The sequence below is a fragment of the Paracoccus jeotgali genome, from assembly GCF_002865605.1.
Lineage (GTDB): Bacteria > Pseudomonadota > Alphaproteobacteria > Rhodobacterales > Rhodobacteraceae > Paracoccus > Paracoccus jeotgali.
In genome coordinates, this window is the sequence record NZ_CP025583.1 from 2,287,677 (window position 1) to 2,343,850 (window position 56,174).

General features: G+C 68.1%; 54 protein-coding genes and 1 pseudogene (2 of these 55 cut by a window edge). 34 read left to right on the plus strand and 21 right to left on the minus strand.

Features of this window, described 5'->3' with window-relative positions; all coding sequences use genetic code 11:
• From CYR75_RS11155 to CYR75_RS11165, 3 genes are all read left to right on the plus strand, one after another.
• Positions 1-169, plus strand: partial view of a GcrA family cell cycle regulator gene (locus CYR75_RS11155; RefSeq protein WP_101501009.1) — the final stretch only. It extends 509 nt beyond the left edge of the window; only the last 169 of its 678 coding nucleotides appear in the window; its start codon lies beyond the left edge, outside the window; the stop codon is at positions 167-169.
• The gene (locus CYR75_RS11160; protein WP_101500107.1) at positions 169-714 is read left to right on the plus strand and encodes a DUF2478 domain-containing protein; all 546 of its coding nucleotides are present in this window, start codon (positions 169-171) and stop codon (positions 712-714) included. The genes CYR75_RS11155 and CYR75_RS11160 overlap by 1 nt, the downstream gene beginning before the upstream one ends.
• A 135-nt stretch (positions 715-849) precedes the next feature.
• On the plus strand, positions 850-1,128 hold the full coding sequence (locus tag CYR75_RS11165) for a sulfurtransferase TusA family protein (protein ID WP_101500108.1): 279 nt from the start codon (positions 850-852) through the stop codon (positions 1,126-1,128).
• Between the two features lie 64 nt (positions 1,129-1,192).
• On the opposite strand, the gene CYR75_RS11170 is transcribed toward CYR75_RS11165, so the two are convergent.
• From CYR75_RS11170 to CYR75_RS11180, 3 genes are read right to left on the minus strand one after another with little or no spacing between them, the layout of a single operon-like run.
• A complete protein-coding gene (locus CYR75_RS11170) occupies positions 1,193-4,306 on the minus strand; it encodes an efflux RND transporter permease subunit (protein WP_101500109.1) in 3,114 nt (1,037 codons plus the stop codon).
• On the minus strand, positions 4,306-5,427 hold the full coding sequence (locus CYR75_RS11175) for an efflux RND transporter periplasmic adaptor subunit (protein WP_101500110.1): 1,122 nt from the start codon (positions 5,425-5,427) through the stop codon (positions 4,306-4,308). Before CYR75_RS11175 ends, CYR75_RS11170 begins: the two co-directional genes overlap by 1 nt.
• The gene (locus CYR75_RS11180) at positions 5,428-6,495 is read right to left on the minus strand and encodes an efflux RND transporter periplasmic adaptor subunit (protein ID WP_225972699.1); all 1,068 of its coding nucleotides are present in this window, start codon (positions 6,493-6,495) and stop codon (positions 5,428-5,430) included. It abuts the gene before it with no gap.
• A gap of 145 nt (positions 6,496-6,640) precedes the next feature.
• Here CYR75_RS11180 and arfB point away from each other — a divergent pair, with 145 nt between their 5' ends.
• The 5 genes from arfB to CYR75_RS11205 all read left to right on the plus strand — a co-directional run bounded on the left by arfB (position 6,641) and on the right by CYR75_RS11205 (position 11,039).
• A complete protein-coding gene (gene arfB, locus CYR75_RS11185; RefSeq protein WP_101500111.1) occupies positions 6,641-7,066 on the plus strand; it encodes an alternative ribosome rescue aminoacyl-tRNA hydrolase ArfB in 426 nt (141 codons plus the stop codon).
• The gene (locus CYR75_RS11190; RefSeq protein WP_101500112.1) at positions 7,059-7,556 is read left to right on the plus strand and encodes an NUDIX hydrolase; all 498 of its coding nucleotides are present in this window, start codon (positions 7,059-7,061) and stop codon (positions 7,554-7,556) included. Before arfB ends, CYR75_RS11190 begins: the two co-directional genes overlap by 8 nt.
• A 121-nt stretch (positions 7,557-7,677) precedes the next feature.
• Positions 7,678-9,084: an inorganic phosphate transporter gene (locus CYR75_RS11195; protein WP_101500113.1), complete on the plus strand. Its 1,407-nt coding sequence runs from the start codon at positions 7,678-7,680 to the stop codon at positions 9,082-9,084.
• A 118-nt stretch (positions 9,085-9,202) separates the two neighbouring features.
• Positions 9,203-9,745 (plus strand): L,D-transpeptidase family protein, encoded by a 543-nt coding sequence (locus tag CYR75_RS11200; RefSeq protein ID WP_101500114.1) that lies wholly within the window; start codon positions 9,203-9,205, stop codon positions 9,743-9,745.
• A 115-nt stretch (positions 9,746-9,860) separates the two neighbouring features.
• Positions 9,861-11,039: an acetate/propionate family kinase gene (locus tag CYR75_RS11205; RefSeq protein ID WP_101500115.1), complete on the plus strand. Its 1,179-nt coding sequence runs from the start codon at positions 9,861-9,863 to the stop codon at positions 11,037-11,039.
• 63 nt (positions 11,040-11,102) lie between these two features.
• On the opposite strand, the gene dnaJ is transcribed toward CYR75_RS11205, so the two are convergent.
• The 3 genes from dnaJ to CYR75_RS11220 all read right to left on the minus strand — a co-directional run bounded on the left by dnaJ (position 11,103) and on the right by CYR75_RS11220 (position 15,345).
• Positions 11,103-12,269: a molecular chaperone DnaJ gene (gene dnaJ / locus CYR75_RS11210; RefSeq protein WP_101500116.1), complete on the minus strand. Its 1,167-nt coding sequence runs from the start codon at positions 12,267-12,269 to the stop codon at positions 11,103-11,105.
• A gap of 68 nt (positions 12,270-12,337) precedes the next feature.
• On the minus strand, positions 12,338-14,254 hold the full coding sequence (gene dnaK / locus CYR75_RS11215) for a molecular chaperone DnaK (RefSeq protein ID WP_101500117.1): 1,917 nt from the start codon (positions 14,252-14,254) through the stop codon (positions 12,338-12,340).
• Positions 14,255-14,451: 197 nt separating this feature from the next.
• Positions 14,452-15,345: an ABC transporter permease gene (locus tag CYR75_RS11220; protein ID WP_225972700.1), complete on the minus strand. Its 894-nt coding sequence runs from the start codon at positions 15,343-15,345 to the stop codon at positions 14,452-14,454.
• Between the two features lie 73 nt (positions 15,346-15,418).
• On the opposite strand from CYR75_RS11220, the gene cysQ reads away from it, so the two are divergent.
• The 10 genes from cysQ to CYR75_RS11270 all read left to right on the plus strand — a co-directional run bounded on the left by cysQ (position 15,419) and on the right by CYR75_RS11270 (position 25,682).
• Entirely contained in the window at positions 15,419-16,222 is an 804-nt protein-coding gene (cysQ, locus tag CYR75_RS11225; RefSeq protein WP_101500118.1) for a 3'(2'),5'-bisphosphate nucleotidase CysQ, read from the plus strand.
• Complete coding sequence (locus tag CYR75_RS11230; RefSeq protein WP_101500119.1) at positions 16,222-17,022, plus strand: 3-deoxy-manno-octulosonate cytidylyltransferase; 801 nt, start codon at positions 16,222-16,224, stop codon at positions 17,020-17,022. Before cysQ ends, CYR75_RS11230 begins: the two co-directional genes overlap by 1 nt.
• Before the next feature lie 19 nt (positions 17,023-17,041).
• On the plus strand, positions 17,042-18,121 hold the full coding sequence (locus tag CYR75_RS11235; protein ID WP_101500120.1) for a glycosyltransferase family 2 protein: 1,080 nt from the start codon (positions 17,042-17,044) through the stop codon (positions 18,119-18,121).
• Entirely contained in the window at positions 18,022-18,312 is a 291-nt protein-coding gene (locus CYR75_RS11240) for a hypothetical protein (RefSeq protein ID WP_101500121.1), read from the plus strand. The genes CYR75_RS11235 and CYR75_RS11240 overlap by 100 nt, the downstream gene beginning before the upstream one ends.
• A 90-nt stretch (positions 18,313-18,402) precedes the next feature.
• Entirely contained in the window at positions 18,403-19,296 is an 894-nt protein-coding gene (locus tag CYR75_RS11245; protein ID WP_101500122.1) for a UTP--glucose-1-phosphate uridylyltransferase, read from the plus strand.
• A complete protein-coding gene (galE, locus tag CYR75_RS11250) occupies positions 19,296-20,300 on the plus strand; it encodes a UDP-glucose 4-epimerase GalE (RefSeq protein ID WP_101500123.1) in 1,005 nt (334 codons plus the stop codon). Before CYR75_RS11245 ends, galE begins: the two co-directional genes overlap by 1 nt.
• On the plus strand, positions 20,290-21,606 hold the full coding sequence (locus CYR75_RS11255; protein ID WP_101500124.1) for a glycosyltransferase family 4 protein: 1,317 nt from the start codon (positions 20,290-20,292) through the stop codon (positions 21,604-21,606). The genes galE and CYR75_RS11255 overlap by 11 nt, the downstream gene beginning before the upstream one ends.
• Positions 21,597-22,622, plus strand: coding sequence for a glycosyltransferase family 2 protein (locus tag CYR75_RS11260; protein WP_225972701.1), 1,026 nt, complete (start codon positions 21,597-21,599; stop codon positions 22,620-22,622). Before CYR75_RS11255 ends, CYR75_RS11260 begins: the two co-directional genes overlap by 10 nt.
• The gene (locus tag CYR75_RS11265) at positions 22,619-24,298 is read left to right on the plus strand and encodes a DUF5927 domain-containing protein (protein ID WP_101500125.1); all 1,680 of its coding nucleotides are present in this window, start codon (positions 22,619-22,621) and stop codon (positions 24,296-24,298) included. Before CYR75_RS11260 ends, CYR75_RS11265 begins: the two co-directional genes overlap by 4 nt.
• On the plus strand, positions 24,291-25,682 hold the full coding sequence (locus CYR75_RS11270; protein ID WP_101500126.1) for a hypothetical protein: 1,392 nt from the start codon (positions 24,291-24,293) through the stop codon (positions 25,680-25,682). The genes CYR75_RS11265 and CYR75_RS11270 overlap by 8 nt, the downstream gene beginning before the upstream one ends.
• Positions 25,683-25,878: 196 nt before the next feature.
• On the opposite strand, the gene CYR75_RS11275 is transcribed toward CYR75_RS11270, so the two are convergent.
• From CYR75_RS11275 to CYR75_RS11315, 9 genes are read right to left on the minus strand one after another with little or no spacing between them, the layout of a single operon-like run.
• Positions 25,879-26,229: a hypothetical protein gene (locus CYR75_RS11275; protein ID WP_101500127.1), complete on the minus strand. Its 351-nt coding sequence runs from the start codon at positions 26,227-26,229 to the stop codon at positions 25,879-25,881.
• A gap of 28 nt (positions 26,230-26,257) precedes the next feature.
• Entirely contained in the window at positions 26,258-27,334 is a 1,077-nt protein-coding gene (gene flhB / locus CYR75_RS11280) for a flagellar type III secretion system protein FlhB (protein WP_101500128.1), read from the minus strand.
• Positions 27,335-27,352: 18 nt separating this feature from the next.
• Positions 27,353-28,102 (minus strand): flagellar biosynthetic protein FliR, encoded by a 750-nt coding sequence (locus tag CYR75_RS11285; protein WP_101500129.1) that lies wholly within the window; start codon positions 28,100-28,102, stop codon positions 27,353-27,355.
• Positions 28,102-30,189, minus strand: a complete 2,088-nt coding sequence (locus tag CYR75_RS11290; RefSeq protein ID WP_225972702.1) for a flagellar biosynthesis protein FlhA — start codon at positions 30,187-30,189, stop codon at positions 28,102-28,104. Before CYR75_RS11290 ends, CYR75_RS11285 begins: the two co-directional genes overlap by 1 nt.
• Complete coding sequence (locus CYR75_RS11295; RefSeq protein WP_101500131.1) at positions 30,179-30,481, minus strand: hypothetical protein; 303 nt, start codon at positions 30,479-30,481, stop codon at positions 30,179-30,181. Before CYR75_RS11295 ends, CYR75_RS11290 begins: the two co-directional genes overlap by 11 nt.
• On the minus strand, positions 30,478-31,344 hold the full coding sequence (motA, locus tag CYR75_RS11300) for a flagellar motor stator protein MotA (RefSeq protein ID WP_101500132.1): 867 nt from the start codon (positions 31,342-31,344) through the stop codon (positions 30,478-30,480). Before motA ends, CYR75_RS11295 begins: the two co-directional genes overlap by 4 nt.
• A 10-nt stretch (positions 31,345-31,354) precedes the next feature.
• Positions 31,355-31,885: a MotE family protein gene (locus CYR75_RS11305; RefSeq protein WP_101500133.1), complete on the minus strand. Its 531-nt coding sequence runs from the start codon at positions 31,883-31,885 to the stop codon at positions 31,355-31,357.
• Positions 31,878-32,222, minus strand: coding sequence for a hypothetical protein (locus CYR75_RS11310; protein WP_101500134.1), 345 nt, complete (start codon positions 32,220-32,222; stop codon positions 31,878-31,880). Before CYR75_RS11310 ends, CYR75_RS11305 begins: the two co-directional genes overlap by 8 nt.
• Positions 32,219-32,683, minus strand: a complete 465-nt coding sequence (locus CYR75_RS11315) for a flagellar basal body-associated FliL family protein (protein WP_101500135.1) — start codon at positions 32,681-32,683, stop codon at positions 32,219-32,221. The genes CYR75_RS11310 and CYR75_RS11315 overlap by 4 nt, the downstream gene beginning before the upstream one ends.
• 111 nt (positions 32,684-32,794) lie before the next feature.
• Here CYR75_RS11315 and fliF point away from each other — a divergent pair, with 111 nt between their 5' ends.
• The 9 genes from fliF to CYR75_RS11360 all read left to right on the plus strand — a co-directional run bounded on the left by fliF (position 32,795) and on the right by CYR75_RS11360 (position 42,088).
• The gene (gene fliF / locus CYR75_RS11320) at positions 32,795-34,360 is read left to right on the plus strand and encodes a flagellar basal-body MS-ring/collar protein FliF (RefSeq protein ID WP_101500136.1); all 1,566 of its coding nucleotides are present in this window, start codon (positions 32,795-32,797) and stop codon (positions 34,358-34,360) included.
• Positions 34,357-34,902: a hypothetical protein gene (locus CYR75_RS11325; protein ID WP_101500137.1), complete on the plus strand. Its 546-nt coding sequence runs from the start codon at positions 34,357-34,359 to the stop codon at positions 34,900-34,902. Before fliF ends, CYR75_RS11325 begins: the two co-directional genes overlap by 4 nt.
• Positions 34,903-35,160 carry a FliM/FliN family flagellar motor switch protein gene (locus CYR75_RS11330; RefSeq protein WP_101500138.1) on the plus strand — a complete coding sequence of 86 codons (258 nt, stop codon included), beginning with the start codon at positions 34,903-34,905 and terminating at the stop codon, positions 35,158-35,160.
• A gap of 71 nt (positions 35,161-35,231) precedes the next feature.
• The gene (locus CYR75_RS11335) at positions 35,232-35,945 is read left to right on the plus strand and encodes a flagellar type III secretion system pore protein FliP (RefSeq protein ID WP_404825372.1); all 714 of its coding nucleotides are present in this window, start codon (positions 35,232-35,234) and stop codon (positions 35,943-35,945) included.
• Between the two features lie 114 nt (positions 35,946-36,059).
• On the plus strand, positions 36,060-37,112 hold the full coding sequence (hslO, locus tag CYR75_RS11340) for an Hsp33 family molecular chaperone HslO (RefSeq protein ID WP_101500139.1): 1,053 nt from the start codon (positions 36,060-36,062) through the stop codon (positions 37,110-37,112).
• Positions 37,113-37,207: 95 nt separating this feature from the next.
• On the plus strand, positions 37,208-37,828 hold the full coding sequence (locus tag CYR75_RS11345; RefSeq protein WP_101501014.1) for an NUDIX hydrolase: 621 nt from the start codon (positions 37,208-37,210) through the stop codon (positions 37,826-37,828).
• A 62-nt stretch (positions 37,829-37,890) separates the two neighbouring features.
• On the plus strand, positions 37,891-38,994 hold the full coding sequence (locus CYR75_RS11350; protein ID WP_101501015.1) for a CCA tRNA nucleotidyltransferase: 1,104 nt from the start codon (positions 37,891-37,893) through the stop codon (positions 38,992-38,994).
• Positions 38,991-40,850 carry an ABC transporter ATP-binding protein gene (locus tag CYR75_RS11355; protein WP_101500140.1) on the plus strand — a complete coding sequence of 620 codons (1,860 nt, stop codon included), beginning with the start codon at positions 38,991-38,993 and terminating at the stop codon, positions 40,848-40,850. The genes CYR75_RS11350 and CYR75_RS11355 overlap by 4 nt, the downstream gene beginning before the upstream one ends.
• The gene (locus tag CYR75_RS11360) at positions 40,847-42,088 is read left to right on the plus strand and encodes a class I SAM-dependent RNA methyltransferase (protein WP_101500141.1); all 1,242 of its coding nucleotides are present in this window, start codon (positions 40,847-40,849) and stop codon (positions 42,086-42,088) included. Before CYR75_RS11355 ends, CYR75_RS11360 begins: the two co-directional genes overlap by 4 nt.
• A gap of 3 nt (positions 42,089-42,091) precedes the next feature.
• Here CYR75_RS11360 and pncB read toward each other — a convergent pair whose 3' ends face one another.
• Together pncB and pncA are read right to left on the minus strand one after the other, a co-directional pair.
• Entirely contained in the window at positions 42,092-43,408 is a 1,317-nt protein-coding gene (gene pncB, locus CYR75_RS11365) for a nicotinate phosphoribosyltransferase (protein ID WP_101500142.1), read from the minus strand.
• Positions 43,405-44,000, minus strand: a pseudogene (gene pncA / locus CYR75_RS11370) (bifunctional nicotinamidase/pyrazinamidase). The gene pncB and the pseudogene pncA overlap by 4 nt, the downstream one beginning before the upstream one ends.
• A 117-nt stretch (positions 44,001-44,117) precedes the next feature.
• Here pncA and trhO point away from each other — a divergent pair.
• The 5 genes from trhO to ilvA all read left to right on the plus strand — a co-directional run bounded on the left by trhO (position 44,118) and on the right by ilvA (position 49,439).
• A complete protein-coding gene (gene trhO / locus CYR75_RS11375; protein ID WP_101500143.1) occupies positions 44,118-45,035 on the plus strand; it encodes an oxygen-dependent tRNA uridine(34) hydroxylase TrhO in 918 nt (305 codons plus the stop codon).
• Positions 45,036-45,078: 43 nt separating this feature from the next.
• Positions 45,079-46,005, plus strand: a complete 927-nt coding sequence (locus tag CYR75_RS11380) for an AEC family transporter (RefSeq protein WP_101500144.1) — start codon at positions 45,079-45,081, stop codon at positions 46,003-46,005.
• A 5-nt stretch (positions 46,006-46,010) separates the two neighbouring features.
• Positions 46,011-46,814 carry a crotonase/enoyl-CoA hydratase family protein gene (locus CYR75_RS11385; protein ID WP_101500145.1) on the plus strand — a complete coding sequence of 268 codons (804 nt, stop codon included), beginning with the start codon at positions 46,011-46,013 and terminating at the stop codon, positions 46,812-46,814.
• 66 nt (positions 46,815-46,880) lie between these two features.
• Positions 46,881-48,062: an acetyl-CoA C-acyltransferase family protein gene (locus tag CYR75_RS11390; protein ID WP_101500146.1), complete on the plus strand. Its 1,182-nt coding sequence runs from the start codon at positions 46,881-46,883 to the stop codon at positions 48,060-48,062.
• 126 nt (positions 48,063-48,188) lie between these two features.
• On the plus strand, positions 48,189-49,439 hold the full coding sequence (gene ilvA, locus CYR75_RS11395) for a threonine ammonia-lyase IlvA (RefSeq protein ID WP_101501016.1): 1,251 nt from the start codon (positions 48,189-48,191) through the stop codon (positions 49,437-49,439).
• Here the strand turns inward: ilvA and CYR75_RS11400 are convergent.
• Entirely contained in the window at positions 49,432-49,782 is a 351-nt protein-coding gene (locus tag CYR75_RS11400) for an Hpt domain-containing protein (RefSeq protein ID WP_101500147.1), read from the minus strand. The genes ilvA and CYR75_RS11400 overlap by 8 nt on opposite strands.
• A 132-nt stretch (positions 49,783-49,914) precedes the next feature.
• Between CYR75_RS11400 and CYR75_RS11405 the strand changes: the two genes are divergently transcribed.
• Both CYR75_RS11405 and mog read left to right on the plus strand, forming a co-directional pair.
• Complete coding sequence (locus CYR75_RS11405; RefSeq protein ID WP_101500148.1) at positions 49,915-51,150, plus strand: argininosuccinate synthase; 1,236 nt, start codon at positions 49,915-49,917, stop codon at positions 51,148-51,150.
• A 69-nt stretch (positions 51,151-51,219) separates the two neighbouring features.
• Complete coding sequence (gene mog, locus CYR75_RS11410; RefSeq protein WP_101500149.1) at positions 51,220-51,753, plus strand: molybdopterin adenylyltransferase; 534 nt, start codon at positions 51,220-51,222, stop codon at positions 51,751-51,753.
• A gap of 241 nt (positions 51,754-51,994) precedes the next feature.
• Here mog and gcvP read toward each other — a convergent pair whose 3' ends face one another.
• The 3 genes from gcvP to gcvT form a co-directional block, all read right to left on the minus strand.
• Entirely contained in the window at positions 51,995-54,832 is a 2,838-nt protein-coding gene (gene gcvP / locus CYR75_RS11415) for an aminomethyl-transferring glycine dehydrogenase (RefSeq protein WP_101500150.1), read from the minus strand.
• A gap of 108 nt (positions 54,833-54,940) precedes the next feature.
• Positions 54,941-55,300, minus strand: coding sequence for a glycine cleavage system protein GcvH (gene gcvH / locus CYR75_RS11420; protein ID WP_101500151.1), 360 nt, complete (start codon positions 55,298-55,300; stop codon positions 54,941-54,943).
• A gap of 10 nt (positions 55,301-55,310) precedes the next feature.
• A protein-coding gene (gene gcvT / locus CYR75_RS11425; RefSeq protein WP_225972703.1) for a glycine cleavage system aminomethyltransferase GcvT crosses the window boundary here: on the minus strand, positions 55,311-56,174 show its 3' portion. 267 nt of this gene lie beyond the right edge of the window; 864 of the gene's 1,131 nt are visible here — the last part of the coding sequence; its start codon lies beyond the right edge, outside the window; it ends in the stop codon at positions 55,311-55,313.

Genomic DNA, 56,174 nt, shown 5'->3' on the forward strand with positions numbered 1-56,174 from the left:
GACCCTGATGGAGCTGACCGAACGGACCTGCAAATGGCCCATCGGCGACCCCGCGACGGAAAAGTTCTGGTTCTGCGGCCTGCCCTCGCAGCCCGGCAAACCCTATTGCGAGGCGCATGTCGGCGTCGCCTTCCAGCCGATGAGCTCGCGCCGGGATCGGCGCCGCTGATGCTGGGCTGGCTGGATCACGCCGACACCGGCGGCGGCGACGGCGCTCATGCGCGGCTGAGCGAGATCGCCGCCACCCTGGCGGCCGAAGGGCTGGCGGTGCGCGGCACCGTCCAGACCAATCTGCGCCGGGGCGGCGACGACTGCCATTGCGACATGGTGCTGCGCGTGCTGGCCGATGACGGGCCGCAGGTGGTGATCTCGCAGGATCTGGGCGCGGGCTCGCAAGGCTGCCGGCTGGACGCCGACGCGCTGGAAGGCGCGGCGCAGCGGGTGCTGGCAACCCTGCCCGAGGGGGTTGCCGAGGGCGGCGCCATCGTGGTGCTGAACAAGTTCGGCAAGCAAGAGATGATCGGCCGTGGCATGGTCGCGGTCATCACAGCCGCGCTCGACCGGGGATTCCCGGTGCTGATCTCGGTCGCGCCCGCGCACCGGCCCGCCTTCGCCGAGTTCGCCGGCGAACTGGCGGTGCATCTGTCGCCCGAGGCGGCGCTTGAGTGGTGCCGCGACGCCCTCGCCGCCGCCCGCCTGACCCCCGCCGCATGAGGCGCAGGGCATGAGGGTCCGCCGGAGGGCCGCGCTGCGCGTGATCCAGCCGCATGGGGCGCGGCGGATGGGCGGCCGCCTCACCGCGCTCCGCATGTGCCAGCCGCATCAGCAACGCGGCACGAGCGACCCGACATGACCGAACCCTCCTCGCCTGGTGACGCGGCCGCAGAGGCGCTGCAGGTCGATGCGCGGGGCCTGCTATGCCCCCTGCCCGTCCTGCGCCTGCGCAAGCGTCTGCAGACGCTGCCTTCGGGTGCCCGCGTGGCGCTGATCGCGACGGACGAGATGGCGGCCATCGACGTCCCGCATTTCTGCGCCCAGTCAGGGCATAAACTGATCGAGACCCGCGCGATGGAGGACGGCGCGACGCTGTATCTGGTGCAGCGCGGTCCCGAACCGCCGATAGGCTAGCGCAGGGCCTCGCCAGCGGTGCCGTCTGCCGATCTCATTCAAGGCGCGGCCCGCCGTTACCCGACTACGCGCCCTCGCCCGCCCTATCCGCCGCTGCCGGGCCTGCCATCCTGCCCGGCAGCGCATCCGTCCCAACCTCGGGCGGCTTCACGCCGAACACCGCGCAATACAGCGCCGGGACGAACAGCAGCGTAATCAGCGTGCCGGCGATGATCCCGCCCATCATCGCATAGGCCATCGGCCCCCAGAACACCTGCCGCGAGATCGGGATCAGCGCCAGCGAGGCCGCCGCCGCCGTCAGCAGGATCGGGCGGGCGCGGCTGTCCGAGGCCTCGTAGACCGCCGTCCAGCGGTCGCGGCCCTTGTCGATCAGCACCTGGATCTCGTGCACCAGGATGATCGAGTTGCGGATCAGGATGCCGACCAGCGCCAGAATCCCCAGAATCGCCACGAAGCCCATCGGCACGCCGAACCCGGCCAGCACGATGACCACCCCGATCAGCCCCAGCGGCGCGGCGGCAAAGACGATGGCCGACAGCCGAAAGCTCTGCATCTGGGCCATGATCAGGAAGGCCATGATCAGCAGCATCATCGGCACGACTTCGGCGATCGGCTCCTGGCTCTCGCCCGAGGTCTCGACCGTGCCGCCGACCTCGACCGAGACCGAGGCTGGCAGACCATCCGCGAACGCCGCGACCCGGTCGGCCAGCGCCGCGACCAGCGTCGCGGGCTGGTCGGCGGTGGCGATGGCGGCCTTGACCGTCACGGTAGGCAACCCGTTGCGCTGCATGATCAGCGGCTGCTCGGTCCCGTATTCGGCGGTCGCGATGCTGGCCAGCGGGATCGCCTGCCCCGAAGGCGTGGCGATCTGCAGGTTGCGCAGCGTATCCAGCGAACTGCGCTCGGCCGCATTGCCGCGGCTGACGATGTTGATGAGAAACTCGTCGTCGCGCAGCTGCGTCACGAAGCGGCCCGAGAACATTGCCGCCAGCGTGCCGGCGACGTCGGCGGAACTCAGCCCGACGCGGCGGGCCTGATCCTGGCTGACCTGCAGCCGGACCACGCGGGCCGGTTCGTTCCAGTCCAGCGCGATGTCGGTCAGGCGCGGCTCGGTCGCCAGCACCGCCGCCAGATCGCGCGCCGCATCCCGCGTCGCCTCCAGATCCGGGCCAGAGACACGATACTGCACCGGCTTTCCGACCGGCGGCCCGATCTCGAGGTTCTTGATGAACAGATCGACGCCGGGAAATTGGGTATCGGCCATCTCGTTCAGCCGCGCCTTGACGCGGTCGCGGGACGCCAGATCGGAGGTCTGGATAACGATCTGCCCCATATGCGGCCCCGGCGTCGGCACATCCATCGCCAGCACGAAGCGCGGCGCCCCGCGCCCGATATAGCTGGTCCAGAACGACACGTCGGGGTCTTGCGCCAGCGCCGCCTCGATCCGGTCCACGACATCGCTGGTGGCGTGGATCGAGGCATTGTGCCGCAGTTCCACATCGACCAGCACTTCGGTCCGGTCGGAGGTGGGGAAGAACTGCTGCTCGACAAAGCGCATCCCCCAGACCGAGACGCCGAAGGCCAGGAAGGTGACCGCGATGGTCACCCATTTGAACCGCATCGCCATCCGCAGCGCGGCGTGGAACCAGCGCCGCAGCCGCCCCGGCCCCTGATCGTGATGCTTCATCTGCTTGGGCAGGAACGTCACGCCCAGAAGCGGTGCGAACAGCACCGCCACCACCCAGCTGACCACCAGCGACACCGCGATGACCACGAACAGCGAAAACGTGAACTCGCCCGCTGCCGAGTTGTTCAGCCCGATGGGGATGAACCCCGCCACCGTGACCAGCGTCCCGGTCAGCATCGGAAAGGCGATCGAGGTCCAGGCATAAGAGGCCGCATCGGTCAGCGTCTCGCCGATTTCCAGCCGCGAGATCATCGTCTCGATGGCGATCATCGCGTCATCGACCAGCAGCCCCAGCGCGATGATCAGCGCCCCCAGCGAGATCCGTTGCAGGGTGATGCCCCAATATTCCAGAAAGACGAAGGTGATCGCCAGCACCAGCGGAATGGTCATCGTCACCACCAGCCCGGCCCGCAGACCAAGGCTGATGAAGCTGACGACCAGCACGATGGCCACCGCCTCGACCAGCGCCTGCACGAAATGACCGACCGCGTCGCGCACGACATGGGGCTGGTCGGCGATCTTGCTCATCTCGATCCCGATGGGCAGTTGGGCCGCCACCTGCGCCATCAGCGCGTCCACCTGCTCGCCGAATTCCAGGATATTGCCGCCGGATTTCATCCCGATCTGCAACCCGAGCGCAGGCTTGCCATTGGCGCGGAAGACGGTTGCAGGCGGATCGACATAGCCGCGCCGCACCGTCGCCACATCGCCCACATTGAAGAAGCGGTCGCCGACGCGCAGGTTCACGGCGGCAATCGCCTCGGCGCTGTCGAACTGGCCATCGACCCGCATCAGCACCCGTTCCGGCCCCGAGGTGATGACCCCCGAGGGCGCAATCGCGTTCTGCTGCGCCAGCGTCGCCAGCACCTGTTCGTGGTTGAGGCTCAGCGAGGCGAGGCGCGAGGCTGAGAACTCCAGATAGATTTCCTCGTCCTGCGCGCCCAGCAATTCGACCTTGCCCGACAGCGGCAGGGCGCGCACCAGATCGCCGATGTCATCGACGCGGTCGCGCAATTCGCGCGGGGTGAAGCCGTCGGCGGTGAAGGCGAAGATGTTGCCATACACGTCGCCGAAATTGTCGTTGAACTGAAAGCCCGCGAATTCCTGCGGAAACTCGGGGCGGATGTCCGACATCATGTCGCGGATGCGCTTCCACACCTCGGGGACGCGGCTGCCGCGCACGGTGGGATCAAGCTCGACATAGACCACCGTCTGCCCCGGCATAGTGACCGAGCGGGTGAAATCCAGCTCGTCCAGCTCTTCGAGCTTCTTCTCGATCCGCCGCGTCACCTGAGAGATGGTCTCGTCGATCGAGGCGCCGGGCAGCGCTGCGCCGATGACCATGACCTTGACGGTAAAGTTGGGGTCTTCCTCGCGCCCGAGGTTCAGATAGGACAGCGTTCCCGCCAGCATCGACACGATCAGCAGGAACCAGACAAAGCTGCGGTGCCGCAGCGCCCATTCGGACAGGTTGAAACCGCGTCGCTGCATCAGGGCGCCACCCTTTCCCCGACCTGCTGGCCGTCATTCAATGAGTTCACGCCCCGGATCACGACCTCTTCGCCGGGATCGAGCCCCTCCGCGATCACGACGCTGCTGTCGTCGGTCGCCTCTCGCAGCGTCACGTCGCGGGCATGGACGGTCGCGGTGCCGTCGGCGTCGCGGGTGACGACCCAGACCATCGGCGCCTCGGCCGGGCCGGTGATGGCATCGCGGGGCAGGGTCAGCACGGTGTTGGGCAGATCGCCCCGCTGCGCCCGGATCAGCGCGCCCAGCCGGAAATTCTGCGGCGAATCCATGGCGATATGGACCCGCCTTGTGCGGGTGGCGGTATCGGCCAGGGCCTCGATCCGCGTCACCCGGCCGCTGCTCCGGATGGACGGATCGGATTCCAGCCACATCTCGGCCGGGGTGCCAACGGGGGTCGAGGACAGCACCGCCTCGGGCAGGTCGATGACCGCCTCTCGCGTTTCGACATCGGACAGGGTGACGATGGGGGTGCCGGCGTTGACCACGGCGCCGGGCGATTCGAAGACGGCCGAGACCACCCCGTCAAAGGGCGCGAGCAGCCGGGCGAAGCCCTCGGCATCCTCGGCGCGGGCCTTTTCGGACAGCGCCTGCTGCAGGCCTGCCTCGGCCGATTTCAGCCCGCGTTCCGCCTGTTCCAGTTGCGCCTTGGTGGCCACGTTGCGCCGCGCCAGATCGCGGGTGCGCTCGGCCGTGGCCTCTGCCGTTTCCAGCGTCACCCGGGCCGAGGCCACGGCCGAACGCGCGGCCCGGACATTGTCCTGCAGATCGTCCGGGGCCAGTTCGGCCAGCAGATCGCCGGTCTCGACATGATCGCCGATATCGACGGGACGCGAGGACAGCCGCCCCAGCGTCTGAAAGCCGATCTGCACCTCGGTCCCGGCCACGACGACCCCGGCAAAGCTGCGCCGGGCCGAGGGCAGATCCTCGACCAGCATCGACACCACCGGACGCGGCGCGGCCGGCGGCGGCGGCTCCGCTGTCCGCTGCCCCAGCCAGCCCATCGCGGCCAGCGGCGCGGCGGTCAGCGTCAGCAGCAGCGCGACAAGCGGCAGGGCGCGGAAAAAATCAGCTGCGGCCCGCATCTATTCGCCCCCCACGGGGATCACGTCGCGGCCCTCGAACAGTTTTTGCGACCCCAGACCGACGACGATCTCACCCGCCGAGACGCCTTCGGAGAGCAGCAGGTTTTCGTCGTCGAACCGCTCGATCCGCACCGGGCGCAGATGCACCCGCCCGTCCTCGACCACCCAGACGGCGGGCGAGCCGCCGCCCGAGCTTAGCGCCGTCCACGGGATCTCGACCGCCTCGCCGGTGCTCAGGGTCACGCGGCCGCGCACCGCCGCGCCCAGCAGGCTGGTATCGCGCGGCGCGTCATTGACCAGCGCCCGCAACCGCACCGAGCCGGTGACCGGGTCGATCATGGGCGAGATTTCGGTGACATGGCCGCGCATTGGTGGGGCGTCGACCTCGATGGTGGACAGGGCGACCTCTTTGCCCATCGCTCCATGCAGCGCCTGCATGTCGGCGGCCATGAACACCGCCTCGATCCCCGAGGCAGAGGCCAGCGACAGCACCGTCTGCGCCGGGCCCACGACCTGCCCCGGCTCGCCCCGCCGATCCGTCACGACGCCGGTGAAGGGCGCCCGCAATTCGGTATCCGAGACCGAACGGCGGGCCTGATCGAGCACGCTTTCCGCTTGTTCCCGCTGGGTTTCGGCGGCGCTGAGCTGCTGGCGCGCCTCGTCGCGGGCGGCGCGGGTGCCGACGCCGCGTTCCAGCAGCGCCTCGGCCCGTTCGGCGGCCTGCCGGGCCTGATCTTCGGCCGCGCGCGCCGCCGACAGCGCCGCCGTGGCCGCATTCAGCGCTTGTTCAAGCTGCAACGGGTCGATCCGCGCCAGCACATCGCCCTCGGCAAAGCGGTCGCCCTCGTTCACGTTAACCTCGATGATCCGCCCGCCTTGGCGAAAGCCCAGCTCGACGCTGTCCAGCGCCTCGAGCGTGCCGGTCAGTTCGATGTCGATCTCGGTCGCGCGCGGGGCCACGGTGATGAACTCGACCCGCAGGGGCTCATCCGCAAGCGCGGGCAGCACGCCCGCAAGCCCAAGGCCAACAGCGACGGCCGCGATCGCGCCGCGTTTCAGAACTGCCACTGACACATCAGCCTCCGTTGCTGGGGGCGAGATTTGCCCGAAAACGCGGCGGTTGAAAAGGCCCGGGCGGCGGTGACCCGGCGCAAGCCTTCCGCTCGCAGGGATTTGTCCCTAGATTCGGTGGAAGCCTGCACGGGACCGTCACATGTTGCGCATCAACGACCAGATCAGCATTGAGGAATGGGAGCTGGTGGAAAGCTTCACCCGCTCGCAAGGGCCGGGCGGGCAGAATGTGAACACGGTCGAAACCGCCGTCGAGCTGCGCTTCGAGGCCGAGCGTTCGCCCAACCTGCCAGAGCCGGTCAAGCGCCGGCTGCGGCGGCTGGCCGGGCGGCGCTGGACGCAGGACGGGGCGGTGGTGATCCTTGCGCAGGAAACCCGCAGCCAGGCCCGCAACCGCGAACTGGCCCGGCAGCGGCTGGCCGAGCTGATCCACAACGCCACGCTGACGCCGAAACGCCGGGTGCCGACGCGCCCGACGCTGGGCAGCCAGCGGCGGCGGCTGAAGGCCAAGGCGGTGCGGGGCGAGGTCAAGGCGCTGCGCGGCAAGGTCGAAGGCGCGGATGACTGACCCGTTGACCGACCGCCTGCGCGGGTGGCTCGGGACGCTTCTGGGCCGCCGCCCGTCGGGGCTGCAGGTGGGTGCGCTGTGCGTCGATGCGCTGACCGGCCATGTGCTGCTGGTGACGACGCGGCGGACCGGCAGCTGGACCATCCCGCGCGGCTGGCCGATGTCGGGCCGCAGCATGGCCGGCGCCGCCCAACAAGAGGCGCTCGAGGAAGCCGGCGCGCGGGGCGAGATCGCCGAGGCCGCGATGGGGCGTTATCGCTACAAAAAGAAGCTGGGCGCCGGACTGACGCAGCCGGTGATCGTGCAGGTGCATCTGATGCAGGTGACGACGCTCGAACGCAAATACCGCGAGCGCGGCCAGCGCCAGCGCGCCTGGCTCACGCCCGAAGAGGCCGCAGACCGCGTAGCCCCACCGGGCCTGAAGGCGCTGATCTGCGGCCTGGCACCTGCGCAAGAGGGCACGCCCCTGCCCTGTGCCCGCAAGCGCTGACGCGGCGCCCTGAAAGGCTGCGTCTGCCGCTTCGCCACGCCAGCTTGCGCGTGCCTCACCCCTGTCCCGCCGTCTGCGCCCGCTGCTTGCCACGGCGCATCATTGGCGTATCGTCGCGCCAATGCCAGACCGCCGCGACTTCCGTATCCTCGAGACCGACCTCGACCGCATCGGCCAGACCGAGAGCGCAGGCCGCCGCGCCACGCGTCCAATCCGGCGGCTGATCTTGCCGCTGATGCTGGCGCTGCTCGCGGTCATGCTCTCACCCCTGGCCGGGATCGCGACCGCGCCGCAGGTGGCGCTGATCGTGGGGCTGGCGGCGACGGTCTATCTGGGCGTGGCTTTGGGGGCGAGCGAGGTGGCGAACAGCCTTGGGCCGCCGGTCGCCGCCAATGCGCTGACGATGACGTTGGGGCTGGCGCTGGTCGCGGTGGCCCAGCTTGCCGGGGCGGTGCTGGCGGGCGGGCAGGTGACGCAGACCGTCTCCTCCGGGCTTGTCGAGTTCGCCCCGGACGGCGCAACCGTCCGGATCATGGCCGCCGCGCTGATCGGTGCCGCGCTGTGGGTGACGCTGGTTCACTGGGCGCGGGCGCCGGTGTCGACCTTGCAAAGCATCGTTGGCGCCGTCCTCGGCGCGGGGCTGGTGGGGCTGGGTCCGGCGGCGATCCACTGGCCGATGCTGCTTCGGATCGTTGCGGCCTGGCTTGCCGCCCCCCTTCTGACGGCTTTGCTGGCGACGCTGCTGCTGGCGCTGCTGCGCGGGCGGGTGCACTTCGCGGCAGATCGCAGTAGCGCAGCGCGGGTCTGGCTGCCGCTGGTGGTGGGCGTGACGCTGGCGGCGCTGGTAGCGTATCTGTCGATGCTGCACGCGATGCCGCGAGATCTCTGGCTCCGGCTGGCGATGACTGCCGCCGCTGGCCTCGCAGGCTTTGTGATCACGGCCCGCCAGCTTGACCGCCAAATCGCGGCCAAGGGTGGCTCGGTCGGGCTGAAAAAGCTGCTGGGGGGTCCGCTGGCGGGGGTTGCGCTGCTGTCGGGTTTTGCGCAGGGCGCGACCGAGGTGGCGGTTATCGCGGGGCCGCTGACAGGCTTAATGACCTCGGTTGAACCGCTGACATGGCCGCTCTGGGCCTTGCTTCTCGCGGCGCTGGCCGTGGCGGTGGGGGTGCTGCTGCCGGGGCGGCGGATGGTCCGCATGGTCGGGCGCAGCGCGCGGCGGCTCAACCCGCTGCGGGCGTTTTGCGCCTTGCTGGCGGCCTCTGTGACGGCGCTCGGCTTCGCCGCGCTCGGCCTGCCGGTTTCGCTTTCAGGTTGTGTCGTCGGCGGCCTCTTCGGCATCGGCATCTACCGCGCTCAAGAGGACCGCCGCCGCAAACACCGCGAGCCCCTGCCGCCCGAGGAACAGGCCCGACGCCGCGCCCTCCGCCGCAGCCATCTGTTTACGCTGCTGGGCGCATGGGCGGTGACGCTGCTCGGTGCCGGGCTGTTCGCGGCGCTCGCTTGGCTCGCCCTGCGGCTGGTCGGCTGACCTGTTTACCACTGCTTTACCAAGAGCTTGAATCGCGCGCTTTGAGTCTGGCCCGGTTCTGCAACCCATGGTAGCTTCAATTCAAATCCAGCGCGGAAAACAGCGTGATGAGGCAGTGATGATTCGAACAGTACGGGCATTGCTTGCCCTTGGACTATTGCTATTCGTGACGGCCTGCGGCGGCGGCGACAGCTTGCCCGGCGGCCCTACCCCGCCCCGCTTCCTGTCCTATGACGGCCCGCCGGTGACGCAGATCGTGGTCAACAAATCCGACCGCAAGATGTTCCTGCTGTCCGGCACCACCATCCTCAAGACCTACAAGGTCGGCCTCGGCAACCAGCCGCTCGGGCCCAAGCAGTTTGAAGGCGATGGCAAGACGCCCGAGGGCATCTATTTCATCGACCGCTTCAACCCGCGCAGCGCCTATCACCTGTCGGTCGGGGTGAACTATCCCAGCGTGCAGGACACGGCGCGGGCGCTGTCGGTCGGGCTGCGGCCGGGCGGCGACATCTTCATCCACGGGCGCGGCCGCGACGGCGCGCTGGCGCGGGCGAACAAGGTCGATGACTGGACCGCCGGCTGCATCGCGGTCGAGGATCACGAGGTCGAAGAGATCTTTGCCATGGTCAAGACCGGCGTGCCGATCGTCATCAACCCCTGATCACGGCGGCACCCCGGCCGCTGATGACCTGAGCACCTGCACAAGGGCCGGCCCTCGCGGCTGGCTCTTGCACGCGGGCGGCGATCCGTCATGGTGCCCAAAAAGGAGCCGCCAGATGAGCGATGAGATTCTTGTCATCAATGCCGGGTCGTCCTCGCTGAAGTTCTCGATCTTTGTCGACGCCGATGACACGCCCGAGGTCAGCGGAAATATCGACGGCATCGGTCAGCACCAGCCGGCGCGGATCGTGCTGAAGGACGCCGCAGGCGCGCGGCTGCCGACCCATGGCAAGGGCGAGGTCGCCGATCACGGGCAGGCGCTGCTGGTCGCCATCGACGCCATGGCCGCGCATTATCCCGACCACAGCGTCAAGGCGGTGGGGCATCGGATCGTCCATGGCGGCGCCGATCTGGCCGAGCCGACGGTGATCGACGCGCCCGTGCTGGCGGTGCTCGAGTCGCTGGTGCCGCTGGTGCCGCTGCATCAGCCGCATTGCCTGAACGGGGTCCGCGCGGCGCAGGCGGCGTTTCCGGATGCGATGCAGGTGGCTTGTTTCGACACCGCCTTTCACCGCACCATGCCCGAGATCAACCAGCTCTGCCCGATCCCGCGGCGCTTCTTTGACGAGGGTGTGCGGCGGTACGGGTTCCACGGCCTCAGCTATGACTACATCGCCTCGGCCCTGCGGCGGGATCATCCGGCGCTGGCGGCGGGCCGGGTGGTGGTGGCGCATCTGGGCAATGGCGCGTCGCTGTGCGGGATGCGGAATGGCCGTTCGGTGGCGACGACGATGGGGTTTTCGGCGCTGGACGGGCTGATCATGGGCACGCGCAGCGGGCATCTGGACCCCGGCGTGCTGCTGCATCTGCTGGATCGCGGCATGGATGCGGCCGAGCTGTCGCAGATGTTGTACCACCGCTCGGGCCTGCTGGGGATTTCCGAGATTTCCAATGACATGCGCGTGTTGCTGGAGAGTGACGATCCCCGCGCGGCTCAGGCGGTCGAGGTCTTTGCCGCCAGCCTGACCGCGCATATCGCGGCCATGGCGGCGCGGTTGGGCGGGATCGACGCGCTGATCTTTACCGCCGGCATCGGCGAGAACGCGGCGCCCATCCGCGCGCGCGTCTGCGAGGGGCTGGCCTGGCTGGGGCTGGACCTTGACGCCGCCGCGAATGACAGCGGGCAGGAACGCATTTCGACGGCGGACTCGCCTCTCGCCGCGCTGGTCATTCCGACCCGAGAGGATCTGCCGATCCTGCACGCGGTACGCGCGCAGCTTGCCGCCCGCGGCTAGGGCAGATGCGACAGCGCCCGCCCCTTTCGGGTGCGGGCGTCGGGGTCGTCGCAAAGGCGCCGGTCAGGTGCCGGTCATGTCGTCCCAGAAGTTGCGAACCTTGTCAAAGAAGCCGGTCGATTGCGGCGAGTTGTCGGCCTGGATCTCGTCGAACTCGCGCAGCAATTCGCGCTGTCTTGCGGTCAGGTTGACCGGCGTTTCCACGACCAGCTCGATCATCATGTCGCCCGGCTCGTCATTGGCGCGCGGCCCGTGGCGCAGGGGGGGCATGCCCTTGCCGCGCAGCCGCATCTGGCGGCCGGTCTGGCTGCCCGCCGGCACCCGCACGCGCGAGCGCCCGCCGTCGATGGTCGGCACCTCGACCTCGCCGCCAAGCGCGGCGGTGGTCATGCCGACCGGCACCTGACAGGCCAGCGTGCGGCCGTCGCGCAGGAAGATCTCGTGCTCTTTGACCGAGACGAAGATATACAGATCGCCCGACGGGCCGCCGCGCAGCCCGGCCTCGCCCTCGCCGGCAAGGCGGATGCGGGTGCCGGTCTCGACGCCGGCGGGGATGCTGACCTGCAAGGCGCGCTTCTGCTCGACCCGGCCCTGACCGTGACAGGCCTGGCAGGGGTTCTTGATCATCTGGCCCTGACCGTTGCAGGTCGGGCAGGTCCGTTCGACGGTGAAGAAGCCTTGGGTCGCGCGGACCTTGCCCATGCCGGAACAGGTCGGGCAGGTGACAGGCTCGACCGCGCCCTCGGCGCCGGTGCCGTTGCATTCGGCGCAGGCGACCGAGCCGGGGATGTTGATGGTCTTCTGCGCGCCCTCGAACGCCTCTTCCAGCGTGACCGAGAGGTTATAGCGCAGGTCTTGCCCCCGGCTGGGCCGGTTGCGGCCGCCGCCAGAGGCGCGTCCGCCGAACTCGCCGAACAGATCCTCGAAAATGTCGGCGAAGGCCGAGCCGAAATCGCCCTGCCCGCCGCCGCCGCGGCCAAAGCCGCCGAAACCGCCGCCGCCACCTTCGAAGGCGGCATGGCCAAAGCGGTCATAGGCCGCCTTTTTCTGCGAATCCTTCAGGCAGTCATAGGCCTCGTTCACTTCCTTGAAGCGTGCCTCGGACTCCGGGTCCGACCCGTTGCGGTCGGGATGCAGCTCTTTCGCCTTGCGGCGATAGGCCTTCTTGATTTCGTCGCCATCCGCGCCCCTGCTGACGCCAAGCGTTTCGTAATAGCAGCGTTTTGCCATTCCGTGCCCCTTGCACAAAGGCCGGCCCGGTTATCTGTGTCCGGGCCGGCCTTGCTGTTTACCTGCGCTTACTTGCGCTTGTCTTGGTCGAGATCCTCGAAATCGGCGTCGACGATGTCGTCATCGGCCGCACGCGGACCGTCCTGAGCCTCGGCCGCGCCATCGCCCTCTTCGGACTGCTGCGCCTTGTAGATGGCCTCGCCCAGCTTCATCGACGCATCCATGACGTTCTGGATGCCGCCCTTGATCTTGCCGACATCTTCCGACTTCAGCGCCTCTTCCAGCGCGCCGATGGCCAGTTCGATCGCCTCGACGGTCGAGCCGTCGACCTTGTCGCCATGCTCTTCCAGCGATTTGCGGGTCGAGTGGATCAGGCTTTCGGCCTGGTTGCGCACCTCGACCAGCTCGCGGCGGGTCTTGTCGGCCTCGGCGTTGGTTTCGGCGTCCTTCACCATCTGCTGGATTTCCTCGTCGGTCAGACCGCCCGACGCCTGGATGGTGATGTTCTGTTCCTTGCCGGTGCCCTTGTCCTTGGCGTTGACCGAGACGATGCCGTTGGCGTCGATGTCAAAGGTGACCTCGATCTGCGGCAGGCCGCGGGGCGCGGGGGGAATATCCTCGAGGTTGAACTGACCGAGCAGCTTGTTGTCGGTCGCCATCTCGCGCTCGCCCTGGAAGACCCGGATCGTCACCGCGTTCTGGTTGTCCTCGGCGGTCGAGAAGATCTGCGACTTCTTGGTCGGGATCGTCGTGTTGCGGTCGATCAGACGGGTGAACACGCCGCCCAGCGTCTCGATCCCCAGCGACAGCGGCGTCACGTCCAGCAGCACCACGTCCTTGACGTCGCCCTGCAGCACGCCGGCCTGAATCGCCGCGCCAAGCGCCACGACCTCGTCCGGGTTCACGCCCTTGTGGGGTTCCTTGCCGAAGAAGCCCGAGACCTCTTCGATGACCTTGGGCATGCGGGTCATGCCGCCGACCAGCACCACCTCGTCGATGTCGCTCTTGGACAGGCCCGCATCCTTCAGCGCCGCCTTGACCGGGTCCATGGTCTTCTTGATCAGGTCACCGACCAGGCTTTCCAACTTGGCGCGGGTCAGCTTGACGACCATGTGCAGCGGGGTGCCGCTGTTCTTGTCCATCGAGATGAACGGCTGGTTGATCTCGGTCTGGGTGCTCGAGGACAGTTCGATCTTGGCCTTTTCAGCAGCTTCCTTGAGGCGCTGAAGGGCCATCTTGTCCTTGGTCAGATCGACGCCGTGTTCCTTTTTGAACTCGTCGGCGAGGTAGTTGACGATCCGCATGTCGAAATCCTCACCCCCGAGGAAGGTATCCCCGTTGGTCGATTTCACCTCGAACAGGCCGTCGTCGATTTCCAGAATGGTGATGTCGAAGGTCCCGCCGCCAAGGTCATAGACGGCAATCGTCTTCGATTCCTTCTTGTCCAGACCATAGGCGAGCGCCGCCGCGGTCGGTTCGTTGATGATCCGCAGCACCTCGAGGCCGGCGATCTTGCCCGCATCCTTGGTCGCCTGACGCTGTGCGTCGTTGAAGTAGGCCGGAACCGTGATCACCGCCTGGGTGACGGTTTCGCCCAGATAGGACTCGGCGGTTTCCTTCATCTTGCCAAGGATCATCGCGCTGATCTGCGCGGGCGAGAATTTCTCATCCCGAACCTTGACCCAGGCATCGCCATTGCCGCCATCGACAATGTCATAGGGAACCAGCTTGCGGTCCTTTTCGACCGCCGGATCGTCGACACGGCGCCCGACCAGGCGCTTGACGGCAAAGACGGTGTTGCTGGGGTTGGTGACCGCCTGACGCTTGGCCGACTGGCCGACCAGACGCTCGCTTTCCGTGAAGCCCACGATCGAGGGCGTGGTGCGCGTGCCCTCGCTGTTTTCGATGACCTTGGGCTGGCTGCCGTCCATGATGGCGACAACGCTGTTGGTGGTTCCCAGGTCGATCCCGATGACTTTTGACATGTTTAACCTCTCTTGCGGCGATTTCAGCGGCCCGCGGGTCCGGCGCGCGGCCCCCGAAGACCTTATCCCTATTGTCTGACATGCCGGCCCCACGACCGGCTTCGTTGGGCTATATAGGAAGGGGCTTTTGACCCTGCAAGAAGCGCCGTGACCCAGGGCGCGGGCAAATTCGCCCGCAAAATGCCGCAGCCCCCAGCCTAACGGCCCGCCGACCAGCTGAGCGAGACCTTGTTGCGGGTGACGAAATCGCCCATCAGCCCGATCATCGCCAGCGCCAGCGAGACATAGATAGGATACATCAGGTTCGAATTGTGCGGCGAGTAATTCAGAAAGGCATAGCCGCGGGTCTGGTCGATGATGTGGAACAGCGGGTTCCAGTCGAACATCTGCAGCATGAAGCCGGGCAGCGTATTGGCCACGAACATCTTGCCCGAGGTGAACATGTTCATGCGCCGGTAAAGCTGGCTGATGATCCCGATGGCGCGGGGCGACCAGGGCCTTAACGCGCGAAACACTATGCCCACGCAACAGCCGCTGAACCAGGCGAGGATCAGCATCCCCAGACAGGCATAGGGCCGGTCGATGACGACAGGCTCGATGAAGGTGTGGACCAGCAAGAGCAGCACGATCGACGCGATGACCTGCTGATACAGTGCCGCCAGCGCCGAGGCGGCAATCGCAATCGCCGGGTTCATCGGTGTGTGCTTCATCAGGGCCGATGTCGGACCCTCGGCCCCCATCACCGCCCCCACCGCCTGCAGATGGGTCATGAACATGAAGATGCCGGTCATGATATAGACGATGAAATTGCCGCCCAGCGGCGATCGTCTCACCCCCAGCACCAGATAGAGCACCATGAAGACGCCGACCATGACGATCGACCGCATCATCGTCATCAGCAGGCTGGCGATGGGGCTGCGTTCGCCCTTGCGCAGCTTGTAGACGGTCATGTGATAGATCAGCGCGACCGTCGTGGCGGCGGCCTGAAACAGATTGTCCGTTCTGCGCTGCTGGAACACCTCGACCCCCGGTCTGCCGCGAAAGGTGGCGGCCAAGCCCGCGCGCTTGCCCTGAACCCACCGCCGGATCATAAGGGGCGAAACGGGCTCGCACAATCGCAGTCGGTGCTCGTGGTGAAGGATGCGTAAACAGGCGGAGGCCAGCATGGATTTCGACAGGCTTACCCGGGTGATGCGGCAACTGGCGCTGCAGGCGGGCGACAGGATCATGGAGGTCTATGCCGCCGAGGATTTCGAGGTCCGCGCCAAATCCGACGCCTCGCCCGTGACCGAGGCCGACGAGGCCGCCGACGCGCTGATCGCGGCCGGGCTGCGGGCCGCGTTCCCCGACATCCCGCTGGTGACCGAGGAACAGGCCGACAGCCACGGCCAGAAGGTCAGCACCTTCCTGATCGTCGATCCGCTGGACGGCACCAAGGAATTCGTGCAGCGGCGCGGCGATTTCACCGTCAACATCGCCTATGTCCGCGATGGCGTGCCGCTGCGGGGCGTGGTCTTTGCCCCGGCGCGCAAGCGGCTGTTCTATACCCTGCCCGATGGTCGTTCGGTCGAGGAAACCGGGCCGTTCGGCGACACCCCCGGCCCGACCCAGCCCATCGGCGTCAACCCGGTGCCGGACAATCGCGGACTGATGATCGTCGCGTCGAAATCGCACCGGGACGCTGCGACCGACGCCTATATCTCGCGCTACAAGGCGCGCGACATGACCTCGGCCGGGTCGTCGCTGAAGTTCTGCCTGGTCGCGACGGGCGAGGCGGATCTCTATCCGCGCCTCGGCCGGACGATGGAATGGGACACGGCGGCGGGCGATGCGGTGCTGCGCGGCGCAGGCGGCGAGATGGTGCGTTTCGACGACCACCGCCCGCTGGAATACGGCAAGCCGGGCTTTGAAAACCCGTTCTTCATCGCCTATGCGCCCGGCGTGTTGCTGATCCGGGGCGACGAATAATGTCCGTCGTCATCGTCATTCCGGCGCGTTTCGCCTCGACCCGCTATCCGGGCAAGCCTCTGGCCATGCTGCGCGGCGCGGGCGGCGAAAGCCTCTCGCTGATCGAGCGCAGTTGGCGCGCGGCCAAGTCAGTTGGTGGCATCGACCGGGTGATCGTCGCCACCGATGACGACCGCATCCGCGACGCCGCGACCGGCTTCGGGGCCGAGGTCGCGATGACCTCGACCAGCTGCCGCAACGGCACCGAGCGCTGCGCCGAGGCCGTCGCCAATCTGGGCCTCTCGCCCGAGATCGTGGTCAACCTGCAGGGCGACGCCCCCCTGACCCCGTCCTGGTTCATCGAGGAACTGGTCGCCGGTCTGCGCGCCGATCCGCAGGCGGGGCTGGCGACGCCGGTGCTGCAATGCTCGGGCCGGATGCGCGCCGATCTGCTGGCGGACCGCGCCGCCGGGCGCGTGGGCGGGACGACCGTGGTCTTTGGGGCGCAGATGCAGGGGCTCTATTTCACCAAAGAGGTCATCCCCTTTACCGGCCGCGACTATCCCGCCGATGCGCCGACCCCGGTCTTTCACCATGTCGGCGTCTATGCCTATCGGCCGCAGGCGCTGGCCGCCTATCCACACTGGCCCGAGGGCAGGTTGGAAACCCTCGAGGGGCTGGAACAGCTGCGCTTCCTTGAGAACGGCCACCGCATCCTCTGCGTCGAGGTCGAGGCCCGCGGCCGCCAGTTCTGGGAGCTGAACAACCCCGAGGACATCCCCCGTATCGAGGCCATGCTGGCCGAGATGGGCGAGGCGTGAGGGCGCAGGTTCTGCCCCCATGACCCGCCCTGCCGATGCCGCGCGCCCCTTCATCACCGCCGCGCCGCCGCTGGATGCCGCAGCCGATCTGCCGGTCAGTGTCATCGTCGCCTCTCGCGGGCGGCCGGTGCATCTGCGCCGCTGCCTGACCAGCCTGACATGGCAGGACCACCCGGCGTTCGAGGTGATCCTTGTCTCCGACACCGAGGGGCTGGCCCAATGCCCCGACCTGCCGCTGAAGCGGATCGCCTGCGACACGCCCAATATCGGGCAGGCCCGCAATCTGGGGCTGGCGACGGCGGCGGGGCGGATCGTGGCCTTCATCGACGATGATGCGCTGGCCGAGCCGGGCTGGCTGTCGGCGCTGTGCAGCGGCTTCGCCGACCCGCGTTGCCTGTCGGCGGCGGGCTGGACGCGCGACCGGGACGGGTTTCGCTGGCAGGCGCGCTGCCAGATCATCGACGCGCGCGGCCTGCCCCGCGATCTGCCCGACCCGCCGGACGCGCCCCGCCTGATGCGGGCGCAGCCGGGCGAGGCGATCAGCACGCTGGGCACCAACTGCGCCTTTCGCGCCGAAGCGCTGCGCCAGATCGGCGGCTTCGATCCGGTCTTCAGCTATCATCTGGACGAATCGGACGTGAACCTGCGGCTGGCTGTGGCCTTTCCCGACGCGCTGACGGCGGTGGTGCCGCAGGCGCAGGTCATCCATGCCCGCGCCGGCAGCGCGCTGCGCAATGCGGCGGCGGTGCCGGTCGATCTGGGCGTGCAGGGCCGCTCGTCCGCCATCTTCGCGCGGCGGCAGGCTGGCGAAGTGCCGGCAGAGGCGATCCTGTCCCGCCACCGCCGCCAGCTTTTGCGGCACATGGCCGAGGGTCGGCTCGACCCGTTCCACCTGCCCCGCATCCTGAAAACCTTGCGCGCGGGTCTCGACAGCGGCAGCGCGGACCCGCTGCCCCCGCCCCCTCGCCGCGCAGGGATCACCCGCCGCCCTTCCAGCCGATGCCGCGTCTGGCCCGGCCGGGGCCGGTTCTGGGCGGCTGGCACTGGCAGCGCCGCGCGCTGCGCCAGCAGGCGGCGCGGCTGGCTGCGGACGGGCTGATCGCCACCCTGATCCTGCTGACGCCCAGCTTTCTGCCGCACAGACTGCGGCTGACCGAGGGCGGCTGGTTCGAACAGACCGGCGGCCTCTGGGGCCCCTCGTGCCCCGGCGACTCCTTGCCCGCCCGCTGGCGGCTGGCCGATCGGCTGCGGCGCGAGGCGCAGATGGCACAGTTGCGGCGCGGCGGCTGACACGCAGTTTCAAATGCTTGTGAATGGCCGCCGATACCGGATAAGAAGAAATCGGTGCGGGGGTGCTATACCTAGAAGGAAAATACCTGAATGAGCCAGAAAGTTACGAAAGCCATCTTTCCGGTCGCCGGCCTTGGAACGCGTTTCCTTCCCGCCACCAAGTCGATCCCGAAAGAGATCATGACCCTGGTCGACCGCCCGCTGATCCAATATGCCATCGACGAGGCGCGCTCGGCCGGGATCGAGGAATTCATCTTCGTGACCTCTCGCGGCAAGGGCGCGCTGGAAGACTATTTCGACCACGCGCATGAGCTGGAATCGAACCTCAAGCGCAATGGCAAGACCGAGCTGCTGGACCTGCTGCGCTCGACCAACATGGATTCGGGCGCCATCGCCTATGTCCGCCAGCACAAGGCGATGGGTCTGGGCCACGCGGTCTGGTGTGCGCGGCGACTGGTTTCCGATGCCGAGGCCGTGGCCGTGATCCTGACCGACGACGTCATCATGGGCGAACCGCCCTGCCTGCAGCAGATGATCGAGGCCCATGCCGAGATCGGCGGCACCATGGTCGCCACGATGGAAGTGCCGCTGGAAAAGACCGCCGCCTACGGCGTGCTCGACGTGGCCGAGGATATGGGCGCCATCGTCCGCGCCCGTGGCCTGGTGGAAAAGCCCAAGGAGAACCCGCCCTCGAACCTGGCCGTGATCGGGCGCTATATCCTGGCGCCGACAGTGCTGAGCAACCTCAACAAGCTGCGGCAGGGTGCGGGGGGCGAGATCCAGCTGACCGACGCCATCGCCGACGAGATCACCGAAGGGCGCGAGGTCTACGGCCTGCGCTTTCGCGGGCGACGCTATGATTGCGGCTCGAAGGCGGGCTTCCTGCAGGCGACGGTGGCCTTCGGGCTGCAGCGCGACGAGTTGCGCGACGAGTTCCTCGATTACCTGAATGACGTCGTCGCGACGCAGGCACCGGCGCGCTGATGTCGGGCGAAGCGGTCCTCGTCACCGGCGGCGCCGGCTATATCGGCTCTCACGCCTGCAAGGTGCTGGCGCAGGCGGGCTATGTGCCGGTCACCTATGACAGCCTGATCACCGGCTGGCGCGAGGCGGTCCGCTTCGGCCCGTTCGAGGAAGGCTGCCTGTCGGACCGGGCGCGGCTGGACGAGGTCTTTGCCAGCCACAAGCCCATCGCGGTGATGCATTTCGCGGCGCTGAGCCAGGTCGGCGAGGCGATGGCCGAGCCGGGCAAATACTGGCGCGGCAATGTGTGCGCCTCGCTGACCCTGATCGAGGCGACCATCGCCGCCGGGGTCCGCGATTTCGTCTTTTCCTCGACCTGCGCCACCTATGGCGATCAGGACGGCGTGCTGCTGGACGAGGATTGCGCGCAGAACCCGCTGAACGCCTATGGCGCCAGCAAGCGCGCGATCGAGGATATGCTGGCCGATTTTGCCGCCTCGGACGGGCTGAACAGCGTGATCTTTCGCTATTTCAACGTCGCCGGCGCCGACCCGGACGCGGAAGTGGGCGAGTTCCACCGCCCCGAGACGCATCTGATCCCGCTGATCCTCGACGCCATCGACGGCAAGCGCGACGCGCTGACCATCCATGGCAGCGACTACCCGACGCCGGACGGCACCTGCGTCCGCGACTATGTCCATGTCATGGACCTGGTCGAGGCGCATCTGCAGGGGCTGAACTGGCTGCGCGCCGGTCACGGCCCGCGCGACGGCGGGTCCGAGCGCTTTTGTCTGGGCACCGGCAAGGGGTTTTCGGTGCGCGAGGTGGTCGCGGCGGCGGGTTCCGTCACCAACCGGCCCGTGCCGATGCAAGAGGGGCCGCGCCGCGGCGGCGATGCCGTGCGGCTAGTCTCGGGCAGCGAAAAGGCCGGGCGCGTGCTGGGCTGGACGCCGGCGCGCTCGACCATGCCGCAGATGATCCAGGATGCGTGGCGCTGGCACCAGACCGGCGGGTATGACGCCTGATCCCAAGGCTTTTCCGTCCGGGATCGTACTGGACGTCTCGCGCCTCGTCTCGCGCATCGGCGGCGGCGCCCTGACCGGCATCGACCGGGTCGAGGCGGAATGGCTGGCCCATCTGACCGGTCCCGATGCCCCCTGTCCCGCGCTGCTGTTGTGCCGGATCACCGGCGCGCAGGCGCTGCTGCCCGCGACGACGGGTGCTGCGATCCTGCGATGGGCGGCGGGCGACCTGTCCGATCTGCCCCGGCATCCCGGCTGGCGCGACCGGCTGGCGCGACGCGACGCGCCCCGCCACCGGTCGATGGCGGCGCTGCGCCGAACCGCGCTGAGCCTGCTGCCCCGGTCGGGCAAAGGCATCGCCCGCGCCATCGAGCGGCATTTGGGCTGCGACCGCAGCCGCGTCGCCTACCTAAACCTCGGGCACAGCAACCTGTCTGCGAGGTTGCTCGATCACCTCTCGGGCAGCCGCCGGATGGTGATGATCCACGACACCATCCCGCTCGATCACCCGGAGTTCACCCGCGCCGGCCAGTCCGACCGCTTTGCGGGTCGGCTGCGGGCGGCGCTGGGCGGGGCCGATCTGATCCTCGCCATCTCGGACGCCACCGCGCAGCGAATCCTGCATTGGCAGGCGCAGTTCAGAATCACGCACCGGCCCGAACTGCTCCGCATCCCCATCGGCACAAGGCTCGCCACGCCCGATCCCGCCGCGATTCCCGCCGATCTGCACCTGCCGCGCCCGTTCTTCATCGCGCTCGGCACCATCGAGCCGCGCAAGAATCACGCGCTGCTGCTCGATGTCTGGGACCGGCTGGCCGCCTGCCTGCCCGCCGACCGCTTGCCGCATCTGCTGATCATCGGCCGCCGCGGGTGGGAGAATCGTGCCGCCTTCGCCCGCCTCGATGCCCTCGGCCCGCAGGAGGCGGTGCTGGAACGCGCCGATCTGTCGGATGGCGCGGTGGCGGCGCTGCTCGACCGCTGCCACGGGCTGCTGATGCCTTCGCTGGCCGAAGGCTTCGGCCTGCCGCTGACCGAGGCCGCCGGGCGCGGGGTGCCGGTCATGGCGACGCCGCTGCCCTCGACCATCGAGATGCTGGGCGATTATGCGCAGTATCTTCCGCCCGACGACGCCGACGCCTGGGCCACGCAGATCATCGCAAGCGCCGGCCAGACAGCGCAGAGATTTCCGCCGCTTGCGATCTGGTCGTGGGCTAGACATTTCGCTAGGGTCGCCGAGGCGCTTGGGGCGCATGACAGGGCGGCGGCCGATCCGGGCGGCCCAGCAGGCGGTGTCGATCAGTGGCGATAAGGATCAGGTCAAACTGGAACGCGCTGCGGCTGCGGGCGATACGGCAGTGGTATCTGGGCCGCGCCCTGCGCCGCCGCAACCAAGTCCGGCCGGTCAAGCTGCGTATCAAGAAGATCCGTCCCGGCGACATCCTGTGCTTTGTCACGCAGCGCAACGAATACGCCCGCCTGCCCTATTTCCTTCAGCATTACCGCAAGCTGGGGATCAATCATTTCCTGTTTGTGGACAACGCCTCGGACGATGAAAGCGCGGCGTTTCTGAAGGCGCAGCCCGACGTGTCGCTGTGGCGGGCGACAGCCAGCTACAAGGCCGCGCGCTTCGGGATGGACTGGCTGAACTGGCTGCTGTTCCGCCACGGCAGCGGGCATTGGTGCCTGACCGTCGATCCCGACGAGTTGCTGGTCTATCCTCATTGGGAGACCCGGCCCCTGCAGGCCCTGACCGACTGGCTGGACGCGGGCGGCCAGAAATCCTTTCCGGCGATGCTGCTCGACATGTATCCGCGCGGCCGCATCGGTGACGAGCCCTATCGCGCCGGGCAGAACCCGCTGGACATCGCGCATTATTTCGACCCCGCGAACTACATGATCCACAAGAACGGCCAATACGGCAATTTGTGGATTCAGGGCGGTCCGCGCGCGCGCAGCTTCTTCGGGCGGACGCCCGAGCTGGCGCCGGCGCTCAACAAGGTGCCGCTGATCCGCTGGCAGCGGCGCTATGCCTATATTTCCTCCACCCACATGGCGCTGCCGCGCGGGCTGAACCTCGTCTATGACGAAAACGGCGGCGAGCGGATCTCGGGCGCGCTGCTGCACACCAAGTTCCTGTCCACCTTCATCGAGAAATCCAGCGAAGAGATGGAGCGCGGCGAGCATTACGCCAACAGCCAGGAATACCGCGCCTATAGTGCCGGGCTGCAGGACAACATGACGCTCTTCAACGCCGAGTCCCGCAGCTATGAGGACTGGCAGCAATTGCAGGATCTGGGGCTGATCTCGCAAGGGAACTGGGCATGACCGCCCCGGTCCGGCTGGGCATCGCGTTCCTGTGTCACGACCACCTCGACGTGGCGGCGCAGATGGTGCGGCTGTGGCGGGACGGCGGCGCGGCGGTGGCGATCCATGTCGACCGGCGCACGCCCCCCGATCAGGTGGCGGCGATGCAGGAGCGGCTGAGCGATCTGGACGACATCGTCTGGGCCAAGCGGCATCAATGCGACTGGGGCATGTTCTCGATGGTCCGCGCCACGCAGGAAACCGCGCGCACGCTGCTGGACCAGTTCGACGACGTGACCCATGTTCTGGTCGCCTCGGGCGCCTGCCTGCCGCTGCGCCCGGTGGCCGAGCTGTGCGACTATCTGCGCCGCCACCCGCGCGTCGATTTCATCGAAAGCGTCAGCGCCCAGGAGGTCGGCTGGACGGTCGGCGGGCTCAATCTCGAGCGGTTCCAGCAGTTCTTCCCGGTCTCGTGGCGCAAGAACCGGCGCATCTTCGACATGCTGGTCGATCTGCAGCGCCGCCTGCGGATCAAGCGCCGGATGCCCGAGGGCCTGGTGCCGCATCTCGGCTCGCAATGGTGGTGCCTGACCCGCGAGACGCTGACCGCGATCCTGACCGATCCGCGCCGCGCCGCCTTCGAGCGTTTTTTCCGGTGGAGCTGGATTCCCGACGAAAGCTATTTCCAGACCCTCGTCCGGCGCCATTCGACGCGGATCGAAAGCCGCTCGCTGACGCTGTCCAAGTTCGACCACACCGGGCGGCCCTATAATTTCTACTGCGATCACGCCGAGTTGCTGGCCCTGTCGCGCTGCTTTGTGGCCCGCAAGATCTGGCCGGGCGCGCATGATCTGCATCAGGCATTTCCCCGCGATCTCGGCCCCGACCATGTCCGCGACGAACCCGACCCCAGCCGGGTCGAGCGGATGATCTCGCTGGCCGCCAACCGCCGCACCCTTGGTCGGCCGGGGCTGTACATGCAAAGCCGCTTTCCCGCCAAGGACCGCGAGAACGGCAAGACCGCCGCCCCCTATGCCGTGCTTCAGGGCTTTACCGACCTGTTCCCACGCTTCGAGGAATGGCTGCAAAGCCGCGTCGATGCCGAGGTGCACGGCCATCTTTTCTCGCCCGACGGTGTCGAGTTCGCCGGGGGCCGCCAGATCGGGCCGGGCGCCATCCCAGCCTATCCGGAGACGCGCGATTATGATCCGGCCGGCTTTCTGACCAGCCTGATCCGCATCTCGGACCGCAAGCAGCTGTTCCAGTTCAGCCCGCGCGATCAGCAGGCGCTGAACTGGTTCATGGTCACCGACCCCAACGCCACGCTGCGGATCATCACCGGGGCATGGGTGGTGCCGCTGATGCATTCGGGGATGCCCTTTGACGACATCCGCCACATCGCCGCCCGCCTGCAACAGACCGAGCTGGCGCAGCTCGACATCCTGCGCTCGGTCTGGGTCAAGGCCGATGTCCAGATCTGGGAGCTGGCCGATTTCGCCGCCCGCCCCGCCGCGCTGCTGCAGCGCGTGGTCCGCGACGTGACGCCGGGGGTCTGGCCGCTGTTCGATCAGCCCCCGGCGCTGCGGCCTCTGGACGGGCTGGGGCGGTTTCTGCAACAGCTTCGCAACGCCGGGCTGCAACCGCGGCTGATGGGCGATTTCCCGGCCACCCGATCCGAAAAGGAATGGCATGTCTGAGTTCAACAGCTTCGTCATCTTCGCCGGCATGCGCACCGGCTCGAACCTGCTCGAGGCGACGCTGAACGCCGTCAAGCGCGTCACTTGCTTTGGCGAGGCCTTCAACCCCTATATGCTGGGCTGGCCCGATACCGACCAGATCCGCGGCCTTAGTCGGGCCGAACGCGACGCCGACCCGCTGCGCCTGCTGGGCGCGATCTGCGAGCGCGAGGGCCATCTGTCGGGCTTTCGCTATTTCCACGACCACGACCCGCGCGTCTTTCCGGCGATCATGCAGAACCGCCGCTGCGCCAAGATCGTGCTGACCCGCAACCCGGTCGACAGCTTCGTTTCGACCGAACTGGCGCGGCAGACCAATCAGTGGAAGCTGAACCAGACCGAAACCCCGATCCCGGCCAGCATCCGCTTTGACCCCGACGCCTTTCGCCAGACATTGGGCGAGAACGAGGCGTTTCTGGCCCGCATCGTGCACGATCTGCAGACCAGCGGGCAGACGGCGTTCTGGCTGAACTATGGCGATCTGCGCGACTCGGGCGTGATGACCGGGCTGCTGCACTGGCTGGGCCGGACCGATCTCGACCACGTCGCCCCGGCCTCGGATCAGGTGCCGCAGAACCCGCGCGAGATGTCGGAGAAGGTCGAGAATTTCGACGAGATGCAGCGCGAACTGGCGCTGCTGGACCCGTTCCGCCTGTCGCGCATCCCGACATTCGAACCCAGGCGCGGCCCCGCCGTGCCCGGCTTCGTGACCAGCGAGGCGGGCGGCGGTCTGCTGTTCATGCCGGTGCGCGGCGGGCCGACCCAAACCGTGACCGACTGGCTCGCGGCGGCCGGTGGCGAGATGGCGCGGGATCACACCCAGAACAGCCTGCGCGGCTGGCTGCGCAGCCATCCCCGCCGGCGCAGCTTCACCGTCCTGCGCCACCCGCTGCGCCGGGCCTGGGCCGCGTTCCAGCACCTGCTGACCCGCGCCACGGCGGAAATGCGCCAGCAGCTTCGCGACATTCACCGCGTCCCGCTGCCCCCCGATGCCGAACTCGCCTCCCTGACCCCCGACGCGCAACAGACGCTGTTCGCGGATTTCCTTGGCTTCCTGAAGCGCAATCTGAGCGGGCAGACCAGCCTGCCGGTCCTGCCCCTCTGGGCCAGCCAGACCGAGATCGTCGCCGGGTTTTCGCGCTTTCTGCCCCCCGACATGATCCTGCGCGAGGAAAGCCTGGAAGCTGATCTACCCTGGCTTGCAAACGCCGCAAAACTCTCCGCGCCCGGGCCGGTCCGGTCCGAGCCCCTGCCCGAGTTCCTCGCCGAGAAGCAGCTTCAGCAAGCCGCCCGCGCCGCGTATCAAAGGGACTATGTCCAGTTCGGATTCTCGAACCAGCCGTGAGGGGGTGGGCTAACTCCCTGTCCTTTGAGACTCGACCCGCGCCGACTGAGTATCATCGCCGACCCTTGACCGGACCCAAACGGTCAGGCGCTCGAGACGCACCTGCGGAATGAACGCTCGCCACACCTCGCTCCCCGACCCCCGGCCGAGGTTTCCCGACACCTCTTCAGTTCCAACCTTCGCCACCTGACAACGCTCAGCCCTTCCCCGTCCTCCCCTCCGCCAACTGCTTGAGAACCTGCACCCGCCCGAACTCACGGACAGCGCGTTGCCGGGCGGCGTCGTATCCGGGTTTCAGGCGCGCGATCTCGGCGTCCGCCTGCAGAATGGCGCGTCCGAGGCGTCCGCTCTCGGAATTGGCCAGCCGCGCCTCGGCCACCGAAAACGGCGCATCGGCGCGATAGATCGCGTCGATCCGGCCCTGACAGTCCGCCCGCTGCGCGGCCATTCGTTCGACATGCGCGCGAAAGGCCGAAAACCGCTTCATCTCGGCGTCCGAGCGCATCTGCGCCAACTCCACCAGCTGCCTGACCCGCTTCAGGTCCATGCCGCCCTCGCCATCCCTTGCCGCATCGCTACCACCCCCGCTTCACCTTCGCCCGCATCGCCTCGGCAAAGCGGATCGCGGCGGCGACCGGGGCGAAGTGCTCGGTCGCGATTTCGTCTCCGACGCGGATGGTCGCGTGGATGGCGCGGGCGCAAGGGGGGTCGGGCCAGATCGGGACGTTGTGGGCGCTGGCCCGTTCGCGGATCCGCAGCGCGACCTCGTCCACGCCCTTGGCCACGCAGACCGGCGCCCGCCCACTGCCCCGCTTCCACGCCAGCGCCACCGCGTAATGCGTCGGGTTCACGATCACCACATCGGCCTTTTCGACCTCGGCCAGCATCGAGCTCAGCACGATGTCCATCGACTTCTGGCGCCGCGCCGATTTCATGTGCGGGTCGCCCTCGCTGTCCTTCATCTCGTCCTTCAGCTCTTTCAGGCTCATCCGGTTGCGGCGGCGAAAGTCGAAATGCTTCCAGCCCAGATCCGCCGCCGCGAAGAGGATGGAGATGATCAGCGCCAGGATCAGCGCGCGCCAGACCACCCATGACAGCCCCGACACCCAGGCGATGCCGGCACGGTCTGCGGTCATCACCGGGATCAGGCTGCGAAACAGCAGCCAGCCGCCGACGCCCACCGCGACCGCCTTCGAGGCCGAGATGCCGAAGCCGACCAGCCCGGATTTGCCGAATTTCTGCCCGGCGTTCTTGATGGGATTGATGCGGTTGATGTCGATGGCGAGCTTGCTGGGCACGAACACGATGCCGCGCTGCGCGATCAGCCCGACCAGCAGGATCGCGGCGGGCAGCGCCGCAACGACCAGCGTCCAGACCGCAGCCGAACCCCACACCCCCTGCACCCCGTCGAACCTCACCGACCCGCCCGATCCGCTGCTGCGCTGTCCGATGCCGGCCCAGGCCATCTCTTGCCGCGAGAGCCAGGCCGGCACCGCCCACCACAGCGCGACAGGCCCGGCCGCCATGGCGCCGAGATAGACGAGCGCGGCATTGACCTCGGTCGAGCGCGGGAAGTCGCCCTTTTCCCGCGCCTTGCGAAGCTTCTGCTCGGTCGCGTCGAATTGCTTGTCGCTCTGGTCCTCATCGCTCATGGGCTGGGCTTCCGGTGGCTAGCGGGCATGGATGAACACCGCCTCGGCCCAGCCGGACAGGATCGCCGGCGCCAGCACCGCCAGCGCCGCCAGCGCCAGCAGGATGATCGCCGGCGCGCCGATGAAGACCACCGGCAGCGAGGGCATCACCCGGTTCACCACCCCGGTCAGCATCTGATAAAGCAGCCCGCCCAGAATGAAGGGCGAGGCAAGCGCCATCGCCAGCACGAAGGACCGCGTCACCAGCCCGATGACAGCGGTCGTGTGACCGTCGCCGACGGCCAGTTGCCCTGCGGGAAAGCCCTGATAGCTCTGCGCAATCAGGTCCAGCAGCAGCAGCGGCAGCCCCATCGCCATCAGCAGCGCCAGCCCCGCCATGTGCATCAGATTGCCGATGGGATGGGGGGCGGCCTCGGTCCCGGTGCCGATGATCTGCGACAGCGAGGCGGTGGCCCCGATGGCCGAGGTCGCGACATGCAGCGCCATGGCCATGATCCGCGCCGGGATCGCGATCAGCAGCCCGACCAGCATCTCGCGCAGGGCCAGCACGGCGAAGGCTTCGATCCCCTCGGGCGCCGTGTTCAGCCCTGAGACGGCCAGCGTCAGCGGCGTCAGCACCACCGCCAACGCCACGCGCAGCCGCGCGCCCACCACCCGCTCGGACAGCACCGGAAAGACCAGCAGCGCCGCCTGAACCCGCAGATAGGCGAGGATCAGGGGCAGGGTCAGCGCGGCGAGATCGGGGGGAAGATAGGCGAGAAACGACATCACGCGGTCTCGATCGTGCCGATCAGGTTGATGTCGGCGGCGGGGTCGATATCGGCCAGCGCCAGCACCGGCACCGGCAGACCATGGGCCGAGAGCATATCGCGCAGCTGGCGCCGGCGGTGATCGGGCGCGGCGACGACCGGGTCCTCGCGCGGGTCGATGGCGGCAAGCTGCTTGCGCAGATTGCCGACCAGCCGGCGTCCCAAATCCGCGACCGGGGCGTTCTGATGCCCACGCGCGGCGCCGTCCTCGGCGGCGACGAATTCGGCCTCCCATGCCGGGTGGAGCTGCACGATGTTCAGCTTGCCCGATGGTGCTAGCATCCGCTGAGTGATCTGACCGCGAAGACGGCGGCGGATCGCCTCGAAGACTGCCTCGGGGGCGCCTGCGCCGCGGCATTCATGCACCGCGTCGACAATCAGCGGCAGGTTGCGGATCGAGAGCCCCTCATCCAGCATCTGCCGCAGAACGCCGAGCAGCAGTTCGGGCGCGACCTTGTCGGGGATCATGCTGTCGAAATAGGTCTGATAGGCCTTGGCGCGGGCCGGGTCCGACATCTCTTTCAACTCGGCCACGAGGCGCTGCAGCGCGGTCAGGGTCAGCAGATCGGGCAGGTTCGCCTTGACCACTTCCATCAGATGGGTGGACAGAACCTCCATCGGGTTGACGATGGTCGCACCGGCGGCGGAGGCGCGTTCCTGCGCCGTCGCGTCGATCCATTTCGCCTGGGTCGAGAACACCGGCTCGCGGATGATCGGCCCCGCCAGCCCGGCCAGCACCTCCTCGGAGCCGAGCGCCATCAGGCGGCCGGTCTGCAACTGCCCGCGCCCCCGCACCACCCCGTGCAGGCGGATGACATAGCTGTCGGGGGCGCAGTCGCTGTCATCGGTGATCCGCACCTCGGGCAGGATGATGCCGAAGCTGCGGGCGATATGGGTGCGCAGATTGCCGATGCGCGGCGCCAGACCCTTGCCGGCATCAAGCGCGTCCAGCACCAGATCCTGGCCGATCTCGACGCAGATATCGTCCATGTCCAGTTCATCGCCGATGCGCCGGGCGGCGGCGGGCTCGGCCGGTTGCTGCGGCTGCGGGTCGGTTGCCGGCTTGCGCTGGCGCGCATGGATGCGCCAGGCGGCAAATCCCAGCCCGCCGGCGAGCGCCAGAAACAGCATCACCGGCATCCCCGGGATCAGCGACATCAGCAGCATGGCCGCCGCGACGACCGCAGGCGCGCGCCAATCCGCGCCGGCCTGCCCGAGGATCAGGCTCGAGGTTTCCTCGGTCGCGCCGCCGCGTGACAGCAGCAGCGCCGCCGCCATCGAGGTGATCAGCGACGGCACCTGGCTCACCAGCCCGTCGCCGATGGTCAGGCGCGAGTAGTTCTGCAGCGCCGTCCCGACCGGCAGATGATGGACCAGCACCCCCATGGCGATACCGACGACGAGGTTGATCAGCGTGATCACGATCCCCGCCACCGCGTCGCCCTTCACGAATTTCGACGCCCCGTCGAGCGAGCCGAAGAAGCTGATCTCGCGCTGATCGCTGGCGCGGCGGCGGCGGGCCTCGTCATGGTCGATGGCCCCGCAGTTCAGGTCGCCGTCGATGGCCAGCTGCTTGCCCGGCAGGCTGTCCAGCGCGAATCGGGCCGAGACCTCGGCCATGCGGCCCGCGCCCTTGGTGATGACGATGAAATTGACCGCCGAGATGACCGCAAAGATGGTGATGCCGACGATCAGCGAGCCGCCCGCGACGAATTGCGAAAAGCCGCTGATGACATGGCCGGCGGCGCCCGAGCCGCTATGGCCCTCGGTCAGGATGAGACGGGTCGAGGAGACGTTCAGCGACAGGCGGATGATCAGCGAGACCAGCAGCAGCACCGGAAAGGCCTGGAAATCGGTGGGTTTTTCGACCGTCGACGACATGACCAGGATCATCGTCGCGCTGGCGATGGAGACCGCAATGCCGAAATCCAGCAGCGCGGCGGGGATCGGGATCACCATGGTCAGGACGATGATGACCAGGCCTGCCGTGACCATTGCCCCGCGCAGGCTGCCCGCCGGAACCGCCGCCACCGGCTCAATCGCCACTGGGTGCCCCATCGGTAAAGACATCGGCGGCCTCGGCCGGTTCGGGCAGGAACACCACATCGTCCAGATCCAGCGGCCGCCCCGTCAGCAGCCCCGAGCGCCGCAGATAGACCACCGCCTGCATCCGCTGTCCCGCATCCGGCAGGCGGCGCAGATCCAGCAGAAGCGCCGGCGGCATGGACCGGCCCGACAGCACCAGACGGTCGATCTCGGCCGTCAGATCGTCAAGCCCCTGCCCGCTCGCCACGGTCGCACCCAGCCCCGTCGCCAGCACAGCGCCGAGCAGCATCATGACGCCCTCTTGATGTCGCGGAGCGCGTTTTCCAGCGAAATGAAGCTCGGCCGGACCTGTTCGGGCGCGGATTGGCGGCCGACCTCGACGCACATGTTGGTGGCGTGCTGGTGCAGGCCGGCGACGAGAACCGACTTGATCACCTCGTAGAATGACATGTCGTGTTTCTTGACCGCCGTCAGCCGCTGCGCCAGCGGCGCGACCAGCCCATAGGCCAGAAACACCCCCAGAAACGTCCCGACCAGCGCCGCGCCGATCATCTTGCCGAGGATCTCGGGCGGCTGGTCGATGGCGCTCATGGTCTTGATGACGCCCAGCACCGCCGCGACGATGCCAAGCGCGGGCAGCGCGTCGGCCATCGACTGCAGCGCGTGGGCGACGTGCAGCTCCTCGTCCTTGATCAGCGCGATGCGCTTGGTCAGCATGTCCTCGACCTGATAGGGGTCGTCATAGTTCAGGCTGGCCGAGCGCAGCGTGTCGGTGATGATCGAGACCACCTCGTGATCGGCGAGGATGCGCGGATAGGCGAGGAAGAACTCGCTGGTCTCGGGGTTCTCGATATGCTCCTCGAGTTCGACCGGATTGTTGCGCCCAAGGCGCAGCAGCTGGAACATCAGACACAGCAGGTCCTGATGATCCTGTCCGGTCCAGACAGGCCCCTTGAAGGCGCGGATGATGTCGCGCAGCGTGTGTTTCAGCACGTCGCTGCTGTTCGACAGCACATACGAGCCGACTGCCGCGCCGCCGATGATCATCATCTCGAACGGCAGGGCGTGCAGGATGACGCCGATCTTGCCGCCCGCCAGGGCATAGCCGCCGAACACCGCGCCGATGGTGACCAGGATGCCGATTGCACCGAACATGGGCGTTCCCCTATCTGTGGCGGGCGCTGCGGGCGCCCATGTAAGTGGTCAGGATGGCCGCCTTGTCGGGCGGGATCGCGGCGATGATGCGGGCGCCGGTTTCCGGGTTCACGCGCATCAGCAGTTCGGCGGAAAAGTCGGGCGGCAGGCTCGCCATCACCTGCGCGGCCTCTTTCGGCTTCATCGCCTCATAGACCGCGACCAGGCGGCCGACATCATCGGCGACGGCGCGCTGCGTGTTGGTGGGTGAGCCGCCCAGGCCGCCGCGCGCGTCTTTCAGCCGGCGCAGCTCGGCCGTCAGCGTGGCCCTTGCGGTGGCGATTTCGGCCTTTTGGGCCTCGAGGCTGGCGAGCGCGATCCGCAGCCGGTCCTCGCGCAGGCGCAACTCCTCGACCAGCGCGGTCACCTCGGGGATGTCGGCGCAGCCGGCGAGCAGGCCAGCCGCGGCGGGCGGCGGGGCAGGCGGCGCCGGGGCCTGCAGCGACAGCGCGGCGACCGGCAACAGGGCCGCGGCGATCAGGGGCAGGACCAGCCTAGACATGCGCGTCCTCCGCCACCACCGCGCGGGGCCGCAGGCGGCGCGGCGGTTGCGGCACCGACCCGGCCAGCCTCGTCTGCAGGGCCCAGTAGGCCTTTTCCTGACGCGACGCCTCGATGACCTGCGCCAGCTCGTTGGACGCGGTCTCGGCCTCGGACCGGGCGCGGCGGACCGACTGGTCGAGGCGCGAGATCTCGCTGGTCATCACCGCGATGGCGGCGCCAAGGCCGCTTTCCAGATTGTTCAGCCGCCGCAGCCGACGCGAGAGCAAAAGGCAATAGACGGTCAGCGGCACCGCCGCGGCAAGGCTCGCCAGAGGCAGCAGGATGGACAGGGTCATTGGACTGCGAACTCCGTGATCAGGACGTTTTTCACCACCCCGGCGCCCAGGATCATGTCGGCGCGCGCCGCAAGCTCGGCCCGGATGATCTCGAGCACGCCGCGGCGCTCGATGGCGGCGGCGTCGATGTCGCTCAGAAAGCCGGTGAAGCTGTCGGACAGCCGCGGCATCAGCAACTCGACCCGGGCCAGTTCCTCGGGCGCGACCTCGAGCTTGATGCTCAGCGCAAGCTGCCGGTCGCGCCCACTGATCGGCACCACGATCCGGGGCACATCGGCAAATCCGACCTGCGGCAGCGAGACCGCCGCAGGCTTAGGCGCGAGCAGACGCGACGGGCTGACCACTCCCAGGAAACCCATCGCGCCGCCCCCCGCCCCGACCGCCAGAATCAGGGCCGCGACCACAAGCATGCCGCGACGGCTGGGTTTCGGGGCGGTCTCGGCAGGCGTGATGTCGGTCATGGTGATTCTCCTCGGTCGTTCCGAGGGAATAGCACTGCCCGACTAACCAATAATTAACGCGGCCCGTGCCACAAGATCCCCAGACCGACGACGAATCGAAGGGGGACAGCCTTGCAGGAACTGCAGAAATTCTGGACAGGACGTTCGCGCAATCAGCGGCTGGCCATCATCGGCGGCTTCGTCGCCAGCTTTGTGCTGGTGCTGGCCTTCGTGGCGCTGGCCGGCCGCGTTCAGATGGCGCTGCTCTATGCCGGGCTGGATGATGCGCAGGCGGCGCCGATCGTCGCCCATCTCGAGCAGGGGGGCGTGGCCTATCAGCTTCGCGGCGGCACGATCTGGGTCGACCAGACGCAGCGCGACCGGGTCCGCATGGATCTCGCCGCCCGCAACCTGCCTCAGCAGGGCGGGCCGGGCTATGAGATCCTGGACGAGATGTCGGGCTTCAGCACCACCTCGCAGATGTTCGACGCGGCCTATTGGCGCGCGAAGGAGGGCGAGCTTGCCCGCACGATCCTGTCGATCCCCTCGATCCGCTCGGCCCGGGTGCACCTGACCGCGCCGCAATCGCGCGGTTATCGCGACACGCAGCCTGGCTCGGCCTCGGTGACGGTGGTGACGGACGGCACGCCGCTGACCGCCGCGCAGGCCGATGCGATGCGGTTCCTGATCTCGTCGGCGGTGCCGAAGCTGGCGCCAGAGGCGGTCTCGGTCATCGATTCGGCGCGCGGCTTGATCCAGCCGCAGGACGAGCAGGGCGCGTCGGAGCGCGAGGACCGGATCAAGGAGAACGTCGAGCGGATCCTCGCCCCGCATGTCGGTGCCGGCAATGCCATCGTCGAGGTCAGCGTCGATCTGGTGACCGAGACCGAGCAGGTGACCGAACGCAGCTTTGATCCGACGCAGCGCGCGATGATCTCGCAAGAGACCGAGGAGCTGAGCGACGAAAGCAGCATGGCCGAGAGTGCGGCGGTGACGGCGGCCTCGAACCTGCCCGAACGCGCCGACCAGTCGGGCGAGCGCCAGCAATCGCAGCGGGCCGAGACCCGGCAGCGGGCAAATTACGAGGTCGGCAGCCTGACCCGCCAGATCGAGCGTCATCCCGGCTCGGTCCGCCGTCTCAGCGTGGCGGTGCTGGTCAACGGCACGCCGCAGGACGGCGCTGACGGCGTCTCGCGCATCGTGCCCCGGCCCGAGCCGGAACTGTCGACGATCCGCGATCTCGTGGCCGCCGCCGTGGGCTTCGACGCCCAGCGCGGGGATGAGATCACGGTCAAGTCGATGCCATTCGTCGCCGAAACCGCCAGCGGCACCGAGGCGGTGCGCGGCGGCCTGCTCGAGCGGCTGGCGCTCGATTCGCTGGTGCGGCTGCTGGTGGTGGGGCTGTTCGCGCTGCTGGCGCTGATGCTGACGCTGCGCGCGCTGCGGAACCGGACCAGCGAGGCGCTCGATGCCTCGCAGCCGCTGGCGCAATTGCCCGACACGCTCGACACCCCGCCCATGGTCACGCCGCCGATGCTGCCGATGGCCGAGGTCGATCTCGATTTCACGCCCGCCACGGCGATGGCGCTGCCTGACGATCCTGTCGCACGCCTGAAGCAACTGATGAAAGAGCGTCAGGACGAGACCGTCCGGCTGCTCAACGGCTGGATCGGCAGCGACGAAAGGACCGCCCCATGACCGCAGCCCTGCGCTTCGAGGATTTCGCCCCGCCCAGACCCGCGCGCGCGCTGTTCACCGCAGACGAGATGCGCCGCCAGTGCCAGCGCGCCGCCGAGGATGCCGCACGGGCGGCGCGAGAGGCGGATCTGCTGGCGCTGACCGAGGCGCTGCGCGACGCCGCCCTGCAGGCGCAGGACCGGGCGACGCTGCGGCAGCGGACCATCGACGAGACGCTGCAGGCCGTGACCCCGGTGCTTCGCGCCATCGTGAGCCAGCTTTCGACGGGGATGGAGGATCGGATCTGCGCCCTGGTCGGGGCAGAGCTGCAGCGCCTGTGCCATGCCGGCCTCACGCCCGCCTGCCGCGTCGCCGGTCCGCCGCAGCTGATCGACCGCCTCACCGATCATGTCGCCGGTCTCGGCCTGAGCGGGATCGAAATGGTCCCCGGCGAGACCACCGAGATCACCTTCGAAGGCGGCCGCATCTCGGTCGATCCGCAAGAGATCTCGGCCCGCCTGACCGCCCTGCTTGACGAATTTGTTCCCGCGAAGGAGGCGTGAATGGAGCTGAACCCCACCGTGCTGACCGACAACATCCCGGTCGAGATTTCCGTCCGCATCGGCCGCCGCCGCATGACCGTGGCCGAGCTGTCGAACCTGCGCGAAAACGACATCCTGCCGCTCAATCAGGCCGTCGATGACGCGGTCGAGATCTGCGTCGGCGATCACGTCGTGGCCTATGCCGAACTTGTCGCCGATGAAGGCGACAGCGGTCGGCTGAACCTGCGGATCACCCGCGCCGCCGGAGAGGCTTCGTGACCGGCCAGCCCCGACTGCGGCATCTGCTGCATGGGGCGCTCGCGGCGCTGGCCGCGCTGCCCGGCGCCGCGCTGGCGCAGACCGCGCCCGAACCTGCCGCGCCCGATGCGCTTGGCGGGGCGCTGGACGGGATCGCGCAGGCCTTGGCGCAGGGGTCAGGGGCGGCGGGCGGGGTCGGGCAGACCTCGATCCTGCTGTTTCTGGGGCTGACGATCCTGTCCCTCGCGCCTGCCATCGCGATCACGGTGACCTGCTTTCCCTTCATGGTCACGGTGCTTTCCATCCTGCGCCAGTCGCTGGGGCTGCAGCAATCGCCGCCTAACATGCTCATCATCAGCCTATCGCTTTTTCTGACCTGGTTCGTCATGGACCCGGTCCTGAACGAGGCCTGGACCGTCGCCGGCATCCCGCTGCAAAGCGGCCAGATCGGCGTCGTCGAGGCGCTGTCGCGCGGCATCGTCCCCTTCGAGCGCTTCATGTCGCTGCGCACCGACCCCGCGATCCTCGACCAGATGCGCGCGCTGCTGCCCGACAACAACGCCGAGGGGCTGCGTCTGCTGGTGCCGTCCTTCATGCTGACCGAGTTGACGCGCGCCTTCGAGATCGGCTTTCTGATCGCGCTGCCGTTCCTGGTGATCGACCTGGTGGTCTCGGCGGTGCTGATGGCGATGGGGATGATGATGGTGCCGCCGGCCATTGTGGCGCTGCCCTTCAAACTCGCCTTCTTCGTCGTCGTCGACGGTTGGGCGATGCTGTCGGCGGCGCTGGTGCGCGGATATCAGTGAACGCCGCAGGCCTCCGATGAGGGGTGCGGGGCGTTAACCCTTGGGATCGGCGGGCTCGGCCCTATATTGGGGCGGACGCGCGCTCGACCGGCGCCAGACATGCCAAGGGACAATATGACAGACATCAATCAGATCGCGTGGGACGATACCGTCCTGCCGTTTCAGCTCGACCGGTCGTCGATCCGGGGCCGCGTGGCCCGGCTCGACGGGGTGCTGAACCACATTCTTTCGCGCCATGACTATCCCGGCCCGGTCGCCGCCGCGGTGGCGGAACTGGCGCTGCTGACGGCGCTGATCGGCCCGACGATCAAGCTGCGCTGGAAGCTGTCCTTGCAGGTGCGCGGCAAGGGCGCGATCCGCACGCTCGCCGCCGATTATTACGCGCCCGAGACCGAGGGCGGCGCCGCCCGCATCCGCGCCTGGGCCAGCTTTGACGCCGAGCGTCTGGACGACGCGCCGTTCTTCGACCAGATCGGCGACGGGTATTTCGCCATCCTCATCGACCAGGGCGCCGGAAACCTGCCCTATCAGGGCATCACGCCCTTGGCCGGCGGCTCGCTGGCCGCCTGCGCCGAGACCTATTTCGCCCAGTCCGAGCAACTGCCCAGCAGCTTTGCGCTGTCGGTGGGCCGGTCGCTGCTGCCCGGCAAAGACGAGGCGTGGCGGGCCGGCGGCATCATGCTGCAGACCCTGCCCGCCCAGCCGATGCGCGACAGCGATCCCGACGCCGATCCGGGCCGGACCCCGGCGCTGATCGAGGCCGCCGACATTCTGCAGGGCGCCGAATCCGAGGACTGGTCGCGGGCCAATCACCTGCTTTCGACCGTCGAGGATATCGAGATGATCGGCCCCAGTGTTGCCCCGACCGAGCTGCTGGTCCGGCTGTTCCACGAAGAACAGCCCCGCATCTTCGACCCGCAGCGGGTCGAGTTCGGCTGCTCTTGCAGCGCCGAGCGGGTTCGCAGCACCATGTCCATCTATAGCCAGAAGGACATTGGCCACATGACGACGGATGAGGGCATCGTGACCGCCGACTGCCAGTTCTGCGGTGCGCATTACGAGTTCGACCCGCGCTCGCTGGGGTTCGAGGCCAGCATCGACAGCGACGGCAACGCGCTGCCGGAAAGCGACAGCGACGGCACCGCGCAAGGGGCGGCGCGGGCGTGATCACCGATTCGGCAGGCAGGGCAGAGAAGACAGCGGGCGCGACAAGCGCCCCGGAACCCCCTGCCCTGTCGCCGGCCCACCCCCAGCCGCTGGCCATGCCGGCCCTGTCCTCTCGTCCGGCGCTGTCGGGCGAGGCGTTCGCCGACCGCCTGCGCGCCGCCGTCGCCCACACCACCCCGCCCAGTTCGGATTACGACCCCGAGCGTGACCGCGACCTCTACCAGCCGCCGCTGCGCGATGCCGGCGTGCTGGCCGCCTTCCACGAGGATGACGGCCGCCTGTTCCTGACCAAGCGCGCCGCCACCATGCGGCACCATCCCGGCCAGATCGCGCTGCCCGGCGGCAAGGTCGATCCCGGCGATCCCGACGTCACCGCCGCCGCCCTGCGTGAGGCGCATGAAGAGATCGGCCTGCACGCCGATCAGGTCGAGGTCATCGGCACCCTGCCCGTCCACCACACCGTCACCCGCTTTCGCATCACGCCCTTGATTGCCATCATCCGCGGCCCCTTCACACCGCTGCCCGAACCCGGCGAGGTGGCCGAGGTCTTCACCCTGCCCTTCGCCCATGTCACCGACGCCGCGAACTACCGGCTCGAGCGGCGCGACTGGCAAGGAACGCCGCGCGCCTATCCGGTGGCGCCGCTGGGGCCCTATTACCTGTGGGGGGCGACGGCGCGCATCCTGATGGGACTGGCGGAAAGGCTGCGGTCTTGACGGCCCCTCGGCAGATCGACGCGCCGTTTCTGGCGCAGCCGGGATTGCAGACGGTGCTGGGAATGCTGGATCGCGGCGGGCATCGCGGGCTGATCGTCGGCGGCGCGGTGCGCAACGCGGTGCTGGGGCTGCCGGTCGGGGATGTCGATCTGGCCACCGACGCCGAGCCGCAGCGGGTCATCGACCTCGCCGGCGCGGCCGGGCTGAAATCGGTGCCGACCGGCATCGACCACGGCACCGTCACCGTCATCGCCGACCACACGCCTTATGAGATCACCACCTTCCGCCGCGATGTCGAGACCTTCGGCCGCGCGGCGACGGTGGCCTTTTCCGACCGGATCGAGGACGACGCCGAGCGGCGCGACTTCACCATGAACGCGCTCTATGCGACCGCACGAGGCGAGGTGCTGGACCCGGTCGGCGGCTGGCCCGACGTCATCGCGCGCCGGCTGCGCTTTGTCGGCGATGCGGCCAGCCGGATCAGGGAAGACTACCTGCGAATCCTGCGCTTTTTCCGCTTTTACGCCTGGTATGCCACCGACTTCGCCGAGGGCACGACCGAGGCCATTGCCGCCAATCTGGGCGGGCTGGGCCATGTTTCGGCCGAGCGGATCGGGGCCGAGATCGCCAAGCTGCTGGCCGCGCCCGACCCCGCGGCCTCGCTGGCGCTGATGGCGCAGACCGGGGTGCTGGCGCAGGTGCTGCCCCGCGCCGATCCGGCCCCTCTGCCCGCGCTGATCGCCGCCGAGGCCGCGCATGACGCGGCGCCCGACTGGCTGCGGCGGATGGCGCTGATCGCGCCCGCTGACGCGGCGTCGGGCCTGCGCCTGTCCCGTGCGCAGACGGCGCAGCTTGCGCGGCTGCAACAGGCCGCTGGGACGCCGTTGGCCGAGGTCGCCTTTCGCCACGGGCGCGAGATCGCCCGGGACGCCGCGCTGATCGCCGTGGCCAAGGGTCTGCCCGTGCCCACGGACTGGCCGGGCCGCATCGCACGCGCGGCGTCGGCGCCGCTGCCCATCGCGGCCGCCGACCTGATGCCGGGCCTGCGCGGGCCTGCCCTGGGCGAGGGATTGCGCGCCGCCGAGGCGCTGTGGCTCGCGTCTGACTTTACCGCCACCCGCGCCGACCTCGTCGCCGCCGCCCGCCGGATCGGAGAGAGCGCATGAACCTGCACCGCATCTTTGCCCGCATGATCGACGCCTTCCGCCCGGCCGACGGCCCGCCGCCGCAAAGCCTGCTGCGCTTCATGGGCTGGTCGCTGTCGGGCGCCGGGCGGGGGCTTGGCTTTGCGGCGCTGGTCTCGGCGGCGGCCGGGGCGGTCGATGTTGCCTCGGCGATGCTTCTGGGTGCGGTGATCGACGCGGTCACCTCGGCCCCGGCGCAGTCGCTGTGGTCGGCGAACGGACCGCTTTTGCTGGGGTTCGTGGCGTTTTTCCTGCTGCTGCGGCCGCTGATCATGGGGCTGTCCACGGCCTCGTCGAACGTCATCGTGGGGCCGAACATCCTGCCCCTGGTGCTGTCGCGGCTGCATCGCTGGACCATGGGGCAGGCAGTCAGCTTTTTCGACAACGATTTCGCCGGGCGGCTGGCGCAGAAGCAGATGCAGACCGCGCGCGCCGTCACCGATGTCGCGTCCGAGATGGTCAACGTGGTTTCCTTCGCGCTGGCGACGGTGCTTGGCTCGGCGCTGTTCCTGCTGACCGTCGATGGCTGGGGGGCGGCGGCGCTGCTGGTCTGGTTGGCGCTGTATCTGGGGCTGATCCGGTTCTTCCTGCCCCGCATCCGCAGCCGCGCGGCGGCGCGGGCCTCGGCCCGGGCGATGGTGACCGGGCAGGTGGTCGACACCATCACCAACATCAAGACCGTCAAGCTGTTCGCCCATGACGAGCATGAGGACCGGGCCGCCCTTGCCGCCATGGCCGGTTTCCGCGAGCGGGCGCTGGATTTCGGCGTCGTCTCGACCTGGTTCCGGGTCTCGCTGATGACGCTGGCGGGGCTGCTGCCGGTGATCCTGATCGGCGGCTCGGCGCTGTTGTGGCAGCGCGGGATGGCCACGGCGGGCGATATCGCCGCCGCCGGCGCGATCGCGCTGCGGCTGTCGCAGATGACCGGCTGGGTCAGCATGTCGCTGATGGGCATCTGGGGCTCGGTCGGCGAGATCGAGGACGGGATGCGGACGCTCTCGCCCCCGCACGGGCTGGCCGATGCGCCCGATGCCGTGGCGCTGCCGCCGGTTCAGGGGCTGATCGAGTTCCAGAAGGTCAGCTTCGCCTATGGCCGCGCCGATGGGCAGGGCGGCATCCGCGACATCGACCTGACCATCCGGCCGGGCGAGCGGATCGGGCTGGTCGGGGCCTCGGGCGCGGGGAAATCGACGCTGGTGGCGCTGCTGCTGCGGCTTTACGACACCGAGCGCGGGACCATCCGCATCGACGGCCAGGACATCCGCCACGTCACCCAGGCCAGCCTGCGCCGCCAGATCGGCATGGTCACGCAGGAAACGGCCATGTTCAACCGCTCGGCCCGCGACAACATCGCCTATGGCAGCCCCGGCGCGACGCAGGCGCAGATCGACGCCGCCGCCGCCGCCGCCGAGGCCGACAGCTTCATCGGCGAGATGCAGGATCACATGGGTCGCAAGGGCTATGACGCGCATCTGGGCGAGCGCGGCGTCAAGCTGTCGGGCGGGCAGCGGCAACGGATCGCGCTGGCCCGCGCCTTCCTGAAGGACGCGCCGATCCTGATCCTCGACGAGGCGACATCGGCGCTGGACAGCGAGGTCGAGGCGGCGATCCAGGGCTCGCTGGACCGGGTCATGGCTGGCAAGACCGTGCTGGCCATCGCCCACCGCCTGTCCACCATCGCCGAGATGGACCGGATCGTGGTTCTGGAACGCGGCCGCATCGTCGAGCAGGGCAGCCATCAGGAATTGCTGGCGCTTGACGGCACCTATTCCCGCTATTGGCAGCGGCAGTCGGGCGGCTTTCTGGGCACTGACGACGACGCGCAGGCGGCGGAATGACGGCCAGCACGACGCTGTCGATCGACCGGCTGGGACGGCGTGGCGACGGGGTGGCGCGGACGGTAGAGGGCCAGACCGTGCTGGTGCCGCTGACCCTGCCGGGCGAGGTGGTCACGGGCGAGATTCGCGACGGCCGCATCGCCGCCCCGGCGATCGTCACCGCCTCGGCGGACCGGGTGGCGCCGCCCTGCCCGCATTATGCCGATTGTGGCGGCTGCCTGCTGATGCATGGCAGCGATGGCTTTGTCGCGCGCTGGAAGGCTGACAGCGTGCTGACGGCACTTGCCGCACAGGGGATCGGCGCGACCATTGCCGGGATCGCCACCTCGCCGCCGCGCTCTCGCCGGCGGGCGGTGCTGTCGGGGCGGCGGGCGAAAAAGGGCGTGACGCTGGGGTTTCACGCCCGGCAGTCGGAGCGCATCGTCGATATTCACAGCTGCCATGTGCTGCGCCCGGCGATCCTCGCGGCGTTGCCGGCGCTGCGCGATCTGGTCGCGGCCGGGGCCTCGCGCACGGCAGAGCTGGTGCTGACGGTGACCGAGGGGCCGGCCGGGCTGGATCTGGCGGTCAGCGGCGGCAAGCCCCTGACGCCCGCGCTAAGTCAGACCCTCGCGGCGGTGGCCGAGGCCGCCGATCTGGCGCGTCTGGACTGGGACGGCGTGCCGATGACCCGGCGCGCGCCGGTGCAGCGCATGGGCCGGGCGCAGGTGATCCCGCCGCCGGGCGCCTTCCTGCAGGCGACCGCCGAGGGCGAGGCCGCGCTGCGCGCCGTGGTCCGTCACGCGCTGAAAGGCGCGGCGCGGGTGGTCGATCTGTTCGCCGGCTGCGGCACCTTTGCCCTGCCGCTGGCCGAGACGGCCGAGGTTCACGCGGTCGAGGGGCTGGCCGCACCGCTCGCGGCGCTGGATCAGGGCTGGCGAGATGCCCACGGCCTCAAACGCGTCACCACCGAGACCCGCGATCTGGCCGCGCGGCCTCTGCTGGCGGATGAGCTGCAGGGTTTCGATGCCGTCGTCATCGACCCGCCGCGCAGCGGTGCGGCGGCGCAGGCAGCACAGCTTGCCGCGCTGCGGGACGGCCCGACGCGCGTGGCATGGGTCAGCTGCGACCCGGTCAGCTTCGCCCGCGACGCCAAGCGCATGATCGAGGGCGGCTGGCGGATGGACCCGATCCATGTCGTCGACCAGTTCCGCTGGTCGCCGCATGTCGAGACCGTCACCGTCTTTCGCCGCGGCTGAGCGTCAGACCAGCACCTCGACCCGCCTCTGTTCGCCCAGATCGAAGACCCGCTTATAGCGCGCGATCTCGTCCGCCGGGCCCATCGCCTTGGCCGGGTTGTCCGACAGCTTGACCGTGGGCCGCCCTTCGGCGGCAACGGCCTTGCACACGAGGCTGAGCGGGTCCAGCCCGTCGCCCTTGACCAAGCCCCTGAAATCATTGGTCAGCAACGTGCCCCAGCCGAAGCTGACCTTGACCCGCTGGTGAAAGCGTTCGTAAAGCGCCGCGATGGTTTCGACGTCGAGTCCGTCCGAGAAGATGACCAGCTTGTCGCGCGGGTCCTCGCCGCGTTCCTTCCACCAGCGGATCGCCAGTTCCGCACCCTCAACCGGGTCGCCGCTGTCGATGCGGATGCCGGTCCAGCCGGCCAGCCAGTCCGGCGCGCCTTCCAGAAACCCCTTGGTGCCGTAAGTGTCGGGCAGCATGACGCGCAGATTGCCGTCATGTTCCTCGTGCCAGTCGGCCAGAACGCGATAGGGGGCCTGACGCAGCTCGGCATCGGTATCGGCCAGCGCGGCATAGACCATCGGCAGCTCATGGGCGTTGGTGCCGATCGCCTCCAGGTCGCGGCGCATGGCGATCAGGCAGTTCGAGGTGCCGATGAACTTGCCGTCCGGCGCATTCCCCAGCCCCTCGCCCATCGCCTGCACGCACCAATCCTGCCACAGATAGGAATGCCGCCGCCGCGTCCCAAAATCGGCGATGCGCAGGTCGGGCAGATGGTCCAGCCGGGTGATCTTTTCCCAGACCCGCGTCATGGCGCGGGCATACAGCACCTGCAGCTCGAACCGGCCCATATCCTTGGTGACGGCGCGGGACCGCAGCTCCATGATGATCGCGAGCGCAGGGATTTCCCACAGCATCACCTCGGGCCATTTGCCCTCGAAGCGCAGCTCGTACTGGCCGTCGCGGGTGGACAGCTCGTATTCCGGCAGCTGCACGGCCTCGAGCCATTCCATGAAGTCCGACCGGAACATCTGCCGCTTGCCATAGAAGGTGTTGCCGCGCAGCCAGGTCGATTCGCCGCGCGTCAGCCGCAGCTGGCGCACCTGATCCAGCTGCTCTCGCAGTTCGGCCTCGTCCACGATCTCGGCCAGCCGGACGGATTTGGTGCGGTTGATCAGCTGAAAGGTGACGTTGGTGTCGGGGCGGTTGCGGAACACCGATTGGCACATCAGCAGCTTGTAGAAATCGGTATCGAGCAGCGAGCGCACGATCGGGTCGATCTTCCAGCGGTGGTTATAGACCCGCGAGGCGATATCGACATTCGGCATCATCATGTCAGGGTGACTCCGGCTTGCTGCATCGCGTCGCTGGCCGCATCGGCCGAGCCGTCAAGGTGGATGGCCCCGGTCGCGTCGCGGATCACGCGCGCCTCGAAGCCCAGATTGCGCGCGTCGATGGCCGACCAGGCGACGCAGAAATCATAGGCGAGGCCTACGAAATCCAGCTGCTGTAGCCCGCGTTCGCGCAGATACCCTTCCAGCCCGGTCCGGGTGGTGCGGTCGTTTTCGAAGAACGCGGAATAGCTGTCGATCTGCGGGCGAAAGCCCTTGCGGATGATCATGTCGGCGCGGTCCACCGCCAGATCGGGATGGAACCCCGCCCGTCCGAGCCGATAACGCAATGCCGGGGCCAGAGCACCTGCGTGCCGTAAGGCATCTGCGTGGTGCTGTAGGGCGCGGCGCCGGGATGGTTGTCGGCAAAGCTGGTATGATCCGACGGGTGCCAGTCCTGGGTCAGGATGACGGCGTCATAATCGGCCATCATCGCATTGATGCGGGGCAGGATCAGGTCGCCGCCGGTCACGGCAAGCAGGCCTCCGGGGCAGAAATCGACCTGCATGTCGACGACGATCAGGGCTGTGGACATATCGCCTCCTTCATTGGAAATCTTGGTAGCAGGTGAACGCCTGCCGTCAATGGCGCGCGGCTGCGACAAACCCGTCAAGGCTGGACAGCGCGCGGGCGCGGGCCTATCGCGGGGATCATGCTGATCGTCTGTGCGCTGTATCATTTCACCCGCTTTCCCGACCCTGCCGCGCTAAGGGGGCCGCTGGCAAGGCTGGCCTGCAGCCATGGCGTGCGCGGCACGCTGCTGCTGGCGCCCGAGGGCATCAACGGCACCATCGCCGGCACCCGGCAGGGCATCGACGCGGTGCTGGCCGATATCCGCGCCCTGCCCGGCTGCGCCGATCTGGTGTGGAAGGAAAGCACGGCCTCTGACATGCCGTTCGGCCGGCTGAAGCTGCGGCTGAAGCGCGAGATCGTGACCATGGGCCAGCCCGATGTCGATCCGCGGGCCGCTGTCGGCCATTACGTCGCGCCCGCCGACTGGAACGCGCTGATCGCCGATCCCGATGTCGCGGTGATCGACACCCGCAACGATTACGAGGTCGAAATCGGCAGCTTTGCCGGCGCCGTCGATCCCGGCACACGCAGCTTCCGCGACTTTCCCGACTGGTGGCAGCAAAACGCGCACCGCTTTCACAACAAGCGCATCGCCATGTTCTGCACCGGCGGCATCCGCTGCGAGAAATCGACCAATTACCTGCTCTCGCAGGGGGTGAAGGACGTGTTCCACCTGCAGGGCGGCATCCTGAAGTATCTTGAAGAGGTGCCACAGGAAGACAGCCTGTGGCAGGGCGAGTGCTTTGTCTTCGACCGCCGCGTCAGCCTGACCCACGGGCTGCGGCAGGGGTCCTACGGGCTGTGCCACGCCTGCCGCCGTCCGCTGTCGGCCGAGGACACCCAGCATCCCGACCACGAGCCGGGCGTCTCTTGCCACCGCTGCATCGGCGAATACAGCGACGCCGACCGGGCGCGGTTCCGCGAGCGGCAGCGGCAGGTCGATCTGGCCCGGCAGCGCGGCGCCGATCATTTCGGCCCCGCCCCATCCGACGCATGACCGGGACGCCTGCCAGACCCGTCGGGCCGATAGGCGCGCCGCGATGCTAGAGATCATCCTGAAGACCCTGCCCTTCTTCGCGCTGATCGGGCTGGGCTGGGGCGCGGCGCGCACGGGCTTTTTCCCCGCCGAGGCCGCCGCCTGGCTGACCCGCTTTGTCTTCTTCTTCGCGCTCTCCGCCATGCTGTTCCGCTTCGCGGCCGAACTCGAGCTGCGCGAGATCTGGGACCCGGTCTTTGCGCTTGCCTATCTGCTGGGCACGCTGGCGATCTGGGGCGTGGGTCTGGGCGTGGCGCGGTTTCGCGGCCTGACCTGGCCGCAGGCGGCGATGGAGGCGCATTGCTGCGTCATCGGCAACACCGGCTTCATGGGCGTGCCGATGCTGATCGCGCTTCTGGGCGAACGCGCGGCGGGGCCGGTACTGCTGATCCTCGCCATCGACATGATCGTGTTCTCGACGCTCATCACCATCATCGTCACCGCCAGCCAGTCCGGCCGCATCAGCCTGGCCACGCTGGGGCCGCTGCTGCGCGGGCTGCTGGCCAATCCGATGATCGTCTCGATGCTGGCCGGGCTGGGATGGTCGGCGCTGGACCTGCCGATCCCGCCGCCGGTCTCCGAGTTCCTGATCCTGCTCTCGGCCGCCGCGACCCCCGGCGCGCTGTTCGCCATCGGCGCCAGCCTGGCCGGGCGCAGCGCCGACCGGCCGCTGATCGCGGGCTGGCTGTCCTTCGCCAAGCTTGTCCTGCACCCGGCGGCGGCAGCGCTGGCCTGCCTTGCCCTCGGCGTCAGCCCCGGACCCGCGGGGGTGATGATCGCCGCCGCCGCCCTGCCGGTTGCCAGCAATGTCTTCATGCTGGCACAATATTTCGGGATTGCGGTGCAGCGGGTGTCGTCGGCGGTGCTGATCTCGACCGCCGCCAGCGTCGCCACCATCCCCGTCATCATCCACCTGATCGAGAAAGGCTGATCCCCATGTCCCGCATCGCTGACCTCAAGCTGACCCATACCCTGCTGAGCGTCGATGACGACGGCATCGCCACCGTCACCCTGAACCGCCCGGAAAAGCGCAACGCGCTGAACGAGGCGACCATCGACGAGTTGACCGAGATCTTTCGCGCCCTGCCCCGCGACGGCGTCCGGGCCTGCGTGCTGACCGGCGCGGGCGATCATTTCTGCGCCGGTCTCGATCTGGTCGAACACCACGCCGCCGACCGCGCGCCCGAGGATTTCATGCATCTCTGCCTGCATTGGCACGAGGCGTTCAACAAGATGGAGTATGGCGGCGTCCCGATCATCGCCGCCCTTCAGGGCGCGGTGGTCGGCGGCGGGCTGGAACTCGCCTCGGCCGCGCATCTGCGGGTGATCGACGACAGCGCCTATTTCGGCCTGCCCGAGGGGCAGCGCGGGCTGTTCACCGGCGGCGGCGCGACGATCCGGGTGGCCGATCTGATCGGCAAGTCTCGGATGATCGACATGATGCTGACCGGCCGGCTGTATCGCGGCGATGACGCGGTCAGCGTCGGTCTGGCCAATTACCGCGCCGAGGATGCGCGGGCCAAGGCCAATGAGATCGCGCGGCGCTGCGCGGAAAACCTGCCGCTGACCAATTTCGCCATCTGCTCGGCCATCAGCCATATGCAGAACATGTCGCCGCTGGATGCTGCCTATGCCGAATCGGTGGTGGCGGGCGTGGTCAACACCCAGGCCCCGGCGCGCGCGCGGCTGGCGGCCTTCCGCGATGGCAGCGGCCCCCGCATCAAACCGACGCAGGGTTGACGCTATACAGCGGCCCGGCCGCGCCATAACCTGCCTGCGATCAGACTCCAAAGGGGGGAACAGCAAATGTCCGACGATGATATCGTGATCCTGTCCGGTGCGCGCACCGCGATCGGCAGTTTTGGCGGCGCTCTGGCCGGGGTTCCGCCCATCGACCTCGCCGCGACGGTCGCCCGCGCGGCGATGGAGCGGGCCGGCGTTTCGCCCGACCGGATCGGCACGGTGGTTTTCGGCCATGTCATCAACACCGAACCGCGCGACATGTATCTGTCGCGGGTGGCGATGCTGGATGCCGGCATCCCCGACACCACGCCGGCGATGAACGTGAACCGGCTCTGCGGCTCGGGCGTGCAGGCCATCGTTTCGGCGGTGCAGGCACTGACCCTGAACGACGCCGATTTCGCCGTCGCGGGCGGGGCCGAATCGATGTCGCGCGCACCCTATGCCGTCCCGGCGGCGCGCTTCGGCGCCAAGATGGGCGACGTGCAGATGATCGACATGATGACCGGCGCGCTGACCTGCCCGATGGGCACCGGGCATATGGGCGTCACCGCTGAAAACGTCGCTTCGGAGCATAACATCACCCGCGCGGCGCAGGACGAGTTCGCCCTGCAATCGCAGCAGCGCGCCGCCGCCGCCATTTCCGAGGGCAGATTCCGCGACCAGATCGTCCCGGTCGAGATCAAGACCCGCAAGGGCACGGTCAGCTTCGACACCGACGAGCACCCCAAGGAAACCACGCTCGACAAGCTGTCCGGGCTGCGCACGGTGTTCCAGAAGGATGGGACCGTGACCGCCGGCAACGCCTCGGGCATCAATGACGGCGCGGCGGCGGTGGTGCTGGCGCGGGCGGGCGCGGCACGCGAGGCCGGGCTGACGCCGCGCTTTCGCGTGCTGGGCTACGCCCATGCCGGGGTGCGCCCGCAGGTCATGGGCATCGGCCCGGTTCCGGCGGTGAAAAAGCTGCTCGAACGGACCGGCCTGTCGGCGGGCGATTTCGACGTGATCGAATCGAACGAGGCTTTTGCGGCGCAGGCGCTGGCGGTCAGCAACGAGCTGGGCTTCGATCCGGCGCGGGTGAACCCCAATGGCGGGGCCATTGCGCTTGGCCACCCGGTCGGCGCGACCGGCGCGATCATCACCGTCAAGGCGATGTACGAGCTGGACCGGATCAACGGCAAGCGCGCGCTGATCACCATGTGCATCGGCGGCGGACAGGGCATCGCGCTGGCCATCGAGCGGCTGTGATCGCGGCCTGATCGGTCGGCGGCCGAGGTTGATCGGCCAGGCCGCCGGCCCTGGCCGCAGACCCGCCTGCGGTTGACCCATGCCGCCAGCCGTGTCAGGCCGGGCGGCGTGGACCGCGAGGGTGTGATGGCTGATTTTCTTGACGATGTGGCGGCGGCCGAGGTCGCGATCCGCGACCTGTTTCCGGCGACGCCGATGCAGTTGAACGGCCACCTCTCGGCGCGCTACGGGACCGAGATCTGGCTCAAGCGCGAGGATCTGGCGCCGGTCCGCAGCTACAAGCTGCGCGGCGCCTTCAACGCCATGCGCAAGGCGATCCATGCCGGCACCAACCGCCATTTCGTCTGCGCCAGCGCGGGCAATCACGCCCAAGGCGTCGCCTATGCCTGTCGGCATTTCGGCGCGCGCGGCACCATCTTCATGCCGGTGACGACGCCGCATCAAAAGATCGACAAGACCCGCATCTTTGGCGGCGATTCGATCGAGATCGTGCTGACCGGCGATTATTTCGACCAGACCCTGACCGCCGCGCAAGAGTTCGCCGCCGAGCAAGAGGCGAGCTTTCTGTCGCCCTTTGATTCCGCCGATGTGATCGAGGGGCAGGCGACGGTCGCGCTGGAGATGCTGGCCCAGATGCCCGCGCCGCCCGATCTGGTGATCCTGCCCGTCGGCGGCGGCGGGCTGGCGGCGGGGGTCACGCATTACCTTCAGGATGCCGCCCCCGGCGCGCAATTCATCTTTGCCGAACCGCAGGGCGGCGCCAGCCTGAAATCGGCGCTGATGGCCGGGTCGCCCACGACGCTTGCCCGCGTCGACAGCTTTGTCGACGGCGCGGCGGTGGCGCGGATCGGAGATCTGCCCTTTGCCCAGCTGCGCGGTTTTTCGCCGGATCAGGTGCTGACCGCGCCCGAGGATCGGCTGTGCATCACCATCCTCGACATGCTGAATGTCGAGGGGATCGTGCTGGAACCCGCCGGTGCGTTGTCCATCGACGTGCTGCAGGATCTGGCCGCGCAGGGTGCGCTGGTAGGCAAGAAGGTCGCCTGCGTCTGCTCGGGCGGGAATTTCGACTTTGAACGCCTGCCCGAGGTCAAGGAACGTGCGCAGCGTTTTGCCGGGCTGAAGAAATACTTCATTCTGCGGATGCCGCAGCGGCCCGGCGCGCTGCGCGACTTTCTGGAACTGCTGGGGCCGCAGGACGATATCGCTCGGTTTGAATACCTGAAGAAATCGGCGCGGAACTTCGGCTCGGTCCTGATCGGGATCGAGACGACCGAACCCCGGCATCTGCGCGAGCTGACCGAGAGGCTGGACGCGGCGGGATTTGCCTATCAGGACATCACCCAGGACGAGCTGCTGGCGCAGTTTCTCATCTGACCGCGACATTCGGGGCCTCGCCCTGCCACAGATGCCGCCCGGCGATGAACTGCTTTTTCGTCGCCGCATAGCAATCCAGCAGCGCCCCCAGATCGAGCCCGCCCAGTTCCTGCCGCTGCAAGGCCATCTCGGCCTGCTGGCAGAGGCTGGCGAAGGCGGTGAAGCCAAGGCTCGCCGCGCTGCCGTGCAGGAAATGCATGTCGCATTCCAGCCGCTCTGCATCGCCATGCGCCAGCCGCATGACGATGCCCTCAAGCTCATCCAGAAACAGCTCGACCACGGGCAGGAAATCATCCGCCCCCAGCTCTTCCTTCAGGGCCTGCACCCGCTTCCAATCGATCATCTTCGTCCTCGAATCGCGCCAGCCCGACAAATCTAGCGCAACGCGCGCTAACAGTGGCTTAACGCCCGCGAACCTCTTGTGACGTCGGCAGGAAAGGCCTATCCCTCTCGCCAAATCTGAAAGGGGTCCGCCATGTCCGATGCGCCGAAGAAAGTCGTTCTTGCCTATTCAGGCGGGCTTGATACCTCGATCATCCTGAAATGGCTGCAGACCGAATATGGCTGCGAGGTGATCACCTTCACCGCCGATCTGGGCCAGGGCGAAGAGCTGGAGCCGGCGCGACAAAAGGCGGAACTGCTGGGCATCAAGCCCGAAAACATCCACATCGTCGATGTGCGCGAGGAATTCGTGCGGGATTTTGTCTTTCCGATGTTCCGCGCCAATGCAGTGTATGAGGGGCAATATCTGCTGGGCACCTCGATCGCGCGGCCGCTGATCTCGCAGCATCTGGTCAAGATCGCGCAGCAGCATGGCGCCGACGCGGTGGCCCATGGCGCCACCGGAAAGGGCAACGATCAGGTCCGGTTCGAGCTGTCGGCCTATGCGCTCGACCCCGCGATCCGGGTGATCGCGCCGTGGCGGGAATGGGATCTGACCAGCCGCACCAAGCTGATCGAGTTCGCCGAAAAGCATCAGATCCCCATCGCCAAGGACAAGCGTGGCGAGGCGCCGTTCAGCGTCGATGCCAACCTGCTGCACACCAGTTCCGAAGGAAAGGCGCTGGAAGACCCCGCCGCCGAGGCGCCGGAATATGTCTATCAGCGCACCACCAGCCCCGAGGATGCGCCCGACACGCCCGAATATATCGAAATCGGCTTCGACAAGGGCGATGCCGTCTCGATCGACGGTCAGGCGATGTCGCCGGCGACGCTGCTGGCGGCGCTGAACGAATATGGCCGCAAGCACGGGATCGGCCGGCTGGATTTCGTCGAGAACCGCTTTGTCGGGATGAAGTCGCGCGGCATCTATGAAACGCCCGGCGGCACCATCCTGCTGGAAGCGCATCGCGGGATCGAGCAGATCACGCTGGACGCCGGTGCCGGGCACCTCAAGGACAGCCTGATGCCGCGCTATGCCGAGCTGATCTATAACGGCTTCTGGTTCAGCCCCGAACGCGAGATGCTGCAGGCCGCCATCGACAAGTCGCAAGAGCATGTGACCGGCACCGTGCGGCTCAAGCTCTACAAGGGCAGCGCCACCACGGTCGGCCGCTGGTCGGATCATTCGCTGTATAGCGAGGCGCATGTGACCTTTGAAGACGACGCCGGCGCCTATGACCAGAAGGACGCGGCCGGCTTCATCCGCCTGAACGCGCTGCGGCTGAAGCTGCTGGCGGCGCGCAATGCGCGGGTCAGGCAGGCGGATTAGGCGCGGCTTTCCTTCCGGGCGGTTTCGGGGCAGGATCAGGCCCCGATTTCACCCACAGGGACCGCCGCCATGACCCAGCCTGCCCGCATCGCCATCCTGACCGTTTCTGACCGTGCCTCGCGCGGGGAATATGAGGACAAGGGCGGGCCGGGGGCCGAGGCGTGGCTGCGCGAGGTCATCACCTCGGATGTGGAGATCCTGCGCCGGATCGTTCCGGACCTGCGCGGTGTCATCGCAGACGCGCTGCGCGAATATTGCGACGAGGGCGCGGACCTGATCCTTGTCACCGGCGGCACCGGCCCGGCGCCGCGCGATGTCACCCCCGAGGCGGTGTTCGACGTGGCAGAGCGGGAGTATCCCGGCTTTGGCGAGGAAATGCGCCGCGCCTCGCTGGCCGAGGTGCCGACCGCGATCCTGTCGCGCCAGACCGCCGTCAGCCGCGGCAAGACGCTGATCATCACCATTCCCGGCAAGCCTTCGGCCATCGCGACCTGCCTGAACGCGGTGCTCGCGGCGGTGCCCTATTGCCTCGACCTGCTGGGGGCGGCGCGGATCGAGACCGACCCCACGCGCATCAAGGCGTTCCGGCCCAAGCCGAAATAAGCCCCGACGGGGAACGGCCCGCCAGCCGCTCTACGCGGTTGACGGGCCGGAAAGTCATGGTCTGGACGGGCAATCCTAGAAGATGCCGGTCAGATACAGGATGATGATCACAACGAGCGGAACGCCCAGAAACCAAGCGACGACGCCTTTCATTTCATTGACCCTTTCTTTTCAGTTCAGGGTTCAAACGCAGTTCGGGCCGTCCGCGTTCCGCGCGAATGCAGAACGGCCCGGATCGCGGTCACTCGGCCGCTTCGGCATAGGCTTCCAGTGGCGGGCAAGTGCAGATCAGGTTGCGGTCGCCATGGACGTTGTCGACGCGCCCGACCGGCGGCCAGTATTTGTCGACGCGGAAGGCGCCGGGGGGGAAGCAGCCCGCCTCGCGGCTATAGGGGCGGTCCCATTCCGCGACCAGATCCTCGACCGTATGCGGGGCGTGGCGCAGGGGGCTGTCCTCGACCGCGACCTCGCCATCGGCGACGGACTGGATCTCGTCCCGGATCGCCAGCATGGCGGTCACGAAGCGGTCGATCTCGGCCTTGGTTTCCGATTCGGTCGGCTCGACCATCAGCGTGCCGGACACCGGCCAGCTCATCGTGGGCGCATGGAAGCCGTTGTCGATCAACCGCTTGGCGATGTCGTCCACGGTCACACCATGTTCGGCAAAGGGCCGCGTGTCGATGATGCATTCATGCGCCACCCGACCGCGATTGCCCATGAACAGGATCGGATAACCGGCGCTGAGGCGGCTGGCGATATAGTTCGCGTTCAGGATCGCCACCCGCGTCGCCTGGGTCAGCCCCTCGCCGCCCATCATCAGGATATAGGCCCATGAGATCAGCAGGATCGATGCGCTGCCATAGGGTGCCGCTGCGACCGCGCCCTGCCCCGATTGCGGATCGCCCGGCAGATGCGGCGCCAGATGCGCCTTGACCCCGATCGGTCCCATGCCCGGCCCGCCGCCGCCATGGGGGATGGCGAAGGTCTTGTGCAGGTTCAGGTGGCTGACATCGCCGCCGATCTCGCCCGGCTTCACCAGCCCGACCAGCGCGTTCATGTTCGCCCCGTCGATATAGACCTGGCCGCCATGTTCATGGGTGATGTCGCAGACTTGGCGGACGGTATCCTCGAACACGCCATGCGTGCTGGGATAGGTGATCATCACCGCCGCCAGCCGGTCGCCCGCCGCACGCGCCTTGTCGGTGAAATCCTCAAGGTCGATATCGCCGTTCGGGGCGGATTTGACCACAACCACCTTCATCCCGCACATCTGGGCAGAGGCCGGGTTGGTGCCATGGGCGCTGACCGGGATCAGGCAGACATCGCGCTGATCGTCGCCATTGGCGCGGTGATAGGCCTGGATGGTCAGCAGCCCCGCATATTCGCCCTGCGCGCCGCTGTTGGGCTGCAGCGAGAACGCGTCATAGCCGGTGATGCGGCACAGCTTCTCGGTCAGGTCGTGCAGCATCTCGGCATAGCCTGCGGCCTGATCGGCGGGCGCAAAGGGGTGCAGCGCGCCGAATTCGGGCCAGGTGATCGGCATCATCTCGGCCGCCGCGTTCAGCTTCATCGTGCAGGAGCCGAGCGGGATCATCGCCCGATCCAGCGCCAGATCGCGGTCCGAGAGGCGGCGCATATAGCGCATCATCTCGGATTCGGCGCGGTTCATGTGAAAGACCGGATGCGTCAGATAGCTGCTTTCGCGCAGCAGCGACTCGGGGATGGCGGGTTCGGTCGCGGGCTGGGCGGCATCGGTGATACCGAAGGAATCGAGCAGCCGCGCGATGACCGAGGCGTCGGTGGTTTCATCGACGGAAATCCCGACCCGGTCGCGCCCGATCTTGCGCAGGTTGATGCCATGTTCGCGGGCGGCGGCCAGGATCCCCAGCTGCCCCACCCCCACGCGCACGGTGATGGTGTCGAAGAAGGCATCCGGTTCGACCTCGGCCCCGGCGGCGCGCAGGGCATTGGCGACGCTGACCGCGTGCAGATGGACGCGCTGCGCGATGGCCCGCAGCCCGACCGGGCCGTGGAACACCGCATAGAACGACGCCATGACCGCCAGCAATGCCTGCGCGGTGCAGACGTTGGAGGTGGCCTTTTCGCGCCGGATATGCTGCTCGCGGGTCTGCAGGGCAAGGCGATAGGCCATGTTGCCCTTGGCGTCGATCGAGACCCCGACGATCCGCCCCGGCATCGAGCGTTTATAGGCGTCGCGGCAGGACATGAAGGCCGCATGCGGTCCGCCATAGCCCATCGGCACGCCGAAGCGCTGCGACGAGCCGATACAGATATCGGCGCCCATCGCGCCCGGTTCCTTCAGCAGGCACAGCGCCAGCAGGTCGCTGGCGACAACGGCGATGGCGCCCGCGTCATGCAGCGCCTGACATTCGGCGGTCAGGTCGCGGATCTGGCCGAAGGTGCCCGGATACTGGAAGATCGCGCCAAAGACCTCGGACGGGTCCAGATCCTCGGGCGCGCCGCGGATGATGCGGATGCCAAGCGGTTCGGCCCGCGTCTCGATGACGGAAATCGTCTGCGGGTGCAGGTTGTCGCTGACGAAGAACGCCGTCGCCTTGGACTTGGCCACGCGCTGCGCCATGGCCATGGCCTCGGCGGCGGCGGTGGCCTCGTCCAGCAGCGAGGCGTTGGCGACGGGCAGCCCGGTCAGGTCGCTGACCATGGTCTGATAGTTCAGCAGCGCTTCCAGCCGGCCCTGCGCGATTTCGGGCTGATAGGGCGTGTAAGCCGTATACCAGGCCGGGTTTTCCAGGATGTTGCGCTGGATTGCAGGCGGCGTGACGGTGCCGTAATAGCCCTGCCCGATCAGGCTGGTCATCACCCGGTTCTTCGCCGCCACCTCGCGCATCCGCGCGATCAGCCCGGCCTCGGACAGCGGCTCCCAATCCAGCGTATCGGCCTGCCGGATCGAGGCCGGGACCGTCTGTTCGATCAGCGCGTCAAGGGAATCGGCGCCCACGACCTTCAGCATCTCGTCCATCTCGGCGGGCGAGGGGCCGATATGGCGGCGGTTGGCGAAATCGTCCGGGTTATAGTCGGTCAGGGTCCAGCGGGTCATTCAATCCATCCTCGCCACGCGGCTGCGACCGCGGGCACAAATTGCGGGGGTGAGATCTGGTCCGGGATCAGGGGCCGCGGCCCCTGCCCGATCTTGCGGCGCGCGGCGCTAGCCGATCAGCGCCTTGTAGGTCGCCTCGTCCATGAAGCCGTCGATGGCCGCGCCGGCGGCGGGCTTGATGCGAAAGAACCATGCCGCCATGGCGTCGTCATTCACCGCACCGGGATTGTCCGACAGCGACTCGTTCACGGCGGTGATGGTGCCCGCGATGGGCGCGGAGATGTCGGACGCGGCCTTGACCGATTCGATCACGACGATTTCCTCGCCCGCCTCGACCTCGCGCCCGGCTTCGGGCAGTTCGATGAAGACGACATCGCCAAGCTGCTCGCTGGCATGGGCGGTGATGCCGACGATGACCTCATCGCCGTCCTGCTTCAGCCATTCATGGTCTTCGGTGAATTTCAGCATGGGACGCTCCTTAGCGTTTGTAATGGGGTTGGACAAAGGGCAGCGGGGCGATTTCGACGGGAATGCGCTTGCCACGCAGCTCGGCGTAGACAATGTCGCCCGGCGATAGCGCGGCAGGCAGGCTGGCCATGGCCACCGGCGCCCCGACCGAGGGCGCGAACCCGCCCGAGGTGACATGCCCGATGGCCGTTCCGCCAGCCTCGGCGTCAAAGATCGTGACGCCCTGCCGGATCGGCGCGCGGCCCTGCGGGCGCAGCCCCAGCCGTGTCGTGTCAGCGCCCTGCGCCAGTTCGGGCAGGATCACATCGGCGCCGGGAAACCCGCCCTCGCGCGCGCCGCCGCTGCGGCGGATCTTGGGGATCGACCAGCCAAGCGCCGCCTGCCCCGGTGTGACGTCCGCGCCGATGTCATTGCCGTAAAGCGGCATCCCGGCTTCGAGCCGCAGGCTGTCGCGCGCGCCCAGCCCGATCGGCGCGACCGCCGGATCGGCCAGCAGCGCATCGGCGAATTCGCGGGCGCGGTCGGCAGGCAGCGAGATCTCGAACCCGTCCTCGCCCGTATAGCCCGAACGCGAGACCCAGACCTCGGCCCCGTCCCAGTTCAGCGTCGCCACATCCATGAAGGTCATGTTCGCCACCGCCGGGATCAGCGCCGACAGCACGCGGGCGGCCTGCGGGCCCTGCAAGGCCAGCAGGGCGCGGTCGGTCACATGCTCGACCTCGACCCCGTCCAGTCGACGCAGCAGCGCCAGATCGCTGTCGGCGCAGCCAGCGTTGACCACCAGATACAGGTGATCTCCGCGATTGGCGATCATCAGGTCATCCTCGATCCCGCCGCGTTCATTGGTGAACAGCCCGTAACGCTGCCGGCCCTT

Bases quoted from the DNA above. Each gene is read 5' to 3' on its own strand.
- CYR75_RS11220 (WP_225972700.1), bottom strand. From the start codon at position 15,345: ATGATCCGGCGGTGGGTTCAGGGCAAGCGCGCGGGCTTGGCCGCCACC.
- CYR75_RS11160 (WP_101500107.1), top strand. From the start codon at position 169: ATGCTGGGCTGGCTGGATCACGCCGACACCGGCGGCGGCGACGGCGCT.
- CYR75_RS11205 (WP_101500115.1), top strand. From the start codon at position 9,861: ATGAGCGATGAGATTCTTGTCATCAATGCCGGGTCGTCCTCGCTGAAG.
- CYR75_RS11295 (WP_101500131.1), bottom strand. From the start codon at position 30,481: ATGATGCTGCTCGGCGCTGTGCTGGCGACGGGGCTGGGTGCGACCGTG.
- CYR75_RS11265 (WP_101500125.1), top strand. From the start codon at position 22,619: ATGACCGCCCCGGTCCGGCTGGGCATCGCGTTCCTGTGTCACGACCAC.
- ilvA (WP_101501016.1), top strand. From the start codon at position 48,189: ATGGCTGATTTTCTTGACGATGTGGCGGCGGCCGAGGTCGCGATCCGC.
- gcvP (WP_101500150.1), bottom strand. From the start codon at position 54,832: ATGACCCGCTGGACCCTGACCGACTATAACCCGGACGATTTCGCCAAC.
- mog (WP_101500149.1), top strand. From the start codon at position 51,220: ATGACCCAGCCTGCCCGCATCGCCATCCTGACCGTTTCTGACCGTGCC.
- pncB (WP_101500142.1), bottom strand. From the start codon at position 43,408: ATGATGATGCCGAATGTCGATATCGCCTCGCGGGTCTATAACCACCGC.
- CYR75_RS11190 (WP_101500112.1), top strand. From the start codon at position 7,059: ATGACTGACCCGTTGACCGACCGCCTGCGCGGGTGGCTCGGGACGCTT.
- dnaJ (WP_101500116.1), bottom strand. From the start codon at position 12,269: ATGGCAAAACGCTGCTATTACGAAACGCTTGGCGTCAGCAGGGGCGCG.
- CYR75_RS11385 (WP_101500145.1), top strand. From the start codon at position 46,011: ATGTCCCGCATCGCTGACCTCAAGCTGACCCATACCCTGCTGAGCGTC.
- CYR75_RS11255 (WP_101500124.1), top strand. From the start codon at position 20,290: ATGACGCCTGATCCCAAGGCTTTTCCGTCCGGGATCGTACTGGACGTC.
- CYR75_RS11400 (WP_101500147.1), bottom strand. From the start codon at position 49,782: ATGATCGATTGGAAGCGGGTGCAGGCCCTGAAGGAAGAGCTGGGGGCG.
- CYR75_RS11245 (WP_101500122.1), top strand. From the start codon at position 18,403: ATGAGCCAGAAAGTTACGAAAGCCATCTTTCCGGTCGCCGGCCTTGGA.
- CYR75_RS11270 (WP_101500126.1), top strand. From the start codon at position 24,291: ATGTCTGAGTTCAACAGCTTCGTCATCTTCGCCGGCATGCGCACCGGC.
- CYR75_RS11325 (WP_101500137.1), top strand. From the start codon at position 34,357: ATGACCGCAGCCCTGCGCTTCGAGGATTTCGCCCCGCCCAGACCCGCG.
- CYR75_RS11355 (WP_101500140.1), top strand. From the start codon at position 38,991: ATGAACCTGCACCGCATCTTTGCCCGCATGATCGACGCCTTCCGCCCG.
- CYR75_RS11275 (WP_101500127.1), bottom strand. From the start codon at position 26,229: ATGGACCTGAAGCGGGTCAGGCAGCTGGTGGAGTTGGCGCAGATGCGC.
- dnaK (WP_101500117.1), bottom strand. From the start codon at position 14,254: ATGTCAAAAGTCATCGGGATCGACCTGGGAACCACCAACAGCGTTGTC.
- CYR75_RS11330 (WP_101500138.1), top strand. From the start codon at position 34,903: ATGGAGCTGAACCCCACCGTGCTGACCGACAACATCCCGGTCGAGATT.
- CYR75_RS11175 (WP_101500110.1), bottom strand. From the start codon at position 5,427: ATGCGGGCCGCAGCTGATTTTTTCCGCGCCCTGCCGCTTGTCGCGCTG.
- galE (WP_101500123.1), top strand. From the start codon at position 19,296: ATGTCGGGCGAAGCGGTCCTCGTCACCGGCGGCGCCGGCTATATCGGC.
- CYR75_RS11390 (WP_101500146.1), top strand. From the start codon at position 46,881: ATGTCCGACGATGATATCGTGATCCTGTCCGGTGCGCGCACCGCGATC.
- CYR75_RS11350 (WP_101501015.1), top strand. From the start codon at position 37,891: ATGCTGGATCGCGGCGGGCATCGCGGGCTGATCGTCGGCGGCGCGGTG.
- hslO (WP_101500139.1), top strand. From the start codon at position 36,060: ATGACAGACATCAATCAGATCGCGTGGGACGATACCGTCCTGCCGTTT.
- CYR75_RS11230 (WP_101500119.1), top strand. From the start codon at position 16,222: ATGTCCGTCGTCATCGTCATTCCGGCGCGTTTCGCCTCGACCCGCTAT.
- gcvH (WP_101500151.1), bottom strand. From the start codon at position 55,300: ATGCTGAAATTCACCGAAGACCATGAATGGCTGAAGCAGGACGGCGAT.
- CYR75_RS11360 (WP_101500141.1), top strand. From the start codon at position 40,847: ATGACGGCCAGCACGACGCTGTCGATCGACCGGCTGGGACGGCGTGGC.
- trhO (WP_101500143.1), top strand. From the start codon at position 44,118: ATGCTGATCGTCTGTGCGCTGTATCATTTCACCCGCTTTCCCGACCCT.
- CYR75_RS11285 (WP_101500129.1), bottom strand. From the start codon at position 28,102: ATGTCGTTTCTCGCCTATCTTCCCCCCGATCTCGCCGCGCTGACCCTG.
- CYR75_RS11345 (WP_101501014.1), top strand. From the start codon at position 37,208: ATGCCGGCCCTGTCCTCTCGTCCGGCGCTGTCGGGCGAGGCGTTCGCC.
- flhB (WP_101500128.1), bottom strand. From the start codon at position 27,334: ATGAGCGATGAGGACCAGAGCGACAAGCAATTCGACGCGACCGAGCAG.
- CYR75_RS11235 (WP_101500120.1), top strand. From the start codon at position 17,042: ATGACCCGCCCTGCCGATGCCGCGCGCCCCTTCATCACCGCCGCGCCG.
- CYR75_RS11240 (WP_101500121.1), top strand. From the start codon at position 18,022: ATGCCGCGTCTGGCCCGGCCGGGGCCGGTTCTGGGCGGCTGGCACTGG.
- motA (WP_101500132.1), bottom strand. From the start codon at position 31,344: ATGTTCGGTGCAATCGGCATCCTGGTCACCATCGGCGCGGTGTTCGGC.
- arfB (WP_101500111.1), top strand. From the start codon at position 6,641: ATGTTGCGCATCAACGACCAGATCAGCATTGAGGAATGGGAGCTGGTG.
- cysQ (WP_101500118.1), top strand. From the start codon at position 15,419: ATGGATTTCGACAGGCTTACCCGGGTGATGCGGCAACTGGCGCTGCAG.
- CYR75_RS11305 (WP_101500133.1), bottom strand. From the start codon at position 31,885: ATGTCTAGGCTGGTCCTGCCCCTGATCGCCGCGGCCCTGTTGCCGGTC.
- CYR75_RS11165 (WP_101500108.1), top strand. From the start codon at position 850: ATGACCGAACCCTCCTCGCCTGGTGACGCGGCCGCAGAGGCGCTGCAG.
- CYR75_RS11405 (WP_101500148.1), top strand. From the start codon at position 49,915: ATGTCCGATGCGCCGAAGAAAGTCGTTCTTGCCTATTCAGGCGGGCTT.
- CYR75_RS11200 (WP_101500114.1), top strand. From the start codon at position 9,203: ATGATTCGAACAGTACGGGCATTGCTTGCCCTTGGACTATTGCTATTC.
- CYR75_RS11380 (WP_101500144.1), top strand. From the start codon at position 45,079: ATGCTAGAGATCATCCTGAAGACCCTGCCCTTCTTCGCGCTGATCGGG.
- CYR75_RS11315 (WP_101500135.1), bottom strand. From the start codon at position 32,683: ATGACCGACATCACGCCTGCCGAGACCGCCCCGAAACCCAGCCGTCGC.
- CYR75_RS11170 (WP_101500109.1), bottom strand. From the start codon at position 4,306: ATGCAGCGACGCGGTTTCAACCTGTCCGAATGGGCGCTGCGGCACCGC.
- CYR75_RS11195 (WP_101500113.1), top strand. From the start codon at position 7,678: ATGCCAGACCGCCGCGACTTCCGTATCCTCGAGACCGACCTCGACCGC.
- CYR75_RS11310 (WP_101500134.1), bottom strand. From the start codon at position 32,222: ATGACCCTGTCCATCCTGCTGCCTCTGGCGAGCCTTGCCGCGGCGGTG.